General features: G+C 63.3%; 35 protein-coding genes, 2 pseudogenes and 1 riboswitch. Of the genes and pseudogenes, 17 read left to right on the top strand and 20 right to left on the bottom strand.

Annotation, left to right across the window (positions count from 1 at the left end):
- Window positions 1–801 precede the first annotated feature (801 nt).
- The 4 genes from ABS769_RS15060 to ABS769_RS15045 form a co-directional block, all read right to left on the bottom strand.
- Window positions 802–1,686, bottom strand: coding sequence for a bestrophin family protein (locus tag ABS769_RS15060; protein WP_317063239.1), 885 nt, complete (start codon window positions 1,684–1,686; stop codon window positions 802–804).
- A gap of 148 nt (window positions 1,687–1,834) precedes the next feature.
- On the bottom strand, window positions 1,835–2,431 hold the full coding sequence (locus ABS769_RS15055; RefSeq protein ID WP_317063238.1) for an LON peptidase substrate-binding domain-containing protein: 597 nt from the start codon (window positions 2,429–2,431) through the stop codon (window positions 1,835–1,837).
- Entirely contained in the window at window positions 2,431–3,798 is a 1,368-nt protein-coding gene (gene mpl / locus ABS769_RS15050) for a UDP-N-acetylmuramate:L-alanyl-gamma-D-glutamyl-meso-diaminopimelate ligase (RefSeq protein WP_317063237.1), read from the bottom strand. Before mpl ends, ABS769_RS15055 begins: the two co-directional genes overlap by 1 nt.
- A 360-nt stretch (window positions 3,799–4,158) precedes the next feature.
- Complete coding sequence (locus tag ABS769_RS15045; protein ID WP_006451255.1) at window positions 4,159–4,722, bottom strand: adenylate kinase; 564 nt, start codon at window positions 4,720–4,722, stop codon at window positions 4,159–4,161.
- Between the two features lie 157 nt (window positions 4,723–4,879).
- Between ABS769_RS15045 and ABS769_RS15040 the strand changes: the two genes are divergently transcribed.
- Window positions 4,880–6,136: a 6-phosphofructokinase gene (locus ABS769_RS15040; protein ID WP_317063236.1), complete on the top strand. Its 1,257-nt coding sequence runs from the start codon at window positions 4,880–4,882 to the stop codon at window positions 6,134–6,136.
- Window positions 6,137–6,423: 287 nt separating this feature from the next.
- Here the strand turns inward: ABS769_RS15040 and ABS769_RS15035 are convergent, their stop codons facing one another.
- On the bottom strand, window positions 6,424–6,948 hold the full coding sequence (locus ABS769_RS15035) for a hypothetical protein (RefSeq protein WP_317063235.1): 525 nt from the start codon (window positions 6,946–6,948) through the stop codon (window positions 6,424–6,426).
- A gap of 251 nt (window positions 6,949–7,199) precedes the next feature.
- Here ABS769_RS15035 and ABS769_RS15030 point away from each other — a divergent pair, with 251 nt between their 5' ends.
- Entirely contained in the window at window positions 7,200–9,227 is a 2,028-nt protein-coding gene (locus ABS769_RS15030) for a sodium-translocating pyrophosphatase (protein ID WP_317063234.1), read from the top strand.
- 194 nt (window positions 9,228–9,421) lie between these two features.
- Here ABS769_RS15030 and ABS769_RS15025 read toward each other — a convergent pair whose 3' ends face one another.
- Window positions 9,422–9,904 carry a hypothetical protein gene (locus ABS769_RS15025; protein ID WP_350498195.1) on the bottom strand — a complete coding sequence of 161 codons (483 nt, stop codon included), beginning with the start codon at window positions 9,902–9,904 and terminating at the stop codon, window positions 9,422–9,424.
- A 196-nt stretch (window positions 9,905–10,100) separates the two neighbouring features.
- Between ABS769_RS15025 and ppa the strand changes: the two genes are divergently transcribed.
- Both ppa and ABS769_RS15015 read left to right on the top strand, forming a co-directional pair.
- Window positions 10,101–10,637 carry an inorganic diphosphatase gene (gene ppa, locus ABS769_RS15020; RefSeq protein WP_006449843.1) on the top strand — a complete coding sequence of 179 codons (537 nt, stop codon included), beginning with the start codon at window positions 10,101–10,103 and terminating at the stop codon, window positions 10,635–10,637.
- Window positions 10,638–10,750: 113 nt separating this feature from the next.
- A complete protein-coding gene (locus ABS769_RS15015) occupies window positions 10,751–11,899 on the top strand; it encodes an HDOD domain-containing protein (protein ID WP_043889416.1) in 1,149 nt (382 codons plus the stop codon).
- Window positions 11,900–12,128: 229 nt separating this feature from the next.
- Here the strand turns inward: ABS769_RS15015 and ABS769_RS15010 are convergent, their stop codons facing one another.
- The 4 genes from ABS769_RS15010 to thiC all read right to left on the bottom strand — a co-directional run bounded on the left by ABS769_RS15010 (window position 12,129) and on the right by thiC (window position 20,708).
- Complete coding sequence (locus ABS769_RS15010; RefSeq protein ID WP_023905020.1) at window positions 12,129–15,017, bottom strand: TonB-dependent receptor plug domain-containing protein; 2,889 nt, start codon at window positions 15,015–15,017, stop codon at window positions 12,129–12,131.
- Window positions 15,018–15,065: 48 nt separating this feature from the next.
- Window positions 15,066–15,959 carry a helix-turn-helix domain-containing protein gene (locus ABS769_RS15005; RefSeq protein WP_317062579.1) on the bottom strand — a complete coding sequence of 298 codons (894 nt, stop codon included), beginning with the start codon at window positions 15,957–15,959 and terminating at the stop codon, window positions 15,066–15,068.
- A 110-nt stretch (window positions 15,960–16,069) separates the two neighbouring features.
- The gene (locus tag ABS769_RS15000; RefSeq protein ID WP_317062596.1) at window positions 16,070–18,406 is read right to left on the bottom strand and encodes a winged helix-turn-helix transcriptional regulator; all 2,337 of its coding nucleotides are present in this window, start codon (window positions 18,404–18,406) and stop codon (window positions 16,070–16,072) included.
- A gap of 424 nt (window positions 18,407–18,830) precedes the next feature.
- Window positions 18,831–20,708 carry a phosphomethylpyrimidine synthase ThiC gene (thiC, locus tag ABS769_RS14995; RefSeq protein ID WP_317062580.1) on the bottom strand — a complete coding sequence of 626 codons (1,878 nt, stop codon included), beginning with the start codon at window positions 20,706–20,708 and terminating at the stop codon, window positions 18,831–18,833.
- A 116-nt stretch (window positions 20,709–20,824) separates the two neighbouring features.
- Window positions 20,825–20,922: riboswitch (TPP riboswitch) on the bottom strand.
- A gap of 304 nt (window positions 20,923–21,226) precedes the next feature.
- Between thiC and ABS769_RS14990 the strand changes: the two are divergent.
- Window positions 21,227–24,000, top strand: a pseudogene (locus ABS769_RS14990) (TonB-dependent receptor).
- A 288-nt stretch (window positions 24,001–24,288) separates the two neighbouring features.
- Here ABS769_RS14990 and ABS769_RS14985 read toward each other — a convergent pair.
- The 3 genes from ABS769_RS14985 to ABS769_RS14975 form a co-directional block, all read right to left on the bottom strand.
- Window positions 24,289–26,127 (bottom strand): methyl-accepting chemotaxis protein, encoded by a 1,839-nt coding sequence (locus ABS769_RS14985; RefSeq protein ID WP_317062581.1) that lies wholly within the window; start codon window positions 26,125–26,127, stop codon window positions 24,289–24,291.
- An 80-nt stretch (window positions 26,128–26,207) separates the two neighbouring features.
- On the bottom strand, window positions 26,208–27,917 hold the full coding sequence (gene ggt, locus ABS769_RS14980) for a gamma-glutamyltransferase (protein ID WP_168958272.1): 1,710 nt from the start codon (window positions 27,915–27,917) through the stop codon (window positions 26,208–26,210).
- 445 nt (window positions 27,918–28,362) lie between these two features.
- Window positions 28,363–28,563 carry a hypothetical protein gene (locus ABS769_RS14975; RefSeq protein ID WP_317062582.1) on the bottom strand — a complete coding sequence of 67 codons (201 nt, stop codon included), beginning with the start codon at window positions 28,561–28,563 and terminating at the stop codon, window positions 28,363–28,365.
- On the opposite strand from ABS769_RS14975, the gene ilvC reads away from it, so the two are divergent.
- The 5 genes from ilvC to ABS769_RS14950 all read left to right on the top strand — a co-directional run bounded on the left by ilvC (window position 28,562) and on the right by ABS769_RS14950 (window position 34,336).
- Entirely contained in the window at window positions 28,562–29,563 is a 1,002-nt protein-coding gene (gene ilvC, locus ABS769_RS14970) for a ketol-acid reductoisomerase (RefSeq protein WP_317062583.1), read from the top strand. The two genes, ABS769_RS14975 and ilvC, sit on opposite strands and share 2 nt — an antisense overlap.
- A gap of 42 nt (window positions 29,564–29,605) precedes the next feature.
- A complete protein-coding gene (gene ilvG, locus ABS769_RS14965) occupies window positions 29,606–31,327 on the top strand; it encodes an acetolactate synthase 2 catalytic subunit (RefSeq protein ID WP_317062584.1) in 1,722 nt (573 codons plus the stop codon).
- A complete protein-coding gene (locus tag ABS769_RS14960; RefSeq protein ID WP_115040919.1) occupies window positions 31,311–31,568 on the top strand; it encodes an ACT domain-containing protein in 258 nt (85 codons plus the stop codon). Before ilvG ends, ABS769_RS14960 begins: the two co-directional genes overlap by 17 nt.
- A gap of 138 nt (window positions 31,569–31,706) precedes the next feature.
- Complete coding sequence (locus tag ABS769_RS14955; protein ID WP_228996136.1) at window positions 31,707–32,777, top strand: threonine dehydratase; 1,071 nt, start codon at window positions 31,707–31,709, stop codon at window positions 32,775–32,777.
- On the top strand, window positions 32,774–34,336 hold the full coding sequence (locus ABS769_RS14950; protein WP_317062586.1) for a 2-isopropylmalate synthase: 1,563 nt from the start codon (window positions 32,774–32,776) through the stop codon (window positions 34,334–34,336). Before ABS769_RS14955 ends, ABS769_RS14950 begins: the two co-directional genes overlap by 4 nt.
- A gap of 586 nt (window positions 34,337–34,922) precedes the next feature.
- Here ABS769_RS14950 and ABS769_RS14945 read toward each other — a convergent pair.
- Window positions 34,923–35,132, bottom strand: a complete 210-nt coding sequence (locus ABS769_RS14945; protein WP_350498196.1) for a hypothetical protein — start codon at window positions 35,130–35,132, stop codon at window positions 34,923–34,925.
- Here ABS769_RS14945 and ABS769_RS14940 point away from each other — a divergent pair.
- Window positions 35,046–35,267 (top strand): hypothetical protein, encoded by a 222-nt coding sequence (locus tag ABS769_RS14940; RefSeq protein WP_317062587.1) that lies wholly within the window; start codon window positions 35,046–35,048, stop codon window positions 35,265–35,267. The two genes, ABS769_RS14945 and ABS769_RS14940, sit on opposite strands and share 87 nt — an antisense overlap.
- 56 nt (window positions 35,268–35,323) lie before the next feature.
- Here the strand turns inward: ABS769_RS14940 and ABS769_RS14935 are convergent, their stop codons facing one another.
- The 5 genes from ABS769_RS14935 to leuC form a co-directional block, all read right to left on the bottom strand.
- Window positions 35,324–36,124 carry an inositol monophosphatase family protein gene (locus ABS769_RS14935; protein ID WP_228444376.1) on the bottom strand — a complete coding sequence of 267 codons (801 nt, stop codon included), beginning with the start codon at window positions 36,122–36,124 and terminating at the stop codon, window positions 35,324–35,326.
- A gap of 44 nt (window positions 36,125–36,168) precedes the next feature.
- Entirely contained in the window at window positions 36,169–37,242 is a 1,074-nt protein-coding gene (gene leuB, locus ABS769_RS14930; protein WP_317062590.1) for a 3-isopropylmalate dehydrogenase, read from the bottom strand.
- A gap of 37 nt (window positions 37,243–37,279) precedes the next feature.
- Window positions 37,280–38,065, bottom strand: coding sequence for a class I SAM-dependent methyltransferase (locus ABS769_RS14925; protein WP_350498194.1), 786 nt, complete (start codon window positions 38,063–38,065; stop codon window positions 37,280–37,282).
- Window positions 38,062–38,709, bottom strand: coding sequence for a 3-isopropylmalate dehydratase small subunit (gene leuD / locus ABS769_RS14920; RefSeq protein WP_317062592.1), 648 nt, complete (start codon window positions 38,707–38,709; stop codon window positions 38,062–38,064). The genes ABS769_RS14925 and leuD overlap by 4 nt, the downstream gene beginning before the upstream one ends.
- Before the next feature lie 66 nt (window positions 38,710–38,775).
- On the bottom strand, window positions 38,776–40,224 hold the full coding sequence (gene leuC / locus ABS769_RS14915) for a 3-isopropylmalate dehydratase large subunit (RefSeq protein ID WP_317062593.1): 1,449 nt from the start codon (window positions 40,222–40,224) through the stop codon (window positions 38,776–38,778).
- A 120-nt stretch (window positions 40,225–40,344) separates the two neighbouring features.
- On the opposite strand from leuC, the gene ABS769_RS14910 reads away from it, so the two are divergent.
- Window positions 40,345–41,220 (top strand): LysR family transcriptional regulator, encoded by an 876-nt coding sequence (locus ABS769_RS14910; RefSeq protein ID WP_317062594.1) that lies wholly within the window; start codon window positions 40,345–40,347, stop codon window positions 41,218–41,220.
- 12 nt (window positions 41,221–41,232) lie between these two features.
- Here ABS769_RS14910 and ABS769_RS14905 read toward each other — a convergent pair whose 3' ends face one another.
- Window positions 41,233–44,247: a two-component regulator propeller domain-containing protein gene (locus ABS769_RS14905; RefSeq protein ID WP_317062595.1), complete on the bottom strand. Its 3,015-nt coding sequence runs from the start codon at window positions 44,245–44,247 to the stop codon at window positions 41,233–41,235.
- Between the two features lie 286 nt (window positions 44,248–44,533).
- Between ABS769_RS14905 and ABS769_RS14900 the strand changes: the two genes are divergently transcribed.
- From ABS769_RS14900 to ABS769_RS14880, 5 genes and pseudogenes are all read left to right on the top strand, one after another.
- On the top strand, window positions 44,534–45,187 hold the full coding sequence (locus tag ABS769_RS14900; protein ID WP_006451155.1) for a TetR/AcrR family transcriptional regulator: 654 nt from the start codon (window positions 44,534–44,536) through the stop codon (window positions 45,185–45,187).
- Between the two features lie 128 nt (window positions 45,188–45,315).
- Entirely contained in the window at window positions 45,316–45,972 is a 657-nt protein-coding gene (locus ABS769_RS14895) for a protein-L-isoaspartate O-methyltransferase family protein (RefSeq protein ID WP_043889419.1), read from the top strand.
- A 20-nt stretch (window positions 45,973–45,992) separates the two neighbouring features.
- On the top strand, window positions 45,993–47,366 hold the full coding sequence (locus ABS769_RS14890) for a TolC family outer membrane protein (RefSeq protein ID WP_168958262.1): 1,374 nt from the start codon (window positions 45,993–45,995) through the stop codon (window positions 47,364–47,366).
- 239 nt (window positions 47,367–47,605) lie between these two features.
- Window positions 47,606–47,968, top strand: coding sequence for a hypothetical protein (locus tag ABS769_RS14885; protein WP_316696725.1), 363 nt, complete (start codon window positions 47,606–47,608; stop codon window positions 47,966–47,968).
- 122 nt (window positions 47,969–48,090) lie between these two features.
- Window positions 48,091–48,249, top strand: a pseudogene (locus tag ABS769_RS14880) (IS5/IS1182 family transposase); the annotation flags it as partial.

Raw genomic sequence — 48,249 nt, 5'->3', positions numbered from 1 at the left:
AGGTTGGTCATGCTGACATTGCCGCGCTGCGCCGGCAGGCAGTGTTCGATCAGAGAAAATTGTGCTGGCGTGATCTCCATGCACGATAGTTTAATCGCTCGGGCCATTAGTGTTAACAGGCCCTAATAAAACGTCTTGAACGCTGTATTGATGGCGGCAACACGTTCGCGTCACTTGGACGCAGTCGAATGTTTAGGTCAACAGCCTGATTGGTCGAGTGCGCGGTGCCCTCACCGCTCGCGGGACACGCCGCAAGTACGTCCATGTAGGCTCGGTGGCGGCATCCATGCCGCCACACGGTCCCGCAATCGGCAAGGACACCGCACCAGAGAGTTAATCGGTTGCTTTGTTCAAAACCATGCACACCGACCATCTTGATTGGTCCTTGCCCGCCCACCGTCGCGGGACCTTACGCGGCAAGGATGCTGCGTAAGAGCCTACACGACGTACTTGCGGCGTGTCCCGCGAGGGTAGGCGGGCAAGGGCCCTGCAGCCAAACCGCAGATCAGCCGCTCTGCAATCGACTCGCAGTCTGCTTTGCTTAAAACCATGCGCACCGACCATCCCGACTGGTCCTTGCCCGCCCACCCTCGCGGGACCTTACGCGGCATGGATGCCGCGTAAGAGCCTACACGACGTACTTGCGGCGTGTCCCGCGAGGGTAGGCGGGCAAGGGCCCTGCAGCCAAACCGCAGATCAGCCGCTCCACAACCGACGCATCCGCACCGTTCGATTACCTGAGAGCTTGCGCTTCAGCGCCGTGGATGTGCACAAGCCGCATTGGTCAAGGGCGCGATGCAATCACCACAACACACCATCCACCGGCTGCATCGGCTCCGGCGCCTGCTCGCCAATCGCCTGCAATGCATCGATTTCAACCGTGCGGCACATGCTGTCCAGCGGCAGATCGTGGATGGTGTTGGCGAACGGATCGACCAACTCGTCGCCGATCTTGAGCACTGCCAAAAACATCAAGCCCGCAACGGTCGAACCCACCGGTGTGGCGTATTGCAGCGTCTCCACCAGGCCGATCGGCAGCAACACGCAGAACAGCCGCGTAAACAGGTTCGGATAGAAGCGATATTGATACGGCAGCGGCGTATTTTTCAGCCGTTCCATACCGCCTTGTGCGTTGGCGATGTCCACCAGAATGCGCTCGACACTGGCCTGCTGGATGCTGTCGATCCAGCCATCGCGACGCGCCTGCTCCACGCTGCGCCCGGTGTTATCGAGTAGCCCATTGGCGACATTGGTGCGCATGATCACCGAGGCCACCTCATCGGCATCCAGCCGCGATTCCAGCACCGCATCCACTGGCAAACGGCGCAACTGGCAACGCAGCGCATGCACGTACGCGACCTGGCGCAACGCGATCGTGCGCCCCAGCGCTGCGGCTTCCGGCACGGACAATACGCTGATGCTCAGACGTACCAGGTTGCGCGATGCATTGATCATCTGGCCCCACAGCACGCGCCCTTCCCACCAGCGTTGGTAGGTCGAATTGGCACGAAACCCCAGAAACAACGCTAATGCCGAACCGAAGATGGTCAACGGCAACGCCGGCGCGCGGAACGGCAGCACGTAGTAGATGATCGTGATCAACACGTCCCAGACGAACAACACCGCCAGAGTCCGCCAGACCTGGTCGAACACATCGGATACACGCGGTTTGACATCGATGATCAAGGCACACTCCATGGATCGATAACGAGTGACGCCGTTGCGCGCATCCAGTGCATGGATGCCATCGTCAGCGCACTCAAGCGTGGCGAGTGTGCCGCTGCAGCGGTGCAAGCGCGGTGATGGGTCTCACCCGCGCCACAGCATCACCGCGTTACGGCATCCACGCCAGCAAATGATCCAGGCGCCGATGCGGGTCGTCCTGCTGCAACAACGACAGGCGTTGTTGTTCGGTCAGCGGCAGCAGCTCGGCCAACCGCCAACCCACCCAGGCCGCTTGATCCAGCAGGCCAGGCCCGGCCGATGCGAATTCGCCACCCACCTGTTCGAGCATGCGCTCGAGCACGGTGGCCAGCAGGCTGTGCTCGGGGCGCAACTCGTCATCGCTGTCAGGCTCGCACCAACTTACCTCGCCCACGACAAGCCCGTTGTCGCGGATGCGCGAACGCTGCACATGGAAGCGCCGCGTCCCGCGCAAACGCAGTACCAGCACACCGTCGGCACCAACGTCGAAATCCTCGATACGCACTTCGGTGCCGAACGCCGCCGGTGTCGCCGGTACGCCGACTTCTGCGCCATCCAGAATCAGACACACCCCGAAACTGGTGCCGGTGCGGCCGCACTCGCGCACCAGATCCAGATAGCGCCGCTCGAACACGCGCAAGCCCATCGCAGCGCCCGGCAACAGCACGTTGTGCAGCGGAAACAGCGGCAGTGCGCCGCTGTCGGCAGTGGTGGTCATTTCGTTCATCAGGACAGCTGCGCCAGAAAGCGACGCGGCGCGCCGTCGAAGCCGCCATTGGACATAAACACCACATGGTCGCCGGGCTGCGCAATCTCGCCCAGCATGTGCAGCAATGCATCCACGTCGTGCGCCACATGTGCATCACCGCGCACCTGTGCAACGATCGGCGCCGCATCCCAGGCCAATTCGGGCCGATGCAGGAACACCACCGCATCGGCATCTTGTAACGACGGCGCCAACGCCTGCGCATGCGCGCCCAGCCGCATCGAATTGCTGCGCGGCTCCATCGCCACCAGCACACGTGCCGCCCCGACCTTCGCACGCAAGCCCTGCAGCGTGGTCGCAATCGCGGTGGGGTGATGCGCAAAATCGTCGTACACGGTGATGTCGCGCGCCTGCCCCAGCACTTCCAGTCGCCGTTTGACGCTTTGAAAGCGCGCCAGCGCCGGCATGACCGTTGCCGGATCCACGCCCACTGCATGCACGGCGGCCAGCGCCGCCAACCCGTTGAGCACGTTATGTCGCCCGACCAGCGGCCAGTGCACCTGGCCGATCTCCACACCGCGATGCAGTACCGCAAACACGCTGCCATCGCCGGCGATCAAGCGTGCGCTCCACTCCAGCGCTGCATCGAAACCGAAGCGCTCCACCGGCGTCCAGCAGCCCATCGCCAGCACTTCGGCCAGGCGCGCATCTTCGCCGTTGACGATCAGCCGCCCGCGCGCCGGTACCGTGCGTACCAGATGATGAAACTGGCGCTGGATCGCGGCCACGTCGGGAAAAATGTCCGCATGGTCGTATTCCAGGTTATTGAGGATCGCCACCAGCGGCCGGTAGTGCACGAACTTGCTGCGCTTGTCGAAAAACGCGGTGTCGTATTCGTCGGCTTCCACCACGAATTCGCGCCCCTGCCCCAACCGCGCCGACACGCCGAAGTCTTCGGCCACCCCGCCGATCAAAAAGCCCGGCGCACGCCCGGCCGACTCAAGCAGATAGCTCAAAATGGTGGTGGTCGTAGTCTTGCCATGGGTACCGGCAACGGCCAGCGTGTCGCGACCCGGCAGCACCTGCTCGGCCAGCCACTGCGCACCGGAGGTGTAGCGACGCCCCGCGTCCAGCACCGCTTCCACGGCCGGGTTGCCGCGCGACAAGGCATTGCCGATGACTACATCGGTGGCATCGGCCGAAATATTGGACGGCGCGTAGCCCTGCGCCAGCGCGATCCCGAGCGTTTCCAGCTGCGTGGACATCGGCGGATAGATGGCCTGGTCGCTGCCCTCTACCGGCCAGCCCAGCTCGCGCGCAAGGGCGGCGACACCGCCCATGAAGGTCCCGGCGATGCCGAGGATGTGGAGTTTGGTCATGCCGCACATTGTCGCCGATCGCCGGAGTTACTGGACATTCCGATCCATCGCCAACGGCGCTGTCAGGAAACTCCTACCGTACTGTCGGGAATTTCCCGATATGCGAACCTCGTCACATATCTCACTATGCTGAACGCCAGTCGCAGCACCCTTTTGGTCCTACTCCCCAAGTGGCCAAAATCCCCAGGGGGCTCATGCTGTCGGGGCTCTGAGCAAGCCCATCACTGGCGTTATTCCGCCCCGGCCGTCTTGTACGACCGGGGTTTTTCTTTTTGCGGCGGTGCACATGCAAAAAGCCGCGCAGCCTGATGGCGCGCGGCCTTGTGAACCAGGTGCGTGGGCCAGGCGTCGCGCCCGGCCCCAGCCGACTCAGCGGCCCAGCGCCTTGCTGATGCGCTCGAGCACTTCGTCCAGCGAACCCACGCCATCGACGCGCGCCAGCTTGCCGCGCTGCTCGTAGAAGCCGATCACCGGTGCGGTGGAATCGGTATAGACCTGCAGGCGCTTGCGTACTGACTCGGGGTTGTCGTCTTCGCGGCCCTCGGCCTTGGCACGACCGGCGATGCGCTCGACCAGCAACTCGCTGGCGACATCCAACTGCACCACTGCATCCAACGGCTGACCGATCTTGCCGAGCAATTCGTCCAGCGCATTGGCCTGCGCCACGTTGCGCGGATAGCCGTCGAGGATGAACCCCTTGGCGACATCGGCCTGGCCGAGCCGCGCCTCCAGCATGCCGAGCAGAATTTCGTCGGACACCAGATCGCCGCGTGCCATCACTTCCTTGGCCTTCAGGCCCAGCGGCGAGCCAGCGGCCACTTCGGCACGCAGCAGATCGCCGGTGGAAATATGCGGGATCTCAAACGTGTCTTTGAGCCGTGTCGCCTGGGTGCCCTTGCCCGAACCGGGCGGTCCCAACAGAACCAATCGCATCAGTGGACTCCACTTTCGAATAAAAACGCGTTGCGGTTGGCGGCGTTAGACTCAGGTCTTCGCCAGCGCTGACCGTATGGTCGTGCAGCTTACCGCATCCGGGGAATGTCCCGGCACTGTCCCCTGCGCCATGCCCCCATTGAGGAGCCCGTCCCCTATGACCACTGGCAACTTGTTGTATGCCCAATCCGGCGGCGTTACCGCCGTCATCAACGCCACCGCCGCCGGTGTGATCACCGAGGCGCGCGCGCGCAAGATCAAGGTGCTAGCCGCACGCAACGGCATCCTGGGCGCATTGCGCGAGGAGCTGATCGACACCTCGAAAGAATCCGCCGCCGCGATCGCCGCACTGGCGCAGACTCCCGGCGGCGCATTCGGCTCGTGCCGCTACAAGCTCAAATCGCTGGAAGAAGACAGCGCCAAGTACGAGCGCCTGCTCGATGTGCTGCGTGCGCACGACGTGCGCTGGTTCCTCTACAACGGCGGCAACGACTCGGCCGATACCGCGTGGAAGGTCTCGCAACTGGCCAAGACCTACGGCTACCCGCTGCACTGCATCGGTGTGCCCAAGACCATCGACAACGATCTGGCGGTGACCGACACCTGCCCCGGCTTCGGCTCGGCGGCCAAATACACCGCAGTGTCGGTGCGCGAGGCGGCACTGGATGTCGCCGCCATGGCCGACACCTCGACCAAGGTCTTCATCTACGAGGCGATGGGCCGCCACGCCGGCTGGCTGGCCGCTGCCGCAGGCCTGGCCGGCCAGGGCCCGGACGAGGCGCCGCAGATCATCCTGCTGCCCGAACGCGCCTATGACCAGGCGGTGTTCCTGGCCAAGGTGAAACAGGTCGTCGAGAAGGTCGGCTGGTGCGTGGTCGTTGCCAGCGAAGGCATCCAGGATGCACGTGGCAGCTTCGTCGCCGACGCAGGCGGCGCAACCGACTCGTTCGGGCATGCGCAACTCGGCGGCGTGGCCTTGTTTCTCGCGGCGCAAGTCAAGCAGGAACTCGGCTACAAGGTGCACTGGACGCTGCCTGATTACCTGCAACGCTCCGCACGTCACCTCGCCTCCAAGACCGACTGGGAGCAGGCTCAGGCCGTCGGCAAGGCCGCGGTGCAATACGCGCTAAAGGGTATGAACGCGGTGATCCCGGTGATCGAACGCGTCAGCGACGCACCATACCGCTGGAAGATCGTGCCCGCCCCGCTGCACAAGGTGGCCAACCACGAAAAGAAGATGCCGCCCAGCTTCCTGCGCAAGGACGGCTTCGGCATCACCGAGCGCGCCCGCCGCTATTTCGCCCCATTGATAAAGGGCGAAGCTCCGCTGGCCTACGGCAGCGATGGCCTGCCGAAGTATGTAAGCCTGAAGAATGTGGCGGTAGCGAAGAAATTGCCTGCTTGGGAGGGCTGAGCTTCAGGTGTTGCCAGGCGGAAGAATCCATCGCTTCCATCGAGAGGACCGCATGCGTAACCTGCCCTAGCCTTCTCAGCATACTTTTGCAGAAAGCCGAGAGCAAAAGGCATCGGTGGATTAGCTGATTCCGCCAATGGAGCCTGGCAGCAAGAACTCGCTTGATTGCGCAATCACTTCAGCGCTACATCGTAGCGTTCGAAGCCGACCAAAAGACAAAACAGCGCATCCCAACATTGCCGGGGTGCGCTGTTTTTAGTATCTCGAAACGAAACAGAATCGCTCGTTTACTGACAAGCCTTGCCTTCCACCGTCATCTGCGCAGCAAACATCGGCACCTGCGGCATCTTTCCAGCGGCGGCCTGTTGCTTGGCGTCTTCCAGATAGATGCGTGACTGGCCTTGGCCATCGAGTTGCGGCTTTGCCTCCATCGGCTTGCGCCAGATGCGCACCACGGCCTGCTGCGCCGGGCAGGCGGCGCTCGGGACGCGGATCACGTCGTTGAAGATCCAACCCGATGCGACGCTGGGCGTGGCCTTGGCGAAATCCACGAAGCGTGCGCGTGGCTGGCAGGTCGGGCTGCTACGCACGACCGAGAAGGTGTATGGCTGCGCAGCGTTGCCTGTGAACACGCCTTCCAGACGAGCGCAGGCTTCTGGAATCTGGCGCAGGGTGTGTACGGCACCGACCGCTTGCGCGGTGCCCGCTGCACGCTGTTTCAACTCCGGCGTTGGCTCAGCAGCAAGCGCGTAGCTGGTGAGCAACAAGGCTGCAATCGTCACGGCAGACTTCGACGCGGCATAGTTCGACATACACACTCCTGGATCGGGTCGATCACGTTGGGCCGCAGGCTGTCACGCCGCGACTGAACAACGTGCCAAAACCGTGGTGGTGGCGGCCTCACAAGGTGCGGCGCATACTCGGCCGCGATCCGGCCACATGAACATCGCGACGCGCGTTACGGTCATTGTGGCCGTCGAGTCCGTATTCGCCAGTCCACTCGCTGCGTGCATCGCCCTTGGTTCGTCCCGACCGGACGACATCCATTCTCTTGGGAGGGGTCATGCTGGAACATTACGGATTACTGCTTGCACTGGGTTGTGCGGTCCTGGCAATCGTCTATGGAATTGTGTCGGCACGCTGGGTGATCGCGCAGCCGAGTGGTAACGCACGCATGCAGGAGATCGCTGCCGCGATCCAGGAAGGGGCGCGCGCTTATCTCAATCGACAGTACCTCACCATCTCGATCGCAGGCGGCGTGCTGTTCGTGTTGGTCGGGCTGTTTCTGAGCTGGTACACCGCGGTGGGTTTTACGATCGGCGCGGTGCTGTCGGGGCTGGCCGGCTATATCGGCATGAGCGTGTCGGTGCGCGCCAATGTGCGCACCGCCGAGGCCGCGCGGCATGGCATCGGCAAGGCAATGGATGTGGCCTTCCGCGGCGGCGCCATCACAGGCATGCTGGTGGTGGGTTTGGGATTGCTCGGCGTGGCCGGTTATTACGCGGTGCTGCAGGCGATGGGCCTGCCGCTGGAGCAAAACCTCCACGCACTGGTGGGGCTGGCGTTCGGGTCTTCGCTGATCTCGATCTTCGCGCGCCTGGGTGGCGGTATCTTCACCAAAGGTGCGGACGTGGGTGCGGATCTGGTCGGCAAGGTCGAAGCCGGCATTCCCGAGGACGACCCGCGCAATCCGGCGGTCATCGCAGACAACGTTGGCGACAACGTCGGTGACTGCGCAGGCATGGCAGCGGATCTGTTCGAAACCTATGCCGTTACCGTGATCGCCACGATGTTGCTGGGCAGTCTGACGCTGGCCGACACCGGGCCGCATGCGGTGCTGTATCCGCTGGTACTCGGTGGCGTGTCGATCATCGCCTCGATCGTGGGTGCGGGCTGCGTCAAGGTCAAAGCCGGTGGCTCGATCATGGGCGCGCTCTATAAAGGCGTGATCGTCTCAGGCGTGCTGGCCGCACTCGCCTACTGGCCAGTCACCCAGACGCTGATGCGCGACAACATCCATGGCGCGACGTCGTTGTATGTGTGCGCATTGATCGGCCTGGTGCTCACCGGCCTGATCGTCTGGATCACCGAGTACTACACCGGCACCCAATACAAGCCTGTGCAGCACGTGGCTGCGGCGAGCACCACCGGCCATGGCACCAACATCATCGCCGGGCTTGGCATCTCGATGAAATCCACTGCGCTGCCGGTGATTGCGGTGTGTGCGGCGATCTGGGGTGCGTTTTATTTCGGCGGGCTGTACGGCATTGCGACCGCCGCCACTGCGATGTTGTCGATGGCCGGCATGATCGTCGCGCTGGATGCGTACGGGCCGATCACCGACAACGCCGGCGGCATCGCCGAAATGGCCGAGCTGCCACCGGAAGTGCGCGCCATCACCGACCCGCTGGATGCGGTGGGCAACACCACCAAAGCGGTGACCAAAGGCTATGCGATCGGCTCGGCGGCGCTGGCCGCCTTGGTGCTGTTTGCCGACTACACCCACAACCTGCAGGCGGCCAATCCCGGCGAAGTCTTCGCCTTCGATCTGTCCGACCACACGGTGATCATCGGCTTGTTGATCGGCGGGCTGATCCCCTACCTGTTCGCGGCGATGGCGATGGAAGCGGTGGGACGCGCGGCAGGCGCAGTGGTCGAGGAAGTCCGCCGCCAGTTCCGCGAGATCCCGGGAATCATGGCCGGCACTGCCAAACCGCAATACGACCGCGCAGTCGACATGCTGACCCGCTCGGCGATCCGCGAAATGATCGTACCTTCGCTGTTGCCGGTCGTGGTGCCGATCGTGATCGGCCTGCTGCTCGGGCCACGTGCGCTGGGCGGGCTGTTGATCGGCACGATCGTCACCGGCCTATTCCTGGCGATCTCGATGACCACCGGCGGCGGTGCCTGGGACAACGCCAAGAAGTACATCGAAGACGGCCACTTTGGTGGCAAGGGCAGCGAAGCCCACAAGGCTGCGATCACCGGCGACACAGTCGGCGATCCGTACAAGGACACCGCAGGGCCGGCGATCAATCCGTTGATCAAGATCATCAACATCGTGGCCTTGCTGCTGGTGCCTTTGCTTTAGTGCGTTCCATGCCTTCTGAACGTGTGCAACCCGGCGTCAAGCAAGCAGGCCTCCAGCATCTTGGCCGGTGACGACGGATGACGGAGTAAAGCGCGGCTGATGCGGTTATCGCAGCACTCCGCTGCCATTGACATGCGACCGGGCCGGCAGCAGATAGGAGCTGCGCGAGATGCGCAGCTCCACCTGTCACACGCTCAAAGGCAGCCGATCAGGCCGTCATAAATCGGCGGCGCGCCGTTCGGCAGCGGCTCGAACAGCGGGTTGGTCACCGCCAAGGTGCGATACATCTCGTCCAGACCGGTCCCGGCCTTCAACGGCGCCGTGCAACGCCAGACCCGGCTATCGGAACGCAGGTACCCGCTGCGGGGATCGACGCTGATCTCGCTGGCGCCGAAGGTCCAGATGCAGCTGCGCACCATACCGGTCACCCGATGCACCGAGCAGCGGAAGCGTAGCGGCTGATAGTCGCTGAATTCGCCACCGCAAAAGGTGTCGCCGCAAATATTGTCGAAATCGCGTTCCAGCCGCTGCTCCAGATCGACGAACGCCTCCCAGCCTTCGCCATTGGCGGGCCAGTCCACCGCGTCGACGAAGGTCGGCGGCGGTGTTGCCGCGGCGGCAACCTGGGCGAACACCGACAGCAGCAGGACAACGAGCAAACGTGCGAGCTTGGACATGGCAATTCCCTTGCAGTGGATGAGCCTGCAGCGTGCGCCGCGCCTTTGGCCGCAACGATCGGGGAGCTGCTCATGATGAATGCGGACTATGCCGCATGCCGGGGTCGGCGCATTGCCCATTCAGTGTCGCTGCACCGCAACAGCCGAACGCGTAGAATCGCGCTCCACACACTGCTGAAGCCTCGGAGCTACGCGCATGGGACTGGAACTGGTCACCGCCGGCAAGAATCTGCCGGACGAAATCAACGTCGTCATCGAGATCCCCAAGGATTCCGAGCCGGTCAAGTACGAAGTGGACAAGGCCAGCGGCGCGATCTTCGTCGACCGCATCCTGTCGACCCCGATGCGTTACCCCTGCAACTACGGCTACGTACCCAACACCTTGTGTGGCGATGGCGACCCGGCCGATGTGCTGGTGGTGCTGCCGCTGCCGCTGGTGCCTGGCTCGGTGGTGCGTTGCCGTCCGGTGGGCGTGCTGCGCATGAGCGACGAAGCCGGTAGCGACGAGAAGATCCTGGCCGTGCCGATCGAGAAGATCTTCTCCGGCTATGCGCACATCGAGGACATCAATCAGGTGTCCAGTCACTGGATGGAGCGCATCGGCCACTTCTTCGAGCATTACAAGGACTTGGAGAAGGGCAAGTGGGTCAAGCTGGATGGCTGGGGCGGCGCGGCCGAGGCCAAGCGCATCCTGGTGGAGTCGGTGGAACGCTACAATTCCGACGCAGCCTGATCGATCGAGCGTGATGCAGTCCTGCAGATGCAGGGCGATCGGGATCACGCTTTTCGCGTGATCCCGGTGACCGCCGTCGGCAGATTGGGTACATTGCCGACAGCGTATGACCGGTGTCTGTCGCCGGTGACTCTTGGGGAAGTGTCTTGCGTATTCTGTTTGTTGGGGACGAAGCCAGCCTTCCGTCCGACCTGAGCGACTATGTCTCTGATCTGGGCGATCAGTGGCAGGCGCAGCAAGTGGCCGACGGAAATTCGGCGATCGAAGCTGCCGCATTATCGCCGTTCGATGCCGTCATCGTTGCACCGGTGCTGCCCGATCTCACTGCCGCCACGTTGCTGGGGCAAATCCGTACGTTGCGCCCGGACACCATTCGTATCGCGTTGATCGATGCGCAGGATGGCCAGCGCACCCCGCCGGCCCGCATCATCGGGGTGGCCCATCGCTTCCTGCCGATGCCGCTGGCACCGGAAGTCCTGCTTGAGGCGGTCACCAGCCTGGAAGAGCTGCGCGATCTGCTCACCAATCCGCGCTTGCGCGCCGCGATCGGGCGGATCGAGAAGCTACCGTCGCCACCGCATCTGTATCTGAGCCTGATGCACGCGCTGGAAGAAGACGAAGGCGCCGACGCGGCCGACATCGCCAAGCTGATCGCCGGCGACCCGGCGATTGCCGCAAAGGTGCTGCAGCTGTGCAATTCGGCATTTTTCTCCGGTGGCCGCAGCATCACCGATCTGCGCACAGCGGTAACACGTCTGGGCGTGGCGACGCTGCGCGACCTTGTGCTGGCCAGCGAAGTATTTTCGGTGCAGACCCTGACCCCGGCCGAGCGCAATGCGATGCAGCGCCGCGCCCTGCTCTCTTCGCGTCTGGCTGCAAAAGTGTTGCCACCGACCAGTGCAGAACTCGGCTCCACCGCCGCACTGCTGGCCGATATCGGCCTGTTGCTGCCCGGCGTGCGCGACGAGCGCGAACCGCCGGCCGAAGGCGGCGACGAGCGCCTGGGCCACACAGAAGCGGGCGCGTACCTGCTCGGCCTGTGGGGCCTGCCGATGCCGATCATCGAAGCGGTGGCCTTCCATCGCCACCCGCAGCGCTCCAGCCTGCGCAGCTTCTGGGTGACCGGCGCGGTGCATGTCGCCACGGCACTGGCCAGCGGCGAAGCCGTGGACGAAGAGTATCTGTCCAAGGTGGGCGTGATCACGCGCCTGCCGAAGTGGCGCGAGCAGGCCGAGACGTTGTTGGGGCTCGCCGAGGCTTAAAACCAAGGCGCTACTGCTGATGTAGCAAGCCGATATAACAAGAAGGGCGCGACATGGTCGTGCCCTTATTCTTTGGCTGTTTCCAGCTGTTTTTCCAGGCCATTTTCTTGAATAACTGGCTACAAAACACAGCGAATATAGCTGTCGCTCGCCCCGCATTGCTCGCGCACAGACAAAAAAAACGGGCCTTTCGGCCCGTCTTTTTTGTCACCTTACGACGCTTCGATGATCAGAAGCGCTGGTTGTACTGCACGAACAGGAAGCGGTCGTAATCCAGCATCGGATCGATCGCCGCAGTGCTGCTGTTGGTGATCGAGTAGGTCACCGGCGGCTGCTTGTTCCAGATGTTGCGGGCACCGACGGTCACGCTGCCATCCCACGGAGCCTGCCAGGTGACAGAGACGTCCTGGTAGGAGATCGAGCCCTTCTTGTTGGAACCGGTGCCACCGCCCCAGCCCGGATTCGGGGTCTGGTAGTTCGGGTTGTTGCACTCGATGCCTGCCGCTGCATCCCAGCAGTAATCACGGAAACCACCGTAGTAACGCAGGTTCCAGTTGGCCGACAACGCACCCAGCGACCAGTCCAGACCCAAGGTGGCACGCACGCGCGGGAAGTTCCAGTAGCCGGCGGAGTTTGCCCACTCGGCACCGGCTTCTGCCTGCGACTTGTAGGTGGCCAGGTAGTTGGTGTCCAGGTTGACAGCGAACTTGCCGTACGCGGTTTCCGGCATGCGGTAACGCACACCGAAGTTGTAGCCTTCGGTTTCCAGACGGCCCAGGTTGACGTTGCCGCGGCTCAGCGTGGTGACCTGCCCGGTGACCGCGTCGCGACCGTAGTCGGCGCAGTAGCTGGCCAGGCTGTTGAGGTAGCAGTTGTTCAACACATCATTGGCCGTCAGCGACGTGATGATGTTGGAGATCGAAATGCGGTACCAATCCAGCGAGAAGTCCAGGCCCTGCACCCAATGCGGGCTGTACACCATGCCCACGGTGCGGGTGATGCTGTATTCCGGCTCAAGCTCGGCATTACCCACGCCCGAATTGAACGGCGCATTGCCCTGCACGTCGCGACGCGTCACCGGGTTGCCTGCAGTATCGGTCTGACGGAAACCAGCCGGCAAGCCTTCGCCTGCGCAGCGCGCTGCCACACCCGCATTGCCCAGCGAACCGAAGGTCGCATCGCACGGATCGGTGAAGGTATCGAACGTCTGCGAGCCGCCACCGAAGGTGTCCGACAGGGTCGGCGCACGGAACCCGGTGCCGTAGGTACCGCGCACCAGCAGATCGTCGATCGGCTTCCAGGTGAAGCTGAACTTGCTGTTGGTGGTGTCGCCGAAGCGACTGTAGTTGCTGTAACGCGCGGCCACGTCGAACGACAGTTCCTTGGCGCCCGGCAGATCCTTCAGCACCGGAATCAACAGCTCCAGGTAGGCTTCGTTGGTCTGGTAGCGACCTTCGGTTGCCTGTGCGGCCAGATCGGTGGTGTAACCGGCGCTGGACAGCTGATCCGGATAGTCGTAACCGCTGATTTCGCGGTGTTCGACGCCTGCGGCGAAGCCCAGTTCACCGGCCGGCAGGTCAAACAGGCCACCGGTAACGTTGGCGGTCCACTGCTTGCTCAGGCTCTGCTGCGTCGACTGACCCAGTGCATTGATGTACTGCAGCGCGTTCGGTGTGGAGGCCGAAGGGCCACCCAGGATGTTGAACGGGGTGCACTGGCCCAGCGCGTTGCTGGTGCCCAGCGGCAGCGGGCTGGCAGCCGTACCGCACTGCACCTGACCCTGTGCATTGAGGAACGACGGGCCCAGCGCCTTCTGCAACGCCAACAGGTTGATGTTGCCGCGCGAAACCTGCGTCACATCGTACTTGTTGTAGTTGAAGCCCACGTCCCAGTTCCAGCCGTGGCTACCCACGTCGAACACGCCTTCCAGCGCTGCATCGAAATGCAGGGTCTTGACGTTGCTTTCGGTGGTGCGCGGCAGTTCGACCGTGCGGCGGAACCAGCTGGTGATGTCCTGGCCGACCGGGTTGTAGTAGCTGCTGCCGCTGATCGCCACCGGAAACTGCGGCTGCGAAGAGGCCTGCAGCGGGTAGCCGGCGATCTGACGGTTCGAGTCGCGCTCGGAGTACATCGCCGTCGACTTGAAGGTGATGCTGTCGGTGATGTTGTAGCTGCCGGTGGTGAAGATCGACTTGTTGCGGCTGGACTGCTGCAACATCATCTGGTCGACGGAGTTGTAATAGTCGTCGGTGGTGATGTCGTTGTGGTAGTTAGCGATGTTGCGCGAATCGGCACCCACGCCACGGCCGTCGAACGAACCGGTGTGGTTGAGGATGTAGGTTTCACCATTGGAGGTGAAACGACCCCACGGGCCGGTCGCGCTCAGGCTGTCTTCGATGTGGTTCGGGCCGGCCGAGTAACGGGTCAGCGCGCGATCCTTGGCCCACACGGGATCTTCGTTGGTGTAGTTGGCGCCGAACACCAGCGACGCACGGTCGGTGGTGGTGCCGGCGGTGAAGGAGTACTGCTCCTTGGAACCGTCGCCACGACCGTTCTGGCCAAAATACGCCGAGGCTTCTGCACCGTCGTAGTTCTGGCGCAGGATGATGTTGACCACACCGGCCACGGCGTCGGAGCCGTAGATCGCCGAGGCGCCGTCCTTCAGCACTTCGATGCGCTCGATCAACGAGCTCGGGATGGTGGACATGTCGGTCAGGCCGTTCAGGCTACTGGTCCAACGCTTGCCGTTCACCAGCACCAGGGTGCGGTTCTCGTTCAGGTTATACAGGTTGACGTATTGGCCGCCCTGCTCCGGGTCGGAGGTCAGCACTGCAGCCTTGCTGTAGGTCTGGGTGCCGGCAATCGACAGGTTCTGGAGGATGTCGCCAACGCTGACCAGACCCGACTTCTGAATGTCCTGCTGGGTGACGGTGAACACCGGCTGTGCGGTTTCAACGTCGACCGAGCGGATGCGCGAGCCGGTGATTTCAATGCGGTCCAGCGTCGTGGTCGACGGGGCGGACTGCTCTTGTGCATTGGCGGCAAAAGCCGGCGTCAACGCGATCGCAATACCGGCGGGCAACAGGCCCAGCCGCACTGCGGAGGTGCGAAGGTTCATCAATCTCTCCAGGGTTCGTTAGTGGCGCGTTAAGCGCCCCCGTGCAAATTACGATTGCGTGAACATCGTCGCTTTGCGCGTCACGTTCCGTGGCTTTGCCGAATCTGGCGGATTTGTCGTTTGGTCGCGATAACGCGATGCGGAGACACCGAAGCGCGCACGAAACGCACGTGCGAAGCTGCAGCAATTGTCGAAGCCGCTTGCCGCCGCAACCTCGCCGATCATCATCGAGGTATCGCGCAACAAATCGGATGCACGCTCCAGGCGCAGACGTGCAGACAAGGCCTGCGGACTCTCTTCGTACAGGCTCTGAAACGTCTTGGAGACATACCAACTGGAGAAGTTGGTCAGCTGCGCCAGCTCGGCAATGCGCACCACGCGGTCGCTGTTGCCTTCCAGATACATGCGTGCGCGCTGCATACGGCCAAACACCTGACGGCGACGGCTACGCGAGCGACCCGGGCAGCGCTGCTCCTGTTCGATGAAATCGCGCTGCATCGCCGCCAAGTGCAGCAGCAACGGACGCGCCGGCGCACTGCCGCTTTGTGCGGCCGCATTGCGCCATAAACGCAGAGCGATGCGCAGATCGCTACGCGAGAGCTGGCTGCGACCTGGATACAAGGTCGCATCGGTCAACTCGGACAACGATTGCAGGCTTTCACTATCCAGGCTGACACCGACACAGAGTGCGTTGCGGTCCGCTTGTACCGTGGGATGGGAGTCCTTGTCGAAGGCGATCCAGTCGCCGGCACGCAGACGGAAGCGCCCTTCCTTGGATTCCACCCATGCGCGGCCACGCAACTGCACCCACAACGTAAAGGTGGTGGCCATGGTGCGGATGCTGCCCAGACGCGAGACCGCCAGACAGGTCGTCGATGTCGACTCGCTCGCACCATCCAGTGAAAGTGCGAGCCCGCGATCTGCGGTGATGACCTGTTGCATGGTGGCAGCCCCCTGTACAAAAGAAGGCGTAGTGTTTTGCCGAATCTGGCGCGAGTCAGGAAGTTATGACGAAGGTGTGCCGAAATTGACACGAAGCCTTTCCGAAAAACTTACGAAGCCAATTTCCCGAGTAAGAACAACGCGTTGGAGATGAAACCGGTGGTCACCGCCGTACGTTGCGGCAATGGCATGAAGGCAATCGCGCTGCCGTCTTCTTCTGCCAACGCCACGTACATCGCGCCACTGCGCTGGTCCACGCTGAAGCCGTTGATGGTGGTGAATTTGCTCACATCCAGACACTGCCCGTGCCCGCTGCGCAAGTCGCTGTCATGCGTGGCACAGCTGTCGTTGGACGACAGGTAATGCAGTTGGCCGTGGGCTCCCGGTGCCCAACTGCGATAACGCCAGCGCGATGGCTGTCGGGAATCGATCGACTGCAAGGTCTGGGCTGCCAAGGTCGGCGCGATCTGCCATAAGCCGCCACCGGTCAGGCGCGTCAGCAGTACCTGCCCGGTGATGCGGTCCAGGCGCAACTGCGAGACGTCCTGCAGCGATGCGATCGCACGCCACGGACTGCTGCGTCTGTCGTACAGGGTGGCGAAGGTGTGCCCGTCTTCTGCCGCAGCGAGCACCAGCAATTGATTGGGATCGGGAAGGTGAATCGCCTGCAACGGCCGCGGTTGCGGCACCGGCAGACGCACCACCTTTCCGCTGCTCGGGGTGACCTCGAACAACGCCGCATGCCCGTCCGCATCGCTACCGCTGACCAGCACGTGCTGCGAATCGGCCGACCAATCGGCGGCCTGACGCGAATCCGGCCGCAGCCCTTCGATCAAACGCACCGAACCGGGCTTGCCAACATCGCCCCACCACAGCCCATACGCCCCGGAACGATTGGAGGCGAAGATCAGCTGGCGCCCGTCCGGCGCGATCATCGGCTGGTCGTCGCGACCGCTGGAGGGGAACAGGCGGCGCCGGATGTAACCGCCATTCATCGGGTCGCGAATGACCTGGTAGACGCCGAATTGCGGTTTGCGTTGCACGAACACCAGATGGTTGTGTGCCACGTCCGGCGCCTGGGCATCGTCCACGCCCAGGTCGTGCAGGCTGCGGTCGCGCAGATCGAGTTGATACAAGCGCGCCTCGCTGTCCACACGGCGCCCGAAAATCAATCCGCTGCCATCCGGCAACCAGCTCCAGCCACGGATATCGGCGTTGTCGTGAGTGAGGCGCTCGGCGGTGCCGCCGGTTGCAGGGATGCGCCATAGATCGCCCAGTTGTGGATTCCGCAGGAACACGATCCAGTGCCCGTCCGGCGAATAGCGCGGTGCGTAATCGAAATCCTGCGGCTGCGCGCTGTAGACCAGTGGCTGCCACTGCCCGGTTTCCAGATCCAGGCGGCGAATGCGCGGTGCGCCCTGCGCGCCGGTCATGCTGCCGAACAACAAGCCGCGGCCGTCTGGCGACCAGCTGAAACTCAGCATGTCCGCACCATCGCAACGCACCACTTCACGTGCGGCAGCTGGGCCGTTTGCGGCGGCGATCATGATGCGACAGCTGCCATCCGGGGCCTGCCGTGAGAAAGCGATTTCGCGACCATCCGGCGACCAGGCCGGCAGTCGATCAGAGATGCCCGCCGCTGGCGTGTCCAGCACCCGCGGATAGGCGTTATTGGTGGTCTTGACCAGGATCGAGGTGCCGGCGCGGTCGCTGGTCAGCGAGGCGTAGGCCACCATCGCCCCATCCGGCGACAAGCTTGGTGTGAGATCGAAACCGCCACCTGCGGTGATGATCTGGTACGGGCGTTTTGGGCTGCCCAGCACGGCGGACGCTGCCGTGGCGCCCTCCACTGGCGCTCGCAGCCACAGCGTGTGCGCAACCAGTCCGAGCAGCACCAGCAAGGCCACCGCGGTGATCACCAACGCTATCCGGCGGCGTTTACGCGATACATCTGGCGTTATGGCCGACGGTGCTGCGTAGCGCTCGCTGGTAGCCTCAGGTTGCTGCGACGAGGCCATGTCAGTGACCGCAGGGGACGCATCGACATCGGTCTGTAGACCGCTCGACGGCACTGCAGCAAGCGCGCCTGCAACCGCATGCCTTGAAACGTCGGCCGGCGCTTCCCACACCACCGGCGCCATCAGGCGATAGCCGGTCTTGGCGATGGTCTCGATATGCTCGGAGCGTTGCCCCCCGTGACTGGCGAGTGCCTTGCGCAATTGGGTGACTGCCTGGGTCACCACATCGTTGCTCGGCAAGGTGCTGGGCCAGACCTCGGCGAGCAACTGCTCGCGCGTCACCACCTGCCCTGGCTGCCGGGCCAGGGTCAGCAACACCGCCAAGGATTTCGGCGCCAGCCGTGGCGCCCTCTTCGCACCAGGAGCGTGCACTTCGCGCGAGGCGATATCGACCACGCACTGACCGACACGCAGCCGGCCCGATGGCATTGCATTAGCGGAAGAAACACTCATCGGCAACAGAACGCATCGGCATGCAAGGACGACAAAGAACGCATCACGCACATTGCGCGAAGCGCCAAATTCAGCAAAGGACCACGACCAACTGTGTCATGCATCCAATTGGTGCAAATTTTACGCTAAGCCTCGTTGCTTCCTACGACAGGTGGCGACGTCAGGCTCTCTCTCTCTCGCCGACGAATTCAAATAATTACGACGTTCCCCTTCGCGCCTCTGGCGCGATTTTTTTATCTGCGATTCAGGTAAATGCCCTGAGATGTTGATGCCCTGTAACCGCTTGCAGGCAGGCCGCGCCACGGCACTTGCGCACCGCGACGCGTTCTGTCTAATGCGAAGCTGAATTTTTCTTAAGCAGCCTTCCGATTGCGTGGCCGACACTCACTGCACACAGGTGTCACAACGCGCGATACACCTGCGCGCCCTGCGCGAGAAACTGCACCGACTTCTCTTCCATGCCAGCAGACAAGGCATGCGCTTCGCCCATGCCATGCTCGGCCGCGTAATCGCGCACGTCCTGGGTGATCTTCATCGAACAGAAGTGCGGGCCGCACATCGAACAGAAGTGCGCCAGCTTGTGCGCATCCTTGGGCAGGGTTTCGTCATGGAACTCCTTGGCCTTTTCGGGATCCAGGCCGAGATGGAACTGGTCGTCCCAACGGAATTCGAACCGCGCCTTGCTCAAGGCGTTGTCGCGCACCTGCGCACCGGGATGGCCCTTGGCCAGGTCGGCCGCATGCGCGGCGATCTTGTACGCCATGATGCCGTCGCGCACATCCTGCCGGTTGGGCAATCCAAGATGCTCCTTCGGCGTGACATAGCAGAGCATCGCGGTGCCGAACCAGCCGATCATCGCCGCGCCGATCGCGCTGGTGATGTGGTCGTAGCCGGGCGCGATATCGGTGGTCAGCGGCCCCAGGGTATAGAACGGCGCTTCGCCGCATTCGCGCAGCTGCTTGTCCATGTTCTCCTTGATCAGCTGCATCGGCACATGCCCCGGCCCTTCGATCATGGTCTGCACGTCGTGCTTCCACGCCAGTTTGGTCAGCTCGCCCAGCGTTTCCAGCTCGCCGAACTGCGCTGCATCGTTGGCATCGGCAATGCAGCCCGGGCGTAAGCCATCGCCCAGCGAAAACGCCACGTCATAGGCCTTCATGATCTGGCAGATGTCTTCGAAGTGGGTGTAAAGAAAGTTTTCCTTGTGATGGGCCAGGCACCACTTGGCCAGGATCGACCCACCGCGCGAGACGATACCGGTGACACGCTTGGCCGTCAGCGGCACGTAGCGCAACAGCACACCGGCGTGGATGGTGAAGTAATCCACGCCTTGTTCGGCCTGCTCGATCAAGGTGTCGCGAAAGATCTCCCAGGTGAGTTCTTCGGCGCGCCCGTCGACCTTTTCCAGCGCCTGATAGATCGGCACCGTGCCGATCGGCACCGGCGAGTTGCGGATGATCCACTCGCGCGTTTCATGGATGTGCTTGCCGGTGGACAGGTCCATCACCGTGTCGCCGCCCCAGCGGATCGACCACACCAGTTTCTCCACTTCTTCGGCAATGCCCGAAGACACCGCGCTGTTGCCGATGTTGGCGTTGATCTTGGTCAGGAAATTGCGACCGATGATCATCGGCTCGCTTTCCGGGTGATTGATGTTGTTGGGCAGGATCGCGCGACCACGTGCGATTTCGTCGCGCACGAATTCCGGTGTGATGCGTTGCTGGATCGCCGCACCGAAGGCTTCGCCTGGATGCTGCTTGCGCAGCATCGCGTCGGTCACCGCCTCCAGCCGCTGGTTTTCGCGAATCGCCACGAACTCCATCTCCGGGGTGATGATGCCGCGCCGCGCGTAGTGCATCTGGGTGACGTTGGCACCTTCGCGCGCCACCCGCGGCAAGTGCCGCGCAGGAAAGCGCACTGCATCCAGGCGCGCATCGTGCTCACGGCCGCGCCCGAAGCTGGAACTCAGGTCATCCAGCGCCACGGTATCGCCGCGTTCGGCGATCCAGCGCGCGCGTAGCGGTGCCAGGCCGGCGGCAAGATCGATCGCGGCGTGCGGGTCGGTATACGGCCCGGAGGTGTCATAGACGCTGAGCGGCGCGTTGTCTTCGCCACCGAACAGGGTCGGTGTGCGGGTCAATGCGATCTCGCGCATCGGTACCTGCAGGTCGGCGCGCGAGCCCTGCACGAAGATCTTGCGGGACCCGGGAATCGGCTGGGTCACAGCCTCGGACAGCGACTGGGCTTGTTGCTGCAAAACGGTAGGCGCGGCATTCATGGCGTTCGTCCTGTGTGCTGGAAAACCAGCACCAACGGCGCTGGCTCTGCGAAGGATTCGCAGTGCGGACGAAGCGGCGGCGCTCAATGGCAGAGTGCCCGTGCAGCGCACGGACCATCGCATCTAACGAAGCTTCCCTACGCCGGTATCAACCGGATCAGGTTCGAAGGGACTATCTCAACCGCAGCGCGCTGCGGTACCCCCACTTCGGCGGCGATTAAACCACATCGCACCCGCTCGCGGCATGTGTCCGCGCCCGTCATCCCAGGTCAACACGGCACACGCGCATCGATGCGCCGGCACTGCATGGCGCGTCCACGCATTGCGCGCGTTGCGCCGCAACAACACGCCGATTCACGAAAAACGGTGGTGACACCCGCTCGTTAAATTCCCGCTAAGCCTTCGTGTCATGCAGATGAAATCGCATGCCACGGCGGTGTCATTCAACGGGAATCGCCTCGCCTCTTCCTCTACCGGGAACCGCCGTACACATGAATATGCCCATGCTCCACCCGACCCTGCGTCGGGGCTCGCTCGCGATCGCCATTGGCCTGTGCGTCACCAATAGTGCTGTGGCCCAGGAAGAGACCGATAAGAGTCCGACCAACCTGGACAAGATCGAAGTCACCGGCTCGCGCATCCGCTCGGTCGATGTGGAAAATTCGCAACCGGTGCTGGTGCTCACGCGACAGGACATCGAAAAACAGGGCCTGACCTCGGTGGCCGATGTGCTCAGGCGCATTCCCTCCAACGGCGCGACGATGAACACCACCGTCAATAACGGCGGCGATGGCTCGGCCACGGTGAGCCTGCGCAATCTCGGCGCATCGCGCACCTTGGTGCTGGTCAACGGGCGGCGTTGGGTTTCAGGCCTGTCCGGCTCGGTGGATCTCAACACCATTCCCTCGGCAATCGTCGAACGCGTGGAAGTGCTCAAGGACGGTGCCTCGTCGATCTATGGCTCCGATGCGATTGCCGGCGTGGTCAACATCATCACGCGCAGCGATTTCGATGGTGCCGAAGTCAATGCTTATGTCGGCCAGTACGGCCAGGGCGATGGGCAGCGCACCTCGTTCGATGCCACTGTGGGCGCCACCAGCGCGAGCGCGGCAACCTGGTGATCGGGCTGTCCAGCGTCAAGGAAGATGCGGTGATGGCAGGCGACCGCGAGATCTCGGCCGAGCCGGTGTACGGCGCCGGTTCGTCGGCCTACAGCAGCTACTCGGCCAGCGGCCGTCTACGTGCAGATGGCAACAGCGGTGCGTGGACGGTGCTGCCCGGCAGCGCAACTGCCAGCGGCGACAGCAACTACCCACGCTACGGACTGGATCAATACACCTCCTTCAACACCTCCGAGTACGGCTACAACTACGCCAAAGACAATTATCTGGTCACGCCGCAGAAGCGCGATGCGCTCTATGTGCAAGGCAACTACGCACTCACCGACAACGTGCGTTTCAAGTTCGACGGGCTCTACAACCGCCGCCAATCCTCGCAACAGTTGGCCGGCTTTCCACTGGCCTCGGTCAACACCGGCATCCTGATGAGTGGCGACAGTTACTACAACCCCTACAACAGCACCTATGGCGGCGATGGCCGCGATGTGGGTTGGTCGCACCGCTTGACTGAGTTCGCGCGCACCTACCAGCAGGACGTCAAGACCTCGCACGTCTATACCGGGCTGGAAGGCGACTTCCAATTCGCGGACAGGCAATTCAGTTGGGACGTGGGCTTTGCACACAACCAGACCGACCAGACCGAAACGCAATACGGCGATGTCAATCTGCTCAACCTCGGCAATGCACTCGGTGCATCCGGCATCGTCAACGGTACCTTGTCGTGCCTGGACAGTGGCGGCGCGGTGATCACCGGCTGCGTGCCGTTCAATCCCTTGTCGCCGGCAGGCGGCGTGACCCAGGAAATGCTGGACTACATCCTGTTCACCGCGCACAACACCTATCAGTACAAGAACAGCAGCGTGACCGCCAACATCACCGGCGACTTGTTCGAACTTCCCGCCGGTTGGATGCGCTTTGCGGCCGGCGTCGAACATCGCGAAGAGAGCGGCTTCTCCTCACCCGATGCGTTGATCTCAGCCGGCTATACCTCGGGCAATGCGTTCACCCCGACTTCCGGCGCGTACACGCTCAACGACTACTACACCGAAGTGGCGATTCCGCTATTGAAAGATATGGCCGGTGCGCAATTGCTGGAGTTGAGCGCAGCGGTGCGTTACTCCGACTACAACACATTCGGCAGCACCACCAATAGCAAGTTCGGTTTCAAGTGGAAACCTATCGCCGACCTGTTGATTCGCGGCAACTACGCCACCGGTTTCCGCGCGCCATCGATCGAAAATCTGTATCTGGGTGCGTCGGACAGCTTCGATACGTATTCGGATCCCTGCTCGACCAACAGCACGTCCTACACCAGCGCGATTGCCGCGGCATGTGCAAGCGGTGGTGTGCCGGCGAACTACGTCGCCGAATACAACAGCGCCAACGGCAACTCCGGCCAGACCATCTATCCGTTCACCTACGCCAGCAACGCCAACCTGCAGCCGGAAAAATCCAAGAACACCACACTCGGTTTCGTCTACAGCCCCGCCGCGGTGCAAGGCCTGGATCTGTCGCTGGACTGGTGGAAGATCAAGATCACCGATGCCATCACCGAATTCAGCGCCAACCAGATCCTGTCGCAATGCTACGAGTTCAACGTCTCGGCCCTCTGCGATCTGGTCACACGCGATGCCACCGGCACCATCACCGGCCTGGTGATCCAGCCGGTGAACGTCGGAGAGCAGCGCATGCAGGGCTACGACTTCACCGCGCGTTACAAGTTGCCGGAAACGGCGATCGGCCAGTTCATGCTCACGCTGGATTCGACCTACGTGGCCGTCAACGAGCAGAAGCAGGACGACACCTCGGCATGGGAAAGCTACAACGGCATCTATCACACCGACAACCCGAACTGGCGCACGCGCGGCACGCTCACCCTGGACTGGAGCTACGGCAATCTGGCCGCCAACTGGGCCGTGCGTTACTACTCCGGCATGAGGGACGACGACTCGGAGCTGGATGACAACGGCAACTATCGCCACGTCGCGGCCACTGCCTTCAACGACATGCAGGTGTCTTATCAATTGCCGTGGAATGCCACCGTGCGTGTAGGCCTGAACAATGTCTTCGACCGCGACCCGCCGGTAGCGATCAGCGCCTCTGCCAACTCGTTCGATTCGGCCTATGCCATCCCGGGACGCTACAGCTACCTGCAATACACCCAGCGCTTCTGATCCGCCGCCGTTGACGCGCTGATCCGCTGTCTGGACATGTGTGTCGTCACAACGGCAGCCTTCCGGCGTCGTTGTGTTTGTGCCAGTGCTGACACGTAGCGGGTCGCTTGGCACGCAGCACGGCGATGGCGGCATGCGAGGACATTTCCACGGCACATCGCACCGCTAGCCTGCAGTCACTAAAACAAGAAACCTGCTCTCTCTCCCCTGCCGCCGATCTTCGGCGGCTTTTTTTGGGAGCTTGCATACACATGCACTACGAAAACGTTCTCTCGCCGCCACGCCACGTCATTCCAACGTGTAGCCCACCCGCAAGCCACCCCAGTGCTTGCGGCCGACGAAGATCGGTGCCGACAGGTCGAACATGATCTGGCCGGTGTCGCGGCGGTAGACCTGCAGGCGATACGGGTCGGTGTGGGCGCCCACGCTGCGGCCGACGCGGTCGGTGAATTTGCGCTTGGTGCGGTTGCCGACCAGATCGCGCTTGGGATCGCCGGTCAGCGGCTGGGTAAAGCGCAGATTATGCGTGGGCACATAGCCGTCGGGATTGGCGCAGATGGCGAACACGATCCACGGATGCGCATCCAGCAGCGGCTCCTGCAAGGCCGGCAATACCTCGTCGCACAGCGCGTCGAAATCGGTACTGAACTTGGGCGGCTCCACACCGGCAATCGGCGTGTAGGTGCGTGCGAATAGCGAGGCTTCGTCGATTTGGCCGCGTGCAATGGCCTGCGCCAATGCGGTGCCGATGCGGCCAGCCGTTGCCACGGCAAGTTCCTTGACGCGGGCGTGCCTGGGCACCTTCAGCGGGTCGGCCGGCAAGCGGAACAATCCCACGCAATCGCGCAGCGTTTCGGTGCCGCGCTCCAACGCTTCGCTGCGTTCGGCCACATGTGCGGCGTGCTGCAAGTTGCTGCGCCCCAACGCGACCACGCCATCCACGGCGCTTTCGATCCCGCGAATCTCGCTGTCCTGCGCCTGGATACGCCCGGCCACCGTAGTCATCGCGCTGCTGGCCTGGCCGAGCACGCGGGTGATGCCATCGAGCACCGCTTCGGTGCCGCGTGCGGAGGCCGCGCCCTCGCCCACTGCGGCACTGGTTTCGGCCAGGATCGCGCGCACATCGCGCGCTGCAGCGGCGGCGCGTTCGGCCAGGCGGCGGATCTCGGTGGCGACCACCGCAAACCCGCGTCCGGCATCGCCGGCATGCGCCGCTTCGATGCTGGCGTTGATCGAGAGAATATTGGTCTGGAACGCCACCGAGTCGATGACTTCGATGACCTCGCCGGCACGCGCGGCGCGGCGCTCCACTTCGTGCATGGCCTGGCCCAGCGCATGTGCGGCGGCCACGCCCTGACGTGCGCTGTCGTCGGCACTGGCGGCCAGCGCAATCACTTCTGCCAAGTCGGCGTTGACGTCCTGCAGGCTGGACGACAGCCGTTCCACGGCGGTGCGAGCGCCGTCCAATGCTTCGGTCTGTGCCTGCGACTGGCGCACCATCTCGTCGTTCTCGGCCACCAGCGGCGGCACTTCGGCAGCGATCTGCACCGACAACGCCACTGCCTGGCGGATCGCCTCGGCCAGATTGCCGAAGCCCGCCTGCAGCCGGCGACCCATGTCGGTCTCTGCCAGACCGGGCGGCAGCAGCAGTTCCAGCTCGCATCCGGCCAGCGCCTGTGCGGTGCGCTCCAGCACGGTGCGGTCTTCGTGTTCGGCCTGCAGGCGCGCCACCAACGGCTGCAGCAGCGGCGAGATCGGCACCGGCCGGCTGTCTTCGGCGAGGCGGGTGGCTTCGCGCAGCAGGATCGCGGTTTCCACATGCGGCAGCGACAGCATCCAGCCACCGTGTTCGCGGTCGCGCACATAGCGCACACGCCGGGCCGGGTCGTCGCCCGGAGCGGCCCAGACGCCGTCTTCGCCGACCAGATCGGCTGCGCTCAACCCCCACAGCACCGACGCTGGTGCGCCCTGCAGCTCGCTGGCGGTCTTGCCAAGCACATCCAGGCCGGCGCGGTTGCATGCCACCACGCACGCCTCGGCCGATAGCCGCAGCAAGGCGACCGGTGCATCGGGGAGCAGCGCCGCATGCGTTTGCGACGGCGGATCGGGCTGTTGCATCGAGCTCATGGGAATTCCTAATCCATCACGATCATTAGCGGCCCGCTGCGGCTGGAGTTGAGCAGCGCGCTGCACCCGCAAGCGCTTGCTCAGTAACCGGCAGCCTGCCCGTCCTTGCGGCTTTCCGAGGCGCCGTAATACACCCCGTTGGCCGGGTCGCGCGCAATCGCCTGATAGCCGCCGTACGGGCCGTCGGCAAAAATCACCCGGTGACCTTTTCGCATCAACCCGCGAATGGTGTCGTAGGAAAAACCGGTTTCCAGATTGACCTCGCCACCATCGCTCATCGCGGTGGCCTGGCCGGTCGGCTCGGTGGAACCTTCATGCTGGATACGCGGCGCATCGCCGGCCTCCTGCAGATTCATATGGAAGTCCACCAGGTTCATCACGATCTGCACGTGCCCCTGCGGCTGCATCGCCCCGCCCATCACGCCGAAGCTCAGCCATGGCTTGCCGTCCTTGGTGACGAAGGCGGGAATGATGGTCTGGAACGGCCGCTTGCCCGGCGCGTAGCCGTTCGGGTGGTCCTTCTTCAGCACGAACATCTCGCCGCGGTCCTGCAGGATGAAGCCCAGCCCCGGCGGGGCCATGCCGCTGCCCATGCCGCGGTAGTTGGACTGGATCAACGACACCATCATGCCGTCCGCGTCGGCTACGGTCATGTAGATGGTGTCGCCCTCTTCCAGCTGTTTAGGCGTGCCCGGCTGCACTTCCTTGAGCGCCTTGTCCATGGAAATCAGCGCGCGGCGCTGGGCGGCGTAGTCCTTGGAGACCAGCCTGGCCAACGGCGCCGGCTGGAACGCTGGGTCGGCATAGAAACGCGCGCGGTCGGCGAATGCCAGCTTCTTGGCCTCGGTGAACAGGTGCACATGCTCGGCCGAACCGAAGGGAATCTTGGAAAAATCGTAGCCTTCCAGGATGTTGAGCATCTGCAACGCGGCGATGCCCTGGCTGTTGGGCGGTAATTCCCACACATCGTAGCCGCGGTAGTTGGTGGACACCGGCTCCACCCACTCGCCGGTGTGGCTGGCCAGATCCTCGTAACTCAGGTAGCCGCCATTGGCCTTGAAATAGGCGCCGATGGTGCGGGCAATGTCGCCCTTGTAGAACGCATCGCGGCCGCCATCGGCGATCTGCTGCAGCGTGTTCGCGAGGTTCGGGTTCTTCCACAGCTCGCCCTTGCGCGGGGCGTGGCCGTCGATGGTGAACTGCTCCTTGAAGCCGGGGTATTGCGACAGCCGTGGCACCGAGCGGTCCCAGTAGTAGGCGATGGTCTCGGCCACCGGATGGCCCTCGCGGGCGTAGCGAATGGCGGGGGCCAGGTTCTGCGCCATCGGCTTGCGACCGAAGCGCTCGTGCAGCGCGAACCAGCCATCCACCGCGCCCGGCACCGACACCGGCAGCGGGCCGGTCGGCGGGATGTCCTTCAGCCCGCGACGCTGCAACTCGGCCAGGGTCAGCGACTTGGGCGAGCGGCCCGAGCCGTTGTAGCCATACAGCTTGCTGGTCTTGGGGTCCCAGACGATGGCGAACAGATCCCCGCCCACCCCGTTGCCAGTCGGCTCCATCAGGCCCAGCGCGGCGTTGGCGGCAATCGCCGCATCCACCGCCGAGCCGCCGTTCTTCATCACATCCAGCGCGATCTGGGTGGCCAGCGGTTGCGAGGTGGCCGCCATCGCATGCGGGGCGATGACTTCCGAACGGGTCGCAAACGGCTGCCCGGTGATGCGGTCCGCGGCGATGAGAGGCGGCGCGAGCAGCACCAGAGCAGACACCAACAGGACAGGTACGCGACGCATGACAGGCGGCCTCCATGACACAGCAGAATGAGTCGCCAACCATACCAGCGGCGCATGCCGCCTCGTTCGATCACCATCGCGCGGCAGCGCCGAATGCCGCGCATTTAGTGACCTGCATCGATCCTCACTGCCCTGCATCGATCCGGTTTCAGCGGTAACCATGCTGCTGCAATGGGGTTTCCCACGGCAACTTGCACATGGACACGGCCGTTTCACGCGCAAGGGTTGACACCCCACCTGTGGCGATGGTTATCTCAGTCCATGCCGCACCGCCACACCACCTCGAACGCCCCAGTGTCCGCGCCCTCCGGCGCGTTGGCAGCGTCGCTTCTCGTGCTCGTACTTATTACCTCGCCAACCGCTGCGGGACGAGACTTCGTGTAGGCAACAGACACACAAGGCTTCGATCAGACCCCGCACCGGCAACGGCGCGGGGTTTCGCGTTTCAGGGACCACCAAAAGTTTCGAATGACATGAACGACATCACTGACATCGCCGCCATCTGCACCACCCGCGCCGGCAACTGCACCGGTGCATGTGCCTGCATGGCCAGTGTCATCGTCCATCCCCGCTTTGTTCGGCCGGCCAGTGTCTCCACTGCCGGCTGATTTCTTTCCCACTGCCAACCCCGCAAGGACTTCTCCATGAGCAACGACATCCAACCGAAAATCGCGATCATCGGCTACGGCAGCCAGGGCCGCGCGCATGCGCTGAACCTGCGCGATTCCGGCTTCGACGTCACCGTCGGCCTGCGCCCCGGTGGCCCGACAGAATCCAAGGCCCAGGCCGACGGCTTCACCGTCGTGGCGCCGGCCGAGGCGGTGAAAAGCGCCGATCTGGTCGCGATCCTGACCCCGGACATGGTGCAGAAGAAGCTCTACGAAGAGGTCATCGCACCGAACATGAAGCAAGGCGCCTGCCTGCTGTTCGCGCATGGACTGAACGTGCATTTCGACATGATCAAGCCGCGCGCCGATCTGGACGTGGTGCTGGTCGCGCCCAAGGGCCCGGGCGCGCTGGTGCGTCGCGAATATGAAATCGGCCGCGGCGTGCCGTGCATCTATGCGGTGTATCAGGACACCAGCGGCAAGGCCGAGCAGTTCGCGTTGACCTATGCCGGCGGCCTGGGCGGCGCGCGCGCCAACATCATCAAGACCACCTTCAAGGAAGAGACCGAGACCGATCTGTTCGGCGAGCAGGCGGTGCTGTGCGGCGGCGCCTCGTCGCTGGTGCAGGCCGGTTTCGAGGTGTTGGTGGAAGCCGGCTATCAGCCGGAAATCGCGTATTACGAAGTGCTGCACGAACTGAAGTTGATCGTGGACCTGTTTTACGAAGGCGGCATCACCCGCATGCTGGAATTCGTGTCCGAAACCGCGCAATACGGCGACTATGTCAGCGGCCCGCGCGTGATCGACGCCAGCACCAAGGCGCGCATGAAGGACGTGCTGACCGACATCCAGAACGGCACCTTCACCAAGAACTGGGTGGCCGAATACGAAGCCGGCCTGCCGAACTACACCAAGTTCAAGCAGGCCGATCTGGAGCACCCGATCGAGGAAGTGGGCAAGAAGCTGCGCGCCAAGATGGTGTGGCTCAACGGCGAACAACAGGCCGCTGCCGCACCTGCGAATCAACAAGCGGCGTAATGCCGCCGCACCCCCACCGCTAACACCGAAGGTCCGCAACGCATGAACACCTCCGCACACAGCACGCCCCGCAATGGCGCGCGCTGGCTGACGCAGGCCCTGGAAGCCGAGGGCGTGGAAACGCTGTTCGGTTATCCGGGCGGCACCATCATGCCGTTCTACGACGCCCTGGTGGATTCCAGGCTCAAGCACATCCTGGTCCGTCACGAACAGGGCGCCGCCCTGGCCGCTAACGGGTACGCCCGTGCCAGCGGCCGGGTCGGCGTGTGCGTGGCCACCTCCGGCCCGGGCGCCTCCAATCTGGTCACCGGCATCGCCGATGCGATGCTCGATTCAGTGCCGATGGTGTGCCTGACCGGCCAGGTCGCCACGCCCTTGCTGGGCACCGATGCGTTCCAGGAACTGGACGTGTTCGGCATGACCATGCCGATCGTCAAGCACAGCTTTCTGGTGCGGCGGGTGGAGGAACTTCCGCAGATCGTGCGCGAAGCGTTTCGCATCGCGCGCGAGGGACGCCCCGGGCCGGTCTTGATCGACCTGCCCAAGGACGTGCAGATCGCCGATGCGGCGCATCTGCCCGATCACGTGCCGGCAGCGGTGTTGCCGCCTCCGGCCCCAGAAGACGCGAAATTGGCCGAAGCGCTGGCCGCCATCGCCAGCGCCGAACGCCCGGTGGTGTACGGCGGTGGCGGGATTGCATTGGCAGGCGCGGTGGACGCGTTCCGGCGGTTTGTCGAAGCCACCGGCATTCCCACCGCGCTGACCTTGCGCGGCCTGGGCGCGCTGCCGCATGCGCATCCGGATTATCTGGGCATGCTGGGCATGCACGGCACACGTGCGGCCAATATGGCGATCCAGGAATGCGATCTGTTGGTGGTGGTCGGCGCACGCTTCGATGACCGTGCCACCGGCAAGTTGAGCGAGTTCGCACCATTCGCACGCGTCATCCATCTGGATGCCGATGCGTATGAAATCTCCAAGCTGCGTACGGCCGACATCGCCGTGCCCGGCGATGTGGCGGTCAGTCTGAAGGCATTGAGCGCAGCACGTGGCAATTGCCAGGCATGGCGTACGCGCTGCTTTGCCAACCGCGAAAAATTCGGCGCGCGTTACGACGCGCCCGGCACCGATATCTACGCGCCGGCGCTGCTCAAGCGTCTGAGCGAAGTGGCCCCGGCCGACACCATCATCGCCTGCGATGTGGGCCAGCATCAGATGTGGGTGGCCCAGCATTGCCGGTTCAACGACCCGCGCAATCACCTCACCAGCGGCGCGCTCGGCACCATGGGCTTCGGCCTGCCGGCGGCGATGGGCGCGCAGTTCGCCTGCCCGGACCGCACCGTGGTGCTGGTTTCCGGCGACGGCAGTTTCATGATGAACGTGCAGGAGCTGGTGACGATTGCGCGCTGCAAGCTGCCGGTGAAGATCGTGCTGTTGGACAACAGCTCGCTGGGCATGGTGCGGCAGTGGCAGGAGTTGTTCTTTGCCGAGCGTTACAGCGAAATCGATCTGTCCGACAACCCGGATTTTGCGGCGTTGGCGCAGGTGTTCGGCATCCCGGCCAAGCGCATCATCGCGCGCGGCGATGTGGATGGCGCACTGGCCGAGCTGCTGGCACAGCCCGGCCCCGGCCTGTTGCATGTGAGCATCGATGCACGTGCCAACGTGTGGCCACTGGTGCCGCCCAACAATGCCAACAGCACCATGCTGGACAGCAATCCCGCACATGCGGTCAAGGAGACGCCACATGCGTTACCGGCTTGATCTGGTGCTGAAGCCGGCCGAAGGCGCGCTGGTGCGGGTGCTCGGCATGACCGAGCGACGCGGCTTCCGCCCGTACGCCATCCAGGGCGCCGCAGCGCCCGACGATGCCGGCCGCTGGCATCTGCAACTGGACGTGGACAGCACGCGCCCACCGGAAACGCTGCGCCTGCAGTTGGAAAAGGTGTACGACTGCGAGTCGGTGGTGATCACCGCGCTGGAATCGGTCGAGGCTGCGGCATGACCATGCAGACCTCGAGCACGCAGACCTCGCGTGACCATCAGATCGCTGTCCGGAGGTGTCTTCTTCCGGATTGGTCGCGCGCGTGCCGCAATGCCTGATTCCGGCCGCCCCTCTTCGCAGGAGCCAGACGTAAGCGACGTGGCCATCAGCGTGGCCGACGTGCTGGCTGCGCAGGCGCGTCTGCGCAAATACCTGTCGCCTACACCGCTGCATTACGCAGAGCGTTTCGGTGTGTGGCTGAAGCTGGAAAACCTGCAACGCACCGGCTCCTACAAGGTGCGCGGCGCACTGAATGCGCTGCTGGCCGGGCTGGAACGCGGCGACGAGCGTCCGGTGATCTGCGCCTCGGCCGGTAACCATGCGCAAGGCGTGGCGTGGTCGGCGTATCGGCTGGGCGTGCAGGCCATCACGGTGATGCCGTACGGCGCGCCGCAGACCAAGATTGCCGGGGTTGCGCACTGGGGCGCCACCGTGCGCCAGCATGGCAACAGCTACGACGAGGCGTTTGCGTTTGCGCGCGAGCTGGCCGACCAGAACGGCTACCGCTTTCTGTCCGCCTTCGACGACCCGGATGTGATCGCCGGGCAAGGCACGGTCGGCATCGAACTGGCCGCGCATGCGCCTGACGTGGTGATCGTGCCGATCGGTGGCGGTGGGCTGGCGTCCGGGGTGGCGCTGGCACTGAAATCGCAAGGCGTGCGCATCGTCGGTGCGCAGGTGGAAGGCGTGGACTCAATGGCGCGCGCCGTGCGCGGCGACTTCCGCGAAATCACCCCGGTGCCCACCCTGGCCGACGGCGTGAAGGTCAAGATTCCCGGCTTCCTGACCCGCCGTTTATGCGCGAGTCTGCTCGACGATGTGGTGATCGTGCGCGAGGCCGAATTACGTGAAACCCTGGTGCGTCTGGCGCTGGAAGAACACGTCATCGCCGAGGGCGCCGGGGCACTCGCCTTGGCCGCCGGTCGCCGCGTGTCAGGCAAACGCAAATGTGCGGTGGTCTCTGGCGGTAATATCGACGCAACTGTGCTGGCCACCCTCTTGTCCGAGGTGCGGCCGCGTCCGCCACGCAAGCCGCGTCGTCGCAATACCGAGCGACTGCGCAACGAACGCAGCGCCAAGTCACTTCCCGAAACACCCGTTCTTTCCCGCCCATCCGCAGTCGCTCCAACGCCTGTCACCGCCATCGCCGTAGAGGAGTCTTCCTGGTGAACACGACCGTATCCAACCAGACCCCGCGTATCCGAATTTTCGACACCACCCTGCGCGACGGCGAGCAATCCCCCGGCTGCAGCATGACGCCCCAGCAAAAGCTGGTGATGGCGCGCGCGCTGGACGAGCTCGGCGTGGACATCATCGAAACCGGTTTCCCGGCCAGCTCGCATTCCGACCGCGAAGCCGTCGCGATGATCGGCCGCGAGTTGCGTCGCCCCACGCTGGCGGTGCTGTCGCGCTGCCTGCAGGCCGATATCGAAACCTCCGCACGTGCACTGGAAGCAGCCGCCAATCCACGCCTGCATGTGTTCCTGTCCACCAGCCCATTGCACCGCGAGCACAAGCTGCGCATGAGCCGCGAACAGGTGCTGGAGTCGGTGCACAGGCATGTGACGCTGGCGCGTGGCTACATCGACGATGTCGAGTTCTCCGCCGAAGATGCCACCCGTACCGAAGAGGATTTCCTGGCCGAGGTCACCCGCGTGGCGATCGCCGCCGGTGCCACCACGATCAATCTGCCGGACACGGTGGGCTTCACCACGCCGGAAGAAATCCGCGGCATGTTCTCGCGCCTGATCGCCAGCGTGGAAGGGGCCGACACCGTCATCTTCAGCGCGCACTGCCACAACGATCTGGGTCTGGCGGTGGCCAATTCACTGGCGGCGATCGAAGGCGGCGCACGCCAGGTCGAATGCACCATCAACGGCATCGGCGAGCGTGCGGGCAACTGCGCGCTGGAAGAAATCACCATGGCACTGAAGGTGCGCGGTGCGTTCTACAACATCGATACCGAGATCAACACGCCGCGCATCGTGTCCACTTCGCAGTTGCTGCAGCGCCTGGTCGGCATGCCGGTGCAGCGCAACAAGGCGGTGGTCGGCGGCAACGCGTTCGCGCACGAGTCGGGCATCCATCAGCACGGCATGCTGCGCCATCGCGGCACTTACGAAATCATGCGCCCGGAAGACGTGGGCTGGGAGTCCTCGCAGATGGTGCTGGGCCGTCACAGCGGCCGTGCGGCAGTGGAGCAGCGTCTGCGCGCGTTGGGCTATTTGCTGGAAGAAGACGAGGTCAAGCTGGTCTTCGAGCAGTTCAAGGCATTGTGCGAGAAGCAGCGCGTGGTCACCGACGCCGATCTGGAAACGTTGATGCAGGATGCCACTGTGCAGGAAGGCTACCGTCTGGCCTCGATGACCATCAGCGATGTCGGCAGCCGCGCCAATGCGCTGGTGGAGTTGTCCGATCCGGAGGGCAATCGTGTTGCCGAAACCGCGCAAGGCAATGGCCCGGTCGATGCGCTATTCGGTGCGCTGGCTTCGGCCACTGGTGTGAAGTTGGAATTGGACAGCTACCAGGTCCACAGCGTAGGCATCGGTGCGGACGCACGTGGCGAAGCCAGCCTGAGCGTGCGCCACGACGGCGTGGAATACGAAGGCACCGGCACCAGCAAGGACATCATCGAAGCCAGCGCGCTGGCGTGGTTGGACGTTGCTAATCGCCTGTTGCGTCAGCGCCAGCGCGGCGTGGTCGCCGGCAAGACGGCTGCGGTGGCGTAATAACGGTAGTTTGCTAGATGATGAAAACCTGACGGCCGGCAGCGTGATCTGCTGGCCGTTTTGGTGTCTGGTGATTGGAAGCTGTTCTGTAGACGCTTCGATTTACTACGAGACGCTTGTGCACATACCGACACTGGACTTGAGGTCTGCCGGTTTTGTGAGAATGCTTCAGTCACTGCGGGCGCTTGCACGCGTACCGACGTGGGACACGCCGCAAGTACGTCCATGTAGGCTCTTATGCGGCATCCATGCCGCATAAGGTCCCACACCGGTACGCGCACAAGCGCCTCCGAATATTGTTGGTGACTGAAGGAAAAGCGGCGTCTGGTTGATTGGTGGTGCTTCAGAACGCGGCTTTCGCTGACACAGTGAAGGCGAAGCATTGAAGTGATCCTAGCGACATCGCCTGCCGAGTCGGCGGGCCCGACGTGTGCCTGAAAGCATTGTTTGCCGATCAGCAGCAGCGATAGTGGGAGCGCGGTGTTACGTCCGGGGGGGCAGGACCATGTACCGGCATGGATGCCTCCACATGGTCCTCATGGATAAATCCACGGCGTGTCCGGATAACGGATACGGCACCGCGCCATCAATGAGCACCACAAACGAAAACGGCCATCGCCCGATAAAGCGATGACCGGTGTGACCTGATGGAACTCTTCCATGAGCAGGCCAACGATGCCGCGGCCATCGTACTTGCCAACGCGTGCAGATGGTCGCTGCCGATACAGAAGGCGCGCGCTCCCGCACCTGCCAAAACGATCACGCCGATGGTCCTGTCGTACCCGGCGCGGTGCAGCGCGGCTATGAGCTCATCGCAAGCATGCCGACGAAATGCGTTCAGCTTGCCTGGCGGTTGATGGTGATCCACTCGAAGCCGTTGCGTCGCTCGTACAACGGATCTTCAAATTCAATCGGCTACTCCAGTTGGTGAGGTACAGGGTCATGGGAAGACAAGACAGCGCACCGGCGTACCGCGCCGTAAATCTTTCAGAGGTGTTTACGAACGAGCTTTGCGACTTGCCGATGCAGCGCGGGTGCACCGGCAAGGACTGCGTACTCCTTGTCGTGCGCGGTCTCGGTCAGATCGAAAGACAGAAGATCACCCGTGATGGTGGTGTAAAGCCCCCCAGATTCCTGGACAACCAGGGACGGTGCTGCAATGTCCCATAGCCGCGTGCTGCGGTTAAGCATCCCTCCAAGCCTTCCGGTGCACGTAAAGGCGGAATCGACCAGACTGTTGGTCGTCCTCAAATTTCGCACGCTCCGAAGAACGTCGAAAAGCAGCCGACCATCCCGTTGCTCGTGCAATTCATCAGGCGCGTCCATGCCGTACGCCCACAGTACGTTACTCAGCTCCGTCTCTTCAGTTACGCGAATCCGCTGACCATTGAGAAATGCGCCTCGACCGCGCTCGGCAACGAACAACTCGCTGCTTTCTGGCAAGTACATGACTCCAAGCTCTGGCGTTGCGTCGCGCATCAGCGCGATCAGCACCCCGTACCAGGGTAGCCCCGCCGCATAGTTGGAGGTTCCATCCAGCGGGTCGACGACCCAGGTATATGGGCTTTCGGGATGGAGCTTGACTCCACTCTCCTCCGCAATGGTCGAGTGGTTTGGAAATGCTCGGTGCAAACCATCAAGGATCAGCCTTTCCGCGCCGATGTCCGCCTCTGTCACGACATTAAACTGGTCGCCCTTGGCAACTGCCCGGCCGATGTTCGACCGGTTGCGCATCAGATAAGCGCCGGCCTCTTGAGCCACAGATACAGCCACAGCCAGCATGTTCATCTAGTTGACCCTCGCCAGTACAAAAGACAAGCGAATGAACGGCTTTACAGCGCAACCACCACTGCATCGCCCATTGCCACCGTGCCAACCTTGGTCGTGCCTTCCGACCAGATGTCGGCGGTGCGCAGGCCTTGGTCGAGTACCTTGCCGACCGCTTGCTCGATCGCATCCGCTGCAGCAGATTGCGCAAACGTATAGCGCAACATCATTGCCACCGAAAGGATGGTGGCCAGCGGATTGGCGATGCCCTTGCCTGCGATATCCGGTGCCGAGCCATGACACGGCTCGTACATGCCTTTGTTGTTGGCATCCAGCGAGGCCGAGGGCAGCATGCCGATCGAGCCGGTGAGCATGGATGCTTGATCGGACAGGATGTCGCCGAACATGTTGTCGGTCACGATCACGTCGAACTGCTTGGGTGCGCGCACCAACTGCATGGCCGCGTTGTCCACGTACATATGCGATAGCGCAATGTCCGGATAATCCTTCGCGACTTCCTCCACCACCGCACGCCATAGCTGGCTCGATGCCAATACGTTGGCTTTGTCGACCGAACACAGCTTCTTGCCGCGCAAACGCGCCATCTCGAAGCCGGCCTTGGCGATGCGACGGATTTCGCTTTCGCTGTATGGCAAGGTGTCGTAAGCCTGACGCTCACCATTTTCCAGCGTGCGCGTACCACGCGGTTGACCAAAATAAATGCCGCCAGTGAGTTCACGCAGGATCAGTAGATCCAGCCCCGCAACGACCTCCGGCTTGAGCGTGGAGGCATCGGCCAGCTGCGGATACAACAGCGCCGGACGCAGATTGGCGAACAAACCCAGCTGCGAGCGGATCTTGAGCAATCCACGTTCCGGACGCAGCGATGGATCGATGGTGTCCCATTGCGGACCGCCGACCGCGCCTAACAGCACCGCATCGGCAGCGCGCGCGCGCTCCAGCGTTTCGTCGGCTAGCGGGCTGCCGTACTTGTCGTAGGCCGCGCCACCCAGTTCGTCGTACACCAGGGTGAAACCCAGGCCATGTTGCGCATCGATCCGCGTCAGCACCTTGACCGCTTCGGCCATGATCTCCGGACCGATGCCGTCGCCGGGAAGAATCAAAATCTGCTTGCTCATGCAATCCTCGTGAGTTGGCGCCGTAGCGCCCTGAAAATCAACGTGTGGCCCATACAACCAGCACATCGGTGCTGAAGGAACCATCGGCGGCAATCTGAAAGTAGTCGCGGACCTCGTTCACCGCCGCGTCCTGCAATGCGCGAATGGCCGCGCGCAACACCTCCGGCGTGCGCATGCGGTCTACCCAGCTCTGATAGTCCAGCTGCAGCCGTTGGCACTGATGACGCTGCACCTGCAAGCCGGCATCGCCCAGCATCTGCAACCACTGCGCCACACTGTAGTCGCGTACATGGCTGGTATCGCGCAGCAGCTCGATCGCCTGCAGGTGCGTGTCCAGCAATGGCAGGCCAGGCGCCACCACATCGATAAAGGCAGCAATCCCGCCTGGACGTAGCACGCGCCGCACGTCGCGCAGTGCCTGTCCCAGGTCGCCCCAATGGTGCGCCGAGTAGCGGCTGACCACTGCATCCAGGCTGCCGCTCTCGAACGGCAAGCGCTCGGCGACGCCTTGCGCAGTAAGTACCTGTGCCAGCCCACGCTCGGCGGCGGTGGCCGCCACGACGGTGAGCATGTCGGCAGACAGATCATAGGCCACCACCTCGGCCATCAACGGCGCCAGCTGGAAACTCACATGCCCAGCACCGCAGCCCAGGTCGAGCAATCGGCCGTTGCGATGACCGGCCAGACCAGCGCGGAGTTCGGCGAACTCGGCGCCTTGCGCATGCACGTCGCTATGCAGATAGGCCTGCGCCTGCGGCCCGAACTGCGCAGCGACATGCGCGCGCTGCGCTCCCGCATCGGTGGCGTTGGCAACCGAGTTCACTGCAGTGCGCCGAACAACCACGGTTGACGCGCGCGATGGGCTTGTTCGAAGCGACCGATCGCATCGGCGTCCTGCAAGGTCAGGCCGATGTCGTCCAACCCGTTGAGCAGGCAGTGCTTGCGGAAGGCGTCGATGTCGAAGCTGTATTCCACGCCATCGGGCCGGCGCACGCGCTGCGCGGCCAGGTCCACGGTGAGTTGGTAGCCCTCGGTAGCCAGGCATTGTTGGAACAACGCATCCACTTCCGCTTCGGCCAGCACGATCGGCAGCAGGCCGTTCTTGAAACTGTTGTTGAAGAAGATGTCGGCAAAGCTCGGTGCAATCACTGCGCGAAAGCCGTATTCGTCCAGCGCCCACGGCGCGTGCTCGCGCGAGGAACCGCAGCCGAAGTTTTCGCGTGCCAGCAACACACTGGCGCCTTGATAGCGCGGGAAATTGAGGACGAATTCCGGGTTGAGCGGGCGCTGGCTGTTGTCGCGACCAGGCTCGCCGATATCCAGATACCGCCACTCGTCGAACAGGTTCGGACCGAAGCCGGTGCGCTTGATCGACTTGAGAAATTGCTTGGGAATGATCTGGTCGGTATCGACGTTGGCGCGATCCAGCGGCGCGACCAGTCCGGTGTGTTGAGTGAAAGGGGTCATTAGGAGTGCCGGGATTAGGGATTGGTAATTGGGGATTCGAAAAAGCTGGAATGCGCAGACCGGTCTTTACGAATCCCGAATCCCCACTCCCAAATCCCCAAGCTCACGCACATCAACGAAGTGGCCGCTGATCGCAGCAGCCGCTGCCATCGCCGGGCTGACCAGATGGGTGCGGCCGCCGGCGCCCTGGCGGCCTTCGAAATTGCGGTTGGAAGTGGAAGCGCAATGCTCGCCGCTGCCCAGCTTGTCCGGGTTCATCGCAAGACACATTGAGCAACCTGGCTCGCGCCATTCGAAGCCGGCGTCCAGAAACACCTTGTCCAGGCCTTCGGCTTCGGCCTGCGCTTTGACCAGACCGGAGCCCGGCACTACCAGCGCCTGCTTGATGGTGGCAGCGACCTTGCGGCCCCTGGCGACCGCTGCGGCCGCGCGCAGGTCTTCGATGCGCGAGTTGGTGCACGAGCCGATGAACACGCGATCCAGGCGGATCTCGGTGATCGGCTGATTGGCGCGCAAGCCCATGTACTTCAGCGCGCGCTCGATCGAATCGCGCCGGGTCGGATCCTGTTCGGTTGCCGGGTCGGGCACCTGCTGATCCACCGCCAGCACCATCTCCGGCGAGGTGCCCCAGCTGACCTGCGGCTTGATGTCTTCCGCGCGCAATTCCACCACTGTGTCGAAGTGCGCATCGGCATCGGACACCAGCGTGCTCCACAACGCGACCGCCGCGTCCCAGTCGGCGCCCTTGGGCGCGAACGGGCGACCTTTGACGTAGGCAATCGTCTTGTCGTCAACCGCCACCATGCCGACGCGCGCGCCGGCTTCGATCGACATGTTGCAGATGGTCATGCGGCCTTCGATCGACAAATCGCGGATCGCGCTGCCGGCAAATTCCAGCGCATGGCCGTTGCCGCCAGCGGTGCCGATCTTGCCGATCACCGCCAGCACGATGTCCTTGGCGGTCACGCCGAACGGCAGCGTGCCCTCCACCCGCACCTGCATGTTCTTCATCTTCTTGGCGATCAGGCATTGCGTGGCGAGCACATGCTCGACCTCCGAGGTGCCGATGCCATGCGCCAGCGCGCCGAACGCGCCGTGCGTGGAGGTATGCGAATCGCCGCAGACCACGGTCATGCCCGGCAAGGTGGCGCCCTGCTCGGGGCCGACCACATGCACGATGCCCTGGCGCGCGTCGTTCATCTTGAACTCGAGGATGCCGAAGTCGTCGCAGTTCTCGTCCAGGGTCTGCACCTGCAGGCGCGAGACTGCGTCGGTGATCGACTCCAGCCCGCCCTGGCGCTCGGCACGCGTGGTCGGCACGTTGTGATCGGGCGTGGCGATATTGGCATCGATGCGCCAAGGCTTGCGCCCGGCCAGGCGCAGGCCTTCGAAGGCTTGCGGCGAGGTCACTTCGTGCAGGATGTGGCGGTCGATATAGATCAGCGACGAACCATCGTCACGGCGCGTGACCTCGTGCAGTTCCCACAACTTGTCGTACAGCGTCTTGGCAGTCATCGCAGCAACCCGATTGGCGGATGGTGGGTGCGCCCACCTGGCTGAGTTCGATGCTAGGAGCTTGCCTTGGATAACGCAAATTCATATTGTTTATTCAACAAATGAATTTCAGGAATAGTAATGGACCTGGGCAGCCTCAGCGCGTTCGTGGCAATTGCCGAGAGCGGTAGCTTCTCTGCCGCCGGCGAGGCGCTGCACCTCACCCAGCCGGCGGTGAGCAAGCGCATCGCCTTGCTGGAAGGGCAATTGTCTGCGCGCCTGTTCGACCGCCTCGGCCGCCAGGTGGTGCTGACCGAAGCCGGCCAGGCCTTGCTGCCACGCGCGCAACGCATCCTGGCCGAGCTGCAGGACACCCGCCGTGTGCTGGAGCATCTTGGCGCAGCCGTTGGCGGGCGCCTGAGCCTGGCCACCAGCCATCATGTGGGCCTGCATCGTCTGCCCGCCCTGCTACGCCGCTTTGCTGCAGAACATCCGCAGGCGGCGCTGGACATCCAGTTCCTGGATTCGGAACTGGCCTATGCAGCCGTGCTGCGCGGCGAGGTGGAACTGGCGGTGACCACGCTGGCACCGGACACGCGTGCGCCGCTGCGCGCGCAGCCGATCTGGCACGACCGCCTGCAGTTCGTGGTGGCGCCGGATCATCCGTTGGCGTCACTGCGCGCAGTGACGCTGGAGGATGTGGTGGCGCACCCGGCGGTGCTGCCGGACCCGGGCACCTTCACCCATCGCATCGTCGCCGGCCTGTTCGCCGAGCGCGGGCTGGTGCCGAGCCTGCGCATGACCACCAATTATCTGGAGACGATCAAGATGTTGGTGTCGGTGGGCCTGGCCTGGAGCGTATTGCCGGAGCGCATGATCGATCATCAGATCGTGGCGCTGCCGCTGGCCGATGTCGCGCTGTCGCGCGAGCTCGGCTGCGTGACGCATGGTGGGCGCACCTTGTCGCGTGCGGCGCAGGCGTTTGTTGCGTTACTGCACGCGCAGGCGAATCAGTGACAGGTGTAAACATCACCGCCCCACCAAGCGATCCCGCCCCTGCCGCTTGGCCTGATACAGACGGCGATCGGCCAATGCCAGCAATTCGCGCCGGCTCGGCGCTTCATCGCTCATCGCCATGCCCATGCTGGCGGTGCAGCGCACGGTGGTGCCCTGCGCATCGACATCGATCGTTGCAAGCCGTTGGCGCATGCGCTCGAACAGCGCGCGCGCCTGCGCCGCGTCCAGGCCGATGGCTGCCAGCAGGAACTCTTCGCCCCCATGCCGGGCGGCAAAGCACTGCGCCTGATCGTGTTCGCTCAACGCCTCGCCAATCGCAGACAACACCGCATCGCCGACCTCATGGCCGTAGGCATCGTTGATGCGTTTGAAGTGATCGATATCCATCAGCGCCAACGCCAATGCCGCACCACCGGCGCGCGCTTCGTCGAACCATTGCTGCAGCACGCGCTCGGCCTCGCGCCGGTTGGGCAGCGCGGTGAGCACGTCGTGGCTGGCGCGATACTCCAGCTGACGCATCAACGCTTCGCGCTCCTGGCTGGCCCGCTGCAGCGCGAGGTTCTTGTCGCTCAACTCGCGTGTGCGCCGGTCGATCACCGTGTTGAGCTGACGCTGGCGTCGGCGGTAACTGGCCGTGCGCCATAAGTAAAACATGTAGATCACACTGCCCAGGCCAAGGATGCCCAGCGCGATCACTTCGCCACGCCGCCACCACGGCGGCGCCAGTTCGATGAGCAGGCTGGATTCGCCCAGCAACGCGGTCTGCCGCCAGTCCACCGGTAGCGACATCGCCTGCACACGGAAACGAAAACGGCCCGGCGGCAGATTGGTGTAGATCGCCTCGATGGCGCTGTCTGCATCCACCCACTCCGGGTCGAAGCCTTCCAGCCGGTAGCGATAACGCACCTTGTCCGGCCCACGAAAATTCAGCCCGGCATAGCCAATGGCGATACGCCGGGTGTCTGCGCCGAATCGATGCGGGTCGTTCAACGGCTGCACCATGCCATCGACCAGCAAGCGCTCGAACACGATCGGCAAGCGATGGCCTTGCAAGGTACCCACACGCGCCGGATCGATCACCCCCAGACCGGCTGCGGTAGGAAACAACAGCTGCCCGGACTGTGTCATCCAGCCAGCCGGCGCGCTGCTGCCGTTGCCCTGATTGCCAGGCATGCCGTCGCTGCGATCCACCACTTCCACACTCAATTGGTCGCGCGTGCCCGCATCAAGCTGGTCGAAATCGCTGCGCGCGATGCGGAACACGCCATGGTTGCTCGACAGCCAGAAATAGCCGCGGCCGTCGTCGATCAGCCGGAACACCTTGTCGCGCGGCAACCCGACCCGGTGGTCGTAGACGCGGAACGTTTCTCCGCGCAAGCGCAACAGGCCGCGATCGCTGGCGATCCACAGATCGCCATTGGCATCGCGCCGGAAGTCGAACGCGTTCTGCCCGGGGAAATCCTGCTCGCCCAGCCATGCGCGTGTGCTGCCGTCAGGCGACAGCGCGGTCATGCCGCGATCGGTGCCGCTCCACACAATCCCCTGCGCATCGCGATACAGCACCTGCACCGAACCGTCCGGCACGCCGTCGGCGGCGGTGTAGTGACGCGCCTTGCCATTGCGCCAACGCACCAGCCCGGCGGTGGTGCCGATCCACAGATCCTCGCCATCGGGCAGCACCGCGCGCACCGACATCGACGGCAAGCCCTCGGCTGCACCGATGCGCACCAGCACGCGGCCTTGCGCATCCAGACGCACCACGCCCTGGCTATAGGTGCCGGCCCACACACCGCCGTCGCCGGCGTCGGCCAGCGCCAGCACCGACTGTTCCAGCACGCGCCCGCCCTCGCTGGGCGACAACGACACCCGGCTAATCTGCTCGCCGCGCCAGCGGTCCAGGCCCACCGCGCTGCCCACCCACACCGTGCCATTGGGCGTCTGCAGCACGCTGCGCACGTAATCCGAGGTGAGGCCGTCCTCGTGGGTGACGCCATGCGCGGCGCCTTCGGCAACCCGGAACAAGCCGTGTGTGCTGCCGACCCAGATCAGGCCTTCGGCATCTTCCAGCAAGGCCGGGCTGGCCACACCGGAAATGGCGATCTGCTCGTCCGGATCGTCGGCGCCGCTGTGCACCACCAGCAGCCCGGTCGACAGACTCATCCATAGATGCCCGCGTCGATCCAGCAACAACGAATCCACGCGTTGGCCCTGACGGAAGCGTTGCAGGCCGCCGCCGCGGCTCCACCACCACACCCCGTCGTCGCCAGCCACCAGCAAACCGCCTTCGCGGTCGCTGGCCAGCCGTCGCACCGGCACATCGCGCATGCCATGCGCCTTGCCCCAGGCGGTTGCCGGACTGCCATCGTGCGGCAGGCGATACAGCCCGACCTCGGTGCCGACCCACAGATCGCCATCGTCGTCGGCCGAGAGCGCGGTGACGCGCGCACGCGGCAGCCCGGCCTGGCGGCCCACATCGACCACCCGCCCATCGGCCTCAATCCGATAGAGGGTCTGCGGGGTGCCTACCCACAACGCGCCATCGGCACGCCGCAGCAATGCGCTGACAGCCAGATGCCGCGCGGAGGCATCGCCCAGCTGCTGCCAGTGGCCGTCCTGATAGTGGTAGACCCCATCGAATGCGGTGCCGAACAACATGCCGCCGGTGCTGTCGCGCACCACCACGAACACACCGCCCAGCTCGACGCCCGGGGTGTTCTGACGATCGTAGACCGTGAAATCGCGGCCGTTGAAGCGCGCCACGCCTTCCCAGGTGCCGAGCCAGATCAGGCCATCTTCGCCCTGCGCCACCGCATGCACCAGGTTGTGCGGCAGGCCGTCGTCCATGCTCCAGCGGGTGACGGTGTGATACGCGGTGTGTTTGAGCGGCTGGGCGAAGGCGGGCCAGGCGCCGAGCAGCACGCAGCACAGCAACGCACATCGCCACAGCGATGGCCACAACGGCCCGATCCGCAGCACGTACCTGCTGCGGACGCAGCCTGTATGCGTTTGCGCCCCGACCCTGTCCACGCTTTCGTCCCTCGTCCGTCCCGTCTGAAGGTCGCCGACATACGCCGACGTACCGTCAGTCAATCTATCACCGGGGTTTTTTCAGCGCCCTAGGGGGATCCCCTACAGCGGCCAGGCGGGCGATGACACCGGGAGGCATTCAGATGAAACAATTAACGGCGATAAGCAAGCTGGTGCGCGACGCTCAGCATCGGTGGCGGGGCAGACGCCACAGTTTATGAGCGCTTCAATGCATTCCATAGGCGCCGAGTATAAATATAGAACCCGATGGTCTAGTATTGGCAGCATGTCCAGTTCGCCCCCCCTCAAGTCCAAGACCAAGAGCAACGGTCCTGGGCGTCCCAAGGATCTTGGGAAACGCGCCGCCATCCTGGGCGCCGCCCGCACCATGTTCATGGAGCAGGGCTTTGCAGGGGTCAGCATGGACGGCATCGCCGCAGCCGCCGGCGTCTCCAAACTGACCGTTTACAGTCACTTTGGCGACAAAGAAAGCCTGTTTTCCGAAGCGATCCGTGCACAATGTCAACACATGATGCCGGACGATCTGTTCGACCATGCCCCCAAAGGCAACTTGCGCGACCAGCTGATCGAAATCGCCAACGCCTTCTTTACGATGGTCAGCGCCGACTCTGCAATCGCCACCCATCGCATGATGATGGCGCCCGGTACCGGCGACGTGCATGTCCGCGAAATGTTCTGGGATGCCGGCCCCAAGCGCACCCAACAGGCGCTGGCGGATTTCCTCTCGGCACGGGTCGCCGATGGCCAATTGGAAATCCCCGAGCTGGAGCGCGCTGCTTCACAGTTTTTCTGCCTGCTCAAAGGCGAGCTGTATGCGCTGATGATGTGCGGCCTGCATGGTCAACCCACCCGCGCACAGGTGGATGAGCACATTCAGGCCAGTGTGGATTTCTTTTTGAGGGCGTATGCGCCGCGCTGATTGCACCGAGACGTTGGTGGCGATGACTTCCGGCACTGCGTGCTTTGGCCGCGCGCGGCGATGCTAGATGCGCCAGTTGCCTCGCGCACCGGTAAAATGCCTGCCCCACTGCGTTGGATAGCCGCACCATGACGATCGATTTCTCCCAAGCCCGCGAAAAAATGGTCGAACAGCAGATCCGGCCGTGGGATGTGCTGGACCTGCGCGTGCTCGACGTGCTGGCGCGCCTGCCGCGCGAGGCCTTCGTGCCGGAGGCTTACAAGACCCTGGCCTACGTCGATGTGGAAATTCCGCTGTCGGCCGGCCACAAGATGATGAAGCCGGTGGTCGAAGGCCGCATGCTGCAGGCGCTGGATCTGCAGCCGGGCGAAGACGTGCTGGAAATCGGCACCGGCAGCGGCTTTTCCACCGCCTGCCTGGCCGCACTGGCCCGCGAAGTGGTGAGCCTGGAGATCGATCCGGCACTGGCCACCGCCGCACGCGCCAATCTGGACAGCACCGGCCTTGGCAGCAATGTCCGCATTGAAACCGCCGACGTGTTCGGCTGGCAGAGCGAGCGTCGTTTCGATGCCATCTGCATCACCGGCGCAGTCGACACGCTACCGACCCAGTGGCTGCAGTGGTTGCGCCCGAATGGCCGGCTGTTTGTCGTGCGTGGTCACGAACCGGTGATGGAAGCAGTCCTGGTGCGTGGCGACGTCAACGCTCCGCGCATCGAATCGTTATTCGAAACCGACCTCGCCTATCTTCAGGGCGCCGCACCGACGCCCCGATTCCAATTCTGATTCCCAAGGAAGCTTCCCCGATGATCCGCCGATCCCTCGTTCTGGCCCTGGCCGCCGCCCTGTCTCCGATGGCAGCACATGCCACCGATCTGCTGCAGGTCTACGAAATGGCCCGCAACGGCGATCCGCAGCTGGCAGTGGCCGAGTCCACGCGGCTGGTGAATCGGGAGGGACAGGTACAGGCGCGTGCGGCGCTGTTGCCGCAGCTCAACGGTGCTTACGACTACAGTAAATCCCACCGCGAAATCGAAGGCCAAGATGGCCGCATAACCACCTCGTCGCGCTCCAGCCAAATCCAAGGCTCCCAGACGATCTTCAATTGGGCGCAGTTCTCCAACCTGCGCGCTCAGCGCGAAGTTGCAAGGGCAGCCGACTTCACACTGGCATCTGCCAATAATGACCTGATCACCCGCACCTCGGCGGCGTATTTTCAGGTCCTGGTGGGCATCGAGTCGCTGGCGGCTGCAGAGACCAACGAAGCCGCAGCCAAGAAGCAGTTCGACTACGCCGACAAACGCCTGGAAGTGGGCCTGGCCCCGATCACCGACGTGCATGAAGCGCGTGCTCAGTACGACCAGGCGCGTGCAGATACGATCAACGCCCGCAACACGCTGAAGGACTACTACCAAGCACTTACCGAGTTGACCGGCCAGCCGGTAGTTGGTCTACGTGCACTGCCGGAAGAGTTTCGCCCCGAGGTGCCTGCCGCCTACAGTGACGTCGACCAGTTGGTGGCGACTGCCATCGCAGACAACCCGGCGTTGAAGGCGCAGCAATTGCAGGTCAGCGCGGCCGAGGCCAGCATTACCGCAGCACGTGCCGGCCATTTGCCCACCGTCAATCTGACCGGCAGCGTGGGACGCAGCAATAGCTGGGGCACAGGGGCTGCGGAAAGCGGTGTGTTTACGACCCAAGGCCGCGACATCGATACCGATTCGATCGGCATCAGCGTGTCAATTCCAATCTTTGCCGGCGGCGCAACACAGTCCGCAGTACGTCAAGCACTCTCGCAGCGCGATATCCAGCAAGATACCTACGAGCAGCAGAAGCGCGCACTCGATCGCAACACGCGCAATGCGTATCAGACCGTGGTCGCCGGCATCAGCGAAGTGGAAGCACGTCGTCTGGCCGTGGTCTCCGCACAGGCCGCATACGACGCGTCGCAGGTGGGTCTGGAAGTCGGTACGCGCACCGTGCTGGACGTAGTGCAGAACCAGCGCACCTTGTTCCAGGCTCAGCTGAACTATGCGCAGTCACGCTACAACTTCCTGCAGAACCGTCTGCTGCTGGGCCAGGCCATCGGCAAGCTCGACATCACCGATCTGCAGGATGTGAACCGCCTGCTGTCGCAGGACGCCGAGTCCAAGCTGCAGGGTAGTGGCTCGCTGCAGTAAGGCGCTAAACAAAGCAAAAGCAGAAGGTGGGCTTAAGCCCACCTTTTTTTTTGCGCCAAGTACACCGTAATCAACAGCACATGGCGCTAACTCCCACATAAAAAGTAGGGGAATCCCTACCAAACAACCAGACATCACATTACAGCTCAGCGCTGCATTGAGCCCGAACATCGTGGAGCCGGATGTAGATTCGCAAGAATTACTGAATCAAACACGGCATCTTTAACTATGGAGCTGACATGAAAAAAATTATTTCCTCCGTTTTAGTAGCCGCCACTACCGTCTTAATCTTCCCTATGGCCCAAGCGGTAACTTACCAGACTGTTACCGAGGGCTACGCGCGCGATATTCAAGGAACTGTTGATGCAACTCCCCAGTGCCCAGCTGGATTCACCCCAGTATCTGGAGGATGGAATACAGGAGACCCTAACTCAGTGCGATTTTGGGGAAGGCGAGCCGAGAATAGCAACTTACAGGAAAACATGAACCTCGGTCGTTTTGCTGTCGTTGGCAGCTATCCATCGGGGAATGGTTGGCGCACTTACGGTTACACCAATGGCCCAGTTGTTGTAAATATCTATACCGTATGTGCTTCCAGCTAAAAGCTCGCATCTCAGCCACACATTCCCCCAGACATAATTAGCCGTAGTCGAGCCACCTAGGGAGCCTCTGAACAAAGCACAGCAGATGCGCGACACTATTGCCACAGAGTGAGGAATCATCCATGCAACTGACGTTCGGTGACGCTGAGGGCCTGGGTAAACGCAAGCAGACCCGGCGCGAGATCTTTCTGGCCGAGATGGAGCAGGTGGTTCCGTGGCAGCAACTGCTCGGGCTGATCGCACCGCACTATCCGGTGTCGGGGCGGCCAGGTCGGCAGCCG

The sequence above is a fragment of the Xanthomonas hortorum genome (genome assembly GCF_040279205.1).
Taxonomy (GTDB): domain Bacteria; phylum Pseudomonadota; class Gammaproteobacteria; order Xanthomonadales; family Xanthomonadaceae; genus Xanthomonas; species Xanthomonas hortorum_F.
The sequence above is the reverse complement of the archived record's forward strand: the minus strand, read 5'-3'. Positions and strand labels throughout refer to the sequence as shown.

What these genes read in the sequence shown, in the direction of transcription:
- ABS769_RS15055 (WP_317063238.1), bottom strand. Translation starts at nt 2,431, where the DNA reads ATGAACGAAATGACCACCACTGCCGACAGCGGCGCACTGCCGCTGTTT.
- mpl (WP_317063237.1), bottom strand. Translation starts at nt 3,798, where the DNA reads ATGTGCGGCATGACCAAACTCCACATCCTCGGCATCGCCGGGACCTTC.
- ABS769_RS15045 (WP_006451255.1), bottom strand. Translation starts at nt 4,722, where the DNA reads ATGCGATTGGTTCTGTTGGGACCGCCCGGTTCGGGCAAGGGCACCCAG.
- ABS769_RS15040 (WP_317063236.1), top strand. Translation starts at nt 4,880, where the DNA reads ATGACCACTGGCAACTTGTTGTATGCCCAATCCGGCGGCGTTACCGCC.
- ABS769_RS15035 (WP_317063235.1), bottom strand. Translation starts at nt 6,948, where the DNA reads ATGTCGAACTATGCCGCGTCGAAGTCTGCCGTGACGATTGCAGCCTTG.
- ABS769_RS15030 (WP_317063234.1), top strand. Translation starts at nt 7,200, where the DNA reads ATGCTGGAACATTACGGATTACTGCTTGCACTGGGTTGTGCGGTCCTG.
- ABS769_RS15025 (WP_350498195.1), bottom strand. Translation starts at nt 9,904, where the DNA reads ATGTCCAAGCTCGCACGTTTGCTCGTTGTCCTGCTGCTGTCGGTGTTC.
- ppa (WP_006449843.1), top strand. Translation starts at nt 10,101, where the DNA reads ATGGGACTGGAACTGGTCACCGCCGGCAAGAATCTGCCGGACGAAATC.
- ABS769_RS15010 (WP_023905020.1), bottom strand. Translation starts at nt 15,017, where the DNA reads ATGAACCTTCGCACCTCCGCAGTGCGGCTGGGCCTGTTGCCCGCCGGT.
- ABS769_RS15005 (WP_317062579.1), bottom strand. Translation starts at nt 15,959, where the DNA reads ATGCAACAGGTCATCACCGCAGATCGCGGGCTCGCACTTTCACTGGAT.
- ABS769_RS15000 (WP_317062596.1), bottom strand. Translation starts at nt 18,406, where the DNA reads ATGCCATCGGGCCGGCTGCGTGTCGGTCAGTGCGTGGTCGATATCGCC.
- thiC (WP_317062580.1), bottom strand. Translation starts at nt 20,708, where the DNA reads ATGAATGCCGCGCCTACCGTTTTGCAGCAACAAGCCCAGTCGCTGTCC.
- ABS769_RS14985 (WP_317062581.1), bottom strand. Translation starts at nt 26,127, where the DNA reads ATGAGCTCGATGCAACAGCCCGATCCGCCGTCGCAAACGCATGCGGCG.
- ggt (WP_168958272.1), bottom strand. Translation starts at nt 27,917, where the DNA reads ATGCGTCGCGTACCTGTCCTGTTGGTGTCTGCTCTGGTGCTGCTCGCG.
- ilvC (WP_317062583.1), top strand. Translation starts at nt 28,562, where the DNA reads ATGAGCAACGACATCCAACCGAAAATCGCGATCATCGGCTACGGCAGC.
- ABS769_RS14975 (WP_317062582.1), bottom strand. Translation starts at nt 28,563, where the DNA reads ATGGAGAAGTCCTTGCGGGGTTGGCAGTGGGAAAGAAATCAGCCGGCA.
- ilvG (WP_317062584.1), top strand. Translation starts at nt 29,606, where the DNA reads ATGAACACCTCCGCACACAGCACGCCCCGCAATGGCGCGCGCTGGCTG.
- ABS769_RS14960 (WP_115040919.1), top strand. Translation starts at nt 31,311, where the DNA reads ATGCGTTACCGGCTTGATCTGGTGCTGAAGCCGGCCGAAGGCGCGCTG.
- ABS769_RS14940 (WP_317062587.1), top strand. Translation starts at nt 35,046, where the DNA reads ATGGTCGCTGCCGATACAGAAGGCGCGCGCTCCCGCACCTGCCAAAAC.
- ABS769_RS14935 (WP_228444376.1), bottom strand. Translation starts at nt 36,124, where the DNA reads ATGAACATGCTGGCTGTGGCTGTATCTGTGGCTCAAGAGGCCGGCGCT.
- leuB (WP_317062590.1), bottom strand. Translation starts at nt 37,242, where the DNA reads ATGAGCAAGCAGATTTTGATTCTTCCCGGCGACGGCATCGGTCCGGAG.
- leuD (WP_317062592.1), bottom strand. Translation starts at nt 38,709, where the DNA reads ATGACCCCTTTCACTCAACACACCGGACTGGTCGCGCCGCTGGATCGC.
- leuC (WP_317062593.1), bottom strand. Translation starts at nt 40,224, where the DNA reads ATGACTGCCAAGACGCTGTACGACAAGTTGTGGGAACTGCACGAGGTC.
- ABS769_RS14910 (WP_317062594.1), top strand. Translation starts at nt 40,345, where the DNA reads ATGGACCTGGGCAGCCTCAGCGCGTTCGTGGCAATTGCCGAGAGCGGT.
- ABS769_RS14900 (WP_006451155.1), top strand. Translation starts at nt 44,534, where the DNA reads ATGTCCAGTTCGCCCCCCCTCAAGTCCAAGACCAAGAGCAACGGTCCT.
- ABS769_RS14895 (WP_043889419.1), top strand. Translation starts at nt 45,316, where the DNA reads ATGACGATCGATTTCTCCCAAGCCCGCGAAAAAATGGTCGAACAGCAG.
- ABS769_RS14890 (WP_168958262.1), top strand. Translation starts at nt 45,993, where the DNA reads ATGATCCGCCGATCCCTCGTTCTGGCCCTGGCCGCCGCCCTGTCTCCG.
- ABS769_RS14885 (WP_316696725.1), top strand. Translation starts at nt 47,606, where the DNA reads ATGAAAAAAATTATTTCCTCCGTTTTAGTAGCCGCCACTACCGTCTTA.